Annotated in this window: 42 protein-coding genes, 2 rRNA genes and 1 pseudogene; 17 read left to right on the top strand and 28 right to left on the bottom strand. The window is 73.9% G+C overall.

Annotation, left to right across the window (positions count from 1 at the left end; genetic code table 11):
* Positions 1-403: pseudogene (locus NH342_RS05750) on the bottom strand (hypothetical protein); the annotation flags it as partial.
* Between the two features lie 41 nt (positions 404-444).
* On the opposite strand from NH342_RS05750, the gene NH342_RS24100 reads away from it, so the two are divergent.
* Positions 445-2,235, top strand: coding sequence for a DUF349 domain-containing protein (locus tag NH342_RS24100; RefSeq protein ID WP_253012524.1), 1,791 nt, complete (start codon positions 445-447; stop codon positions 2,233-2,235).
* A gap of 47 nt (positions 2,236-2,282) precedes the next feature.
* Here NH342_RS24100 and NH342_RS05740 read toward each other — a convergent pair whose 3' ends face one another.
* Both NH342_RS05740 and miaB read right to left on the bottom strand, forming a co-directional pair.
* Positions 2,283-3,446, bottom strand: coding sequence for a DUF4192 domain-containing protein (locus tag NH342_RS05740; protein ID WP_253012522.1), 1,164 nt, complete (start codon positions 3,444-3,446; stop codon positions 2,283-2,285).
* A gap of 82 nt (positions 3,447-3,528) precedes the next feature.
* Entirely contained in the window at positions 3,529-5,010 is a 1,482-nt protein-coding gene (miaB, locus tag NH342_RS05735) for a tRNA (N6-isopentenyl adenosine(37)-C2)-methylthiotransferase MiaB (protein WP_253012519.1), read from the bottom strand.
* Between the two features lie 141 nt (positions 5,011-5,151).
* On the opposite strand from miaB, the gene NH342_RS05730 reads away from it, so the two are divergent.
* The 5 genes from NH342_RS05730 to NH342_RS05710 all read left to right on the top strand — a co-directional run bounded on the left by NH342_RS05730 (position 5,152) and on the right by NH342_RS05710 (position 8,951).
* The gene (locus tag NH342_RS05730) at positions 5,152-5,907 is read left to right on the top strand and encodes an amino acid ABC transporter ATP-binding protein (RefSeq protein WP_253012516.1); all 756 of its coding nucleotides are present in this window, start codon (positions 5,152-5,154) and stop codon (positions 5,905-5,907) included.
* Positions 5,908-5,936: 29 nt separating this feature from the next.
* A complete protein-coding gene (locus NH342_RS05725; protein WP_253012513.1) occupies positions 5,937-6,827 on the top strand; it encodes a glutamate ABC transporter substrate-binding protein in 891 nt (296 codons plus the stop codon).
* Positions 6,828-6,910: 83 nt separating this feature from the next.
* Positions 6,911-7,558 (top strand): amino acid ABC transporter permease, encoded by a 648-nt coding sequence (locus tag NH342_RS05720; protein WP_253012510.1) that lies wholly within the window; start codon positions 6,911-6,913, stop codon positions 7,556-7,558.
* Positions 7,555-8,448 carry an amino acid ABC transporter permease gene (locus tag NH342_RS05715; RefSeq protein ID WP_253012507.1) on the top strand — a complete coding sequence of 298 codons (894 nt, stop codon included), beginning with the start codon at positions 7,555-7,557 and terminating at the stop codon, positions 8,446-8,448. The genes NH342_RS05720 and NH342_RS05715 overlap by 4 nt, the downstream gene beginning before the upstream one ends.
* A 68-nt stretch (positions 8,449-8,516) precedes the next feature.
* The gene (locus NH342_RS05710) at positions 8,517-8,951 is read left to right on the top strand and encodes a hypothetical protein (protein ID WP_253012504.1); all 435 of its coding nucleotides are present in this window, start codon (positions 8,517-8,519) and stop codon (positions 8,949-8,951) included.
* A 74-nt stretch (positions 8,952-9,025) separates the two neighbouring features.
* Here the strand turns inward: NH342_RS05710 and NH342_RS05705 are convergent, their stop codons facing one another.
* From NH342_RS05705 to NH342_RS05695, 3 genes are all read right to left on the bottom strand, one after another.
* Positions 9,026-10,480 carry a regulatory protein RecX gene (locus tag NH342_RS05705; protein ID WP_253012501.1) on the bottom strand — a complete coding sequence of 485 codons (1,455 nt, stop codon included), beginning with the start codon at positions 10,478-10,480 and terminating at the stop codon, positions 9,026-9,028.
* Positions 10,481-10,488: 8 nt separating this feature from the next.
* The gene (gene recA, locus NH342_RS05700; protein WP_091069006.1) at positions 10,489-11,523 is read right to left on the bottom strand and encodes a recombinase RecA; all 1,035 of its coding nucleotides are present in this window, start codon (positions 11,521-11,523) and stop codon (positions 10,489-10,491) included.
* Positions 11,524-11,709: 186 nt separating this feature from the next.
* Positions 11,710-12,117, bottom strand: a complete 408-nt coding sequence (locus NH342_RS05695) for a helix-turn-helix domain-containing protein (protein ID WP_253012498.1) — start codon at positions 12,115-12,117, stop codon at positions 11,710-11,712.
* 63 nt (positions 12,118-12,180) lie between these two features.
* Here NH342_RS05695 and NH342_RS05690 point away from each other — a divergent pair, with 63 nt between their 5' ends.
* A complete protein-coding gene (locus NH342_RS05690; protein ID WP_253012496.1) occupies positions 12,181-13,041 on the top strand; it encodes an NmrA family NAD(P)-binding protein in 861 nt (286 codons plus the stop codon).
* A 19-nt stretch (positions 13,042-13,060) separates the two neighbouring features.
* On the opposite strand, the gene NH342_RS05685 is transcribed toward NH342_RS05690, so the two are convergent.
* Positions 13,061-13,255 carry a DUF3046 domain-containing protein gene (locus NH342_RS05685; protein ID WP_091564300.1) on the bottom strand — a complete coding sequence of 65 codons (195 nt, stop codon included), beginning with the start codon at positions 13,253-13,255 and terminating at the stop codon, positions 13,061-13,063.
* A 33-nt stretch (positions 13,256-13,288) separates the two neighbouring features.
* On the opposite strand from NH342_RS05685, the gene NH342_RS05680 reads away from it, so the two are divergent.
* Positions 13,289-13,390: an LPXTG cell wall anchor domain-containing protein gene (locus NH342_RS05680; RefSeq protein WP_253012493.1), complete on the top strand. Its 102-nt coding sequence runs from the start codon at positions 13,289-13,291 to the stop codon at positions 13,388-13,390.
* Here NH342_RS05680 and NH342_RS05675 read toward each other — a convergent pair.
* Together NH342_RS05675 and NH342_RS05670 are read right to left on the bottom strand one after the other, a co-directional pair.
* On the bottom strand, positions 13,371-14,054 hold the full coding sequence (locus NH342_RS05675; protein ID WP_253012489.1) for a maleylpyruvate isomerase family mycothiol-dependent enzyme: 684 nt from the start codon (positions 14,052-14,054) through the stop codon (positions 13,371-13,373). The genes NH342_RS05680 and NH342_RS05675 overlap by 20 nt on opposite strands.
* 28 nt (positions 14,055-14,082) lie before the next feature.
* Complete coding sequence (locus NH342_RS05670; RefSeq protein ID WP_253012486.1) at positions 14,083-15,228, bottom strand: acyl-CoA dehydrogenase family protein; 1,146 nt, start codon at positions 15,226-15,228, stop codon at positions 14,083-14,085.
* 77 nt (positions 15,229-15,305) lie between these two features.
* Here NH342_RS05670 and NH342_RS05665 point away from each other — a divergent pair, with 77 nt between their 5' ends.
* Complete coding sequence (locus NH342_RS05665; protein ID WP_253012483.1) at positions 15,306-19,922, top strand: ATP-dependent helicase; 4,617 nt, start codon at positions 15,306-15,308, stop codon at positions 19,920-19,922.
* Positions 19,923-19,994: 72 nt separating this feature from the next.
* On the opposite strand, the gene NH342_RS05660 is transcribed toward NH342_RS05665, so the two are convergent.
* On the bottom strand, positions 19,995-20,564 hold the full coding sequence (locus NH342_RS05660; RefSeq protein WP_253012480.1) for an antibiotic biosynthesis monooxygenase: 570 nt from the start codon (positions 20,562-20,564) through the stop codon (positions 19,995-19,997).
* 96 nt (positions 20,565-20,660) lie between these two features.
* On the opposite strand from NH342_RS05660, the gene NH342_RS05655 reads away from it, so the two are divergent.
* Complete coding sequence (locus NH342_RS05655; RefSeq protein WP_253012476.1) at positions 20,661-21,512, top strand: DNA-formamidopyrimidine glycosylase family protein; 852 nt, start codon at positions 20,661-20,663, stop codon at positions 21,510-21,512.
* A 17-nt stretch (positions 21,513-21,529) separates the two neighbouring features.
* Here the strand turns inward: NH342_RS05655 and NH342_RS05650 are convergent, their stop codons facing one another.
* Entirely contained in the window at positions 21,530-22,378 is an 849-nt protein-coding gene (locus tag NH342_RS05650; protein ID WP_253012474.1) for a PspA/IM30 family protein, read from the bottom strand.
* A 129-nt stretch (positions 22,379-22,507) separates the two neighbouring features.
* Between NH342_RS05650 and NH342_RS05645 the strand changes: the two genes are divergently transcribed.
* The gene (locus tag NH342_RS05645; protein ID WP_253012471.1) at positions 22,508-23,503 is read left to right on the top strand and encodes a carbohydrate kinase family protein; all 996 of its coding nucleotides are present in this window, start codon (positions 22,508-22,510) and stop codon (positions 23,501-23,503) included.
* Here the strand turns inward: NH342_RS05645 and NH342_RS05640 are convergent, their stop codons facing one another.
* From NH342_RS05640 to NH342_RS05590, 11 genes are all read right to left on the bottom strand, one after another.
* Complete coding sequence (locus NH342_RS05640; RefSeq protein ID WP_253012467.1) at positions 23,504-25,057, bottom strand: glycoside hydrolase family 13 protein; 1,554 nt, start codon at positions 25,055-25,057, stop codon at positions 23,504-23,506.
* A 44-nt stretch (positions 25,058-25,101) separates the two neighbouring features.
* Complete coding sequence (locus NH342_RS05635) at positions 25,102-26,361, bottom strand: ABC transporter ATP-binding protein (RefSeq protein ID WP_253012464.1); 1,260 nt, start codon at positions 26,359-26,361, stop codon at positions 25,102-25,104.
* 42 nt (positions 26,362-26,403) lie between these two features.
* Positions 26,404-27,237, bottom strand: a complete 834-nt coding sequence (locus NH342_RS05630) for a carbohydrate ABC transporter permease (RefSeq protein WP_253012460.1) — start codon at positions 27,235-27,237, stop codon at positions 26,404-26,406.
* The gene (locus tag NH342_RS05625; protein ID WP_253012457.1) at positions 27,238-28,203 is read right to left on the bottom strand and encodes a carbohydrate ABC transporter permease; all 966 of its coding nucleotides are present in this window, start codon (positions 28,201-28,203) and stop codon (positions 27,238-27,240) included.
* A 73-nt stretch (positions 28,204-28,276) separates the two neighbouring features.
* Positions 28,277-29,545, bottom strand: a complete 1,269-nt coding sequence (locus NH342_RS05620; RefSeq protein WP_253012454.1) for an extracellular solute-binding protein — start codon at positions 29,543-29,545, stop codon at positions 28,277-28,279.
* A gap of 175 nt (positions 29,546-29,720) precedes the next feature.
* The gene (locus NH342_RS05615; protein ID WP_253012451.1) at positions 29,721-30,968 is read right to left on the bottom strand and encodes a DUF4032 domain-containing protein; all 1,248 of its coding nucleotides are present in this window, start codon (positions 30,966-30,968) and stop codon (positions 29,721-29,723) included.
* A 10-nt stretch (positions 30,969-30,978) separates the two neighbouring features.
* Entirely contained in the window at positions 30,979-31,650 is a 672-nt protein-coding gene (locus NH342_RS05610; protein ID WP_253012449.1) for a TetR/AcrR family transcriptional regulator, read from the bottom strand.
* 96 nt (positions 31,651-31,746) lie between these two features.
* Positions 31,747-32,106: a helix-turn-helix domain-containing protein gene (locus NH342_RS05605; RefSeq protein ID WP_253012446.1), complete on the bottom strand. Its 360-nt coding sequence runs from the start codon at positions 32,104-32,106 to the stop codon at positions 31,747-31,749.
* A gap of 127 nt (positions 32,107-32,233) precedes the next feature.
* Entirely contained in the window at positions 32,234-32,908 is a 675-nt protein-coding gene (gene pgsA, locus NH342_RS05600; protein WP_253012443.1) for a CDP-diacylglycerol--glycerol-3-phosphate 3-phosphatidyltransferase, read from the bottom strand.
* A complete protein-coding gene (gene rimO / locus NH342_RS05595; RefSeq protein WP_253012439.1) occupies positions 32,905-34,371 on the bottom strand; it encodes a 30S ribosomal protein S12 methylthiotransferase RimO in 1,467 nt (488 codons plus the stop codon). Before rimO ends, pgsA begins: the two co-directional genes overlap by 4 nt.
* A gap of 23 nt (positions 34,372-34,394) precedes the next feature.
* Positions 34,395-36,962: a DNA translocase FtsK gene (locus tag NH342_RS05590; protein ID WP_253012436.1), complete on the bottom strand. Its 2,568-nt coding sequence runs from the start codon at positions 36,960-36,962 to the stop codon at positions 34,395-34,397.
* An 81-nt stretch (positions 36,963-37,043) separates the two neighbouring features.
* Here NH342_RS05590 and NH342_RS05585 point away from each other — a divergent pair, with 81 nt between their 5' ends.
* Positions 37,044-38,987 carry a S9 family peptidase gene (locus NH342_RS05585; RefSeq protein WP_253012434.1) on the top strand — a complete coding sequence of 648 codons (1,944 nt, stop codon included), beginning with the start codon at positions 37,044-37,046 and terminating at the stop codon, positions 38,985-38,987.
* A gap of 97 nt (positions 38,988-39,084) precedes the next feature.
* On the opposite strand, the gene NH342_RS05580 is transcribed toward NH342_RS05585, so the two are convergent.
* From NH342_RS05580 to thyX, 3 genes are read right to left on the bottom strand one after another with little or no spacing between them, the layout of a single operon-like run.
* Positions 39,085-40,776, bottom strand: a complete 1,692-nt coding sequence (locus NH342_RS05580; RefSeq protein ID WP_308200615.1) for a ribonuclease J — start codon at positions 40,774-40,776, stop codon at positions 39,085-39,087.
* Positions 40,773-41,681, bottom strand: coding sequence for a 4-hydroxy-tetrahydrodipicolinate synthase (gene dapA / locus NH342_RS05575; RefSeq protein ID WP_253012431.1), 909 nt, complete (start codon positions 41,679-41,681; stop codon positions 40,773-40,775). The genes NH342_RS05580 and dapA overlap by 4 nt, the downstream gene beginning before the upstream one ends.
* A 39-nt stretch (positions 41,682-41,720) precedes the next feature.
* A complete protein-coding gene (thyX, locus tag NH342_RS05570) occupies positions 41,721-42,473 on the bottom strand; it encodes an FAD-dependent thymidylate synthase (RefSeq protein ID WP_253012427.1) in 753 nt (250 codons plus the stop codon).
* A gap of 77 nt (positions 42,474-42,550) precedes the next feature.
* On the opposite strand from thyX, the gene NH342_RS23255 reads away from it, so the two are divergent.
* From NH342_RS23255 to NH342_RS05560, 3 genes are read left to right on the top strand one after another with little or no spacing between them, the layout of a single operon-like run.
* Positions 42,551-42,685, top strand: coding sequence for a hypothetical protein (locus NH342_RS23255; protein WP_256479520.1), 135 nt, complete (start codon positions 42,551-42,553; stop codon positions 42,683-42,685).
* A gap of 16 nt (positions 42,686-42,701) precedes the next feature.
* Entirely contained in the window at positions 42,702-43,184 is a 483-nt protein-coding gene (locus tag NH342_RS05565; protein WP_253012423.1) for a toxin-antitoxin system HicB family antitoxin, read from the top strand.
* A 15-nt stretch (positions 43,185-43,199) separates the two neighbouring features.
* Complete coding sequence (locus NH342_RS05560; RefSeq protein ID WP_253012420.1) at positions 43,200-44,009, top strand: DUF4097 family beta strand repeat-containing protein; 810 nt, start codon at positions 43,200-43,202, stop codon at positions 44,007-44,009.
* Here NH342_RS05560 and NH342_RS05555 read toward each other — a convergent pair whose 3' ends face one another.
* A complete protein-coding gene (locus tag NH342_RS05555; RefSeq protein WP_253012417.1) occupies positions 44,010-45,224 on the bottom strand; it encodes a winged helix-turn-helix domain-containing protein in 1,215 nt (404 codons plus the stop codon).
* A 60-nt stretch (positions 45,225-45,284) separates the two neighbouring features.
* Here NH342_RS05555 and NH342_RS05550 point away from each other — a divergent pair, with 60 nt between their 5' ends.
* Positions 45,285-45,857, top strand: a complete 573-nt coding sequence (locus NH342_RS05550) for a GNAT family N-acetyltransferase (RefSeq protein ID WP_253012413.1) — start codon at positions 45,285-45,287, stop codon at positions 45,855-45,857.
* The gene (locus NH342_RS05545; RefSeq protein WP_253012410.1) at positions 45,854-46,519 is read left to right on the top strand and encodes a DUF2461 domain-containing protein; all 666 of its coding nucleotides are present in this window, start codon (positions 45,854-45,856) and stop codon (positions 46,517-46,519) included. The genes NH342_RS05550 and NH342_RS05545 overlap by 4 nt, the downstream gene beginning before the upstream one ends.
* A gap of 75 nt (positions 46,520-46,594) precedes the next feature.
* On the opposite strand, the gene rrf is transcribed toward NH342_RS05545, so the two are convergent.
* Positions 46,595-46,711: ribosomal RNA gene (gene rrf / locus NH342_RS05540) — 5S ribosomal RNA — on the bottom strand.
* A gap of 135 nt (positions 46,712-46,846) precedes the next feature.
* Positions 46,847-46,949 (bottom strand): 23S ribosomal RNA (locus NH342_RS05535); the annotation flags it as partial.

Below are 46,949 nucleotides of genomic sequence, written 5' to 3'. Positions count from 1 at the left end.
GTCCGGGCAGGCCGGTGAGCGCACCGGCCAGGTCGCCCGGGGCCACGCCGAGGCGGAGTCCGTCGTACCCGGCCTGGTCCAGCAGCCAGGCGCCGACGGCGTGCGGCAGCGGCAGCGGGTGGCCACCGGGCCGCACCCGACCGGCGAAGGGCAGCCGCCCGTCGGCCCCGTGGACGGCCAGGTCGGCCGCGTCGCCGGGTCCGTACCGCACCCCGGCCGGGCCGTCGCCGACCACCAGCAGGGCGTCCGGTCGCAGCCCGAGCACCGTCTGCAGCGCCTCCCCGCACGCCACCCGCAGCCGGTCGGTCGCGGTACCCGCCGGGACCGGCACCCGCGGCAGCAGCACGGCCGGGTGCGGGCAGAACGCGACGGCGATCAGCGTCGAGGAGGGGTCCGGGCTCACGGGGGGAGTGTCGCCGATCGCACCGTGGAAGACTCTGCTGCGTGTCGAGCACGGAGAACACCGCAGACGTGACCCCGCAGCCGGAGCCGACCCCCGAGGTCGCCGGTTCGGACGCCGTCACCCCCGGGGCCGGGACCCCCGCCTCCCCCCAGCCCGAGGACGCCGCCCTCGCCGACCCCGCGGCCGGGGACCCGTCCGACGAGGTGACCACGCCTCCCCCGGCGCCCGCGGAGGGGGAGGGCGGTACGGAGGAGGTGCCCGGCGCCGCCGAGGTGGTCGCCGCCGCCGACGTGCCGGCGGCCGGGGACGCGCTCGACGTGTCCGAGACCGCGGAGACCAGCGACGCGGTCGGCGCCTCCGAGGACGACGGTGCAGCTGACGCGGCGGACGGGTCGAGCGCGGCAACCGTCCCCGACGAGACCGCCGTCGCCGAGGCCGCCGACACCCCGGTCCGGGCCGACGACACCGTCGCCGGCACCGACCCCGCCCAGACCGGCACCGAGACCACCGCCGATGCTCCGGCCGAGACCCCCGCCGAGGACGGCACGGCCGCCGTGTCCGCGCCCGCGGCGCCGGCCGCCACCCCGGCGGCACCCGCCGCCCCGGCTGCCCCTGCTTCGGACCCCACGCAGTGGGGCCGGGTCGACGACGACGGCACCGTCTACGTCCGCACCGCGGACGGCGGCGAGCGCGCGGTCGGGTCCTGGCAGGCCGGCGAGCCGGCCGAGGGGCTGGCCCACTACGGCCGCCGCTACGACGACCTCGCCACCGAGGTCGGGCTGCTGGAGGCCCGCCTGCGGGCCCACACCGGCAACCCCGCCGAGATCCGCGCCAAGGCGCAGGCCCTGGCCGAGCAGGTGCCCACCGCCGACGTCGTCGGCGACCTGCCGGCGCTGGCCTCGCGGCTGGGCACCATCATCGACGCCTCCGAGGCCGCCGCGGCGGTCTCGCGCGCGGAGAAGGCCAAGGCACGCGCCGAGCAGGTCGCCCGCAAGGAGGCGCTCATCGCCGAGGCCGAGACGATCGGCGCCGAGTCGACGCAGTGGAAGGCCGCCGGCGACCGGCTCAAGGCGATCGTCGAGGAGTGGAAGACGATCAAGGGCATCGACCGCAAGACCGACGAGGCGCTGTGGACGCGCTTCGCGGCGGCCCGCGACGCCTTCGGTCGCCGCCGGGGGTCGCACTTCGCGGCCCTGGACGTGCAGCGCGCCGAGTCCCGCGCGGCCAAGCAGGCGCTCATCGCCGAGGCCGAGAAGCTGTCCACCTCGACCGAGTGGGGTCCCACGTCGGCGGCCATGCGCAGCCTGATGGACCGCTGGAAGGCCGTGCCGCGCACCGGCCGGGACACCGACGACGACCTGTGGAAGAAGTTCCGCGCCGCGCAGGACGTCTTCTTCAACGCCCGCTCGGAGTCGGACAAGGCACGCAACTCCGAGCAGCGGGCGAACCAGGAGAAGAAGGAGGCCCTGCTCGTCGAGGCGGAGAAGCTCGACCCGAGCCGGGACCTGCGGGGCGCGCAGAACGCGCTGCGCAAGATCCAGGAGCGCTACGACGCGATCGGGCACGTCCCGCGCGAGGCCATGCGCTCCCTGGAGGACCGGATGCAGGCCGTCGAGGAGAAGGTCCGCGGCGCGGCCGACTCCTCGCGTCCGCGCGTGGTGGCCGAGAACCCGATGCTGACCTCGCTGCGCGCGGCTGCCGAGAAGGCGGCCGACCAGCTGGCCAAGGCCAAGGCGGCCGGTGACGCCAAGCGGATCAGCGAGGCCGAGGCCAACCTGGCCAGCCGGCAGGAGTTCCTGGCCGCGGCCGAGAAGGCGGGGTCGCGCCGCTGACGGTGCGCTGACCCGGCGACCCCTCGCCGCCGCGTGACCCACCCGGGTCACGCGGCGCCGGCGTGCTCGGGGTCGGCCATGGCTGCCCGCAGCACCGCGGGCTCGGCGTTCGCCCGCATCGCCTGCAGCAGGAGCTCGCCCATCGACGTGGGCTCGCACCACAGCGACCGCTCCACCGCGGCCACCGCCAGCACCCCGGCGCCGCGCTGCCAGGCGGTGACGCCCAGCAGCAGGGCGGGCACCGCGGCCAGCTCACCGGGAAGCCGGGCGTTGAGGTCGGCGCCCATCGCCTCCACCGCGGCCCGCAGGTCGTCGTCCTCGCCGGCGGCCAGCGCCAGTGCGCGGTCCCGGACGGGCACGAGGGCCAGGGCCACGCCCACGAGGGCGAGGTCCTCGACGGCGGGCGTCGTCCGGCTGCCGGGGGCGTAGGCGTCGACCGCCGCGCGCACGGCGGCCCACCCCTCCTCGACCAGCTCGCTGACGTCGCCACCCCGGCGCAGCCGCACGTCCCACTGCGCGTCGACCCGGACGCAGGCCAGCTCGAGCTCCGCCGACACCGGCGCGGTGGGCCAGGCGCGGGCGACCACGGCATCCCGGTCGGCGTCCACGACGTCCCCGTGCAGCGCCGCGACGCCGGTCAGCCGGGAGCCGGCGACGTCCAGCGGTGTGCCCGGCCCGGCGCCGGTGGCCGGTTCGACGTCGGGGTAGCTCCACCACCGGCCGCCCCGGACCAGCAGCGCGTCGACGGTCGCGGTGCCCAGGGCCGCCAGCTCCTCGACCAGCTGCTGCACCAGGCCGCGCCGGGGCAGGTCGGGCACGGTGGGGCGCGCGGTCGCGTCGGCCCGCGGACGGGCAGGCTGCCGGTGGTCGGGCCGGATCGAGCTCACCTGGTCGTCGGGGTTCTCGGTGACCACGAACAGCAGGGCCCCGGCCGGGCGCAGCCGGCGGAGGTGCGCGACGACCCGGCGGGCCACCTCGCGGTCGTGCTCGGCGGCCAGCAGGTCCAGGCGCACGTGCAGGCTCACCCGCCGGTCAGGACGGCCGACCCCGCCCAGGCAGACCACGACCAGCGACTCGACCGGAGGGAAGCCCAGCAGCTCGGGGAGGGCGGCGGCGAACTCGGCCGGTCCGGCGCGCAGGACGGACGCGGGCGCACGCCGGCGGGCAGGACGCGGGGCTGCGGGACGGCGGGGACGGCGCGGGCGCGACATGCCCGGCAGCCTGCGCGGCAGGAGGCGGCGTCGACAGGGCCTGGGCGGATCTGTGGACGACCGCCCCGGGTGTGGACGGCCGTCAGCCGCAGGCGGGCGCGAGTGGTAGGGGTGCCGGGACCCCGATCGTCGGCATGCCGAGCCCGACGCCCCGGGTGGTCGGGCGCACCCCGGCCTCGCTCGCGTCGCCCGCGCGGGTGCGCCGGTGGGACAGCAGCGGGCCGTCGGCGACCAGGAAGTGCGGCTTGGCCTCGGTGACCACCGTCTCCACGACGTCGCCGGGGCGCACGCCCGGGACGGCGGCGACGTGCACCAGCCGGCCGTCGCGGGCCCGGCCGGACATCCGGCCGCGGTCGGCGTCCTTGCTGCCCTCCCCCGCCGCCATGAGCAGCTCGACGGTGCGCCCGACCAGCGCGCGGTTCTCCGCCCAGCTGATCTCCTCCTGCAGCGCCGTCAGCCGCAGGTAGCGCTCCTGCACGACCTCCTTGGGCAGCTGGCCCTCCATCTCGGCGGCCGGCGTCCCGGGGCGCTTCGAGTACTGGAAGGTGAAGGCGCTGGCGAACCGGACCTCGCGGACGACGTCCAGGGTGTCGAGGAAATCCTGCTCGGTCTCGCCCGGGAACCCGACGATGACGTCCGTGGTGATCGCGGCGTCGGGCATGGCGGCCCGGACGCGATCGATGATGCCGAGGTAGCGGTCCCGCCGGTAGGACCGGCGCATCCGGCGCAGGACGTCGTCCGACCCGCTCTGCAGCGGCATGTGCAGCTGGTGGCAGACGGCGGGGGTCTCGGCCATCGCGGCGATGACGTCGTCGGTGAAGTCGCGTGGGTGCGGGCTGGTGAAGCGCACCCGCTCCAGGCCGTCGACGGCGCCGGTGGCGCGCAGCAGGTCGGCGAAGGCGCCGCGGTCGCCGAGGTCGGCGCCGTAGGCGTTGACGTTCTGGCCCAGCAGGGTCACCTCGAGCACGCCCTGGTCGACGAGTGCCTGCACCTCGGCCAGCACGTCGCCGGGACGGCGGTCGGCCTCCTTGCCGCGCAGCGAGGGCACGATGCAGAACGTGCAGGTGTTGTTGCAGCCCACGCTGATCGACACCCAGCCGGAGTGGGCGCTGTCGCGGCGGGCGGGCAGGGAGCTCGGGAAGACCTCGAGGGCCTCCTTGATCTCGACCTGGGCCTCGGCGTTGTGCCGGGCGCGCTCGAGCAGGGCCGGCAGGGAGCCCACGTTGTGGGTGCCGAAGACGACGTCGACCCACGGCGCGCGGGCGACGATCGAGGCGCGGTCCTTCTGCGCCAGGCAGCCGCCGACCGCGATCTGCATGCCCGGGCGGGCATCCTTCACCGGGCGCAGGTGGCCGAGGTTGCCGTAGAGCTTGTTGTCGGCGTTCTCCCGGACGGCGCAGGTGTTCAGCACGACGACGTCGGCGTCCTCGCCCTCGCCGGCGGCCGTGTAGCCGGCGTCCTCGAGCAGCCCGGCCAGCCGCTCGGAGTCGTGGACGTTCATCTGGCAGCCGTAGGTGCGCACCCGGTAGGTGCGGGCCTCGGTGGCGGTCGGTGCGCTCGTCATGACGACAGCGAGGGTACGGCGCGCACCGGTGCGGTCGATCGTGACCGACTCGTGGCCCGGGACGGGAACTCAGGGGGATCGCACAGGATCGTTGCAGGTTCGTGATCGCCGGTGCTCAGCCGGGCCATAGGGTCGACGACCGTGACCAGCGCTGCGACCGGAGAACCACTCGTCGAGCTGTCGGGTGTCAACAAGTGGTTCGGTGATCTGCACGTCCTGCAGGACGTCGACCTGACCATCGCCCGCGGCGAGGTCGTCGTGGTGATCGGCCCGTCGGGGTCGGGGAAGTCGACCCTGTGCCGGACGATCAACCGGCTGGAGTCCATCGACCAGGGCCGCATCTCCATCGACGGGACGCCGCTGCCCGAGGAGGGGAAGGCCCTCGCGGCGCTGCGCAGCGACGTCGGGATGGTCTTCCAGAGCTTCAACCTCTTCGCGCACAAGACGATCCTGGAGAACGTCACGCTGGGGCCGGTCAAGGTCCGCGGCAAGAGCAAGGCCGAGGCCGAGAAGCGCGCCCGCGAGCTGCTGGACCGGGTCGGCGTCGGCCACCAGGCCGACAAGGTGCCCGCCCAGCTCTCCGGGGGCCAGCAGCAGCGCGTGGCCATCGCCCGCGCCCTGGCCATGGACCCCAAGGTGATGCTCTTCGACGAGCCCACCTCGGCGCTCGACCCCGAGATGATCAACGAGGTCCTCGAGGTCATGACCTCGCTGGCCCGCGACGGCATGACGATGGTCGTGGTCACCCACGAGATGGGCTTCGCCCGCCGGGCCGCCAACCGCGTCGTGTTCATGGACGCCGGCCGCGTCGTCGAGTCCAGCGACCCCGAGACGTTCTTCACCGCGCCCACCAGCGATCGGGCCAAGGACTTCCTCTCCAAGATCCTCAACCACTGACCGACCGCACCCCCACGAGAAGAGGACACATGCGTCTCACCAGGTACGCGGCCGCCGCCGCGGCGTTCGGCGTCGTGCTCGCCGGCTGCTCCAGCGAGGCCGGCCAGCAGGCCGCGCAGGAGTCGGAGAACGCCCCCGAGGTCGTCGAGGACGTCGACTTCGAGGCCGGCACGACGATGGCCGACCTCGCCGAGGCCGGCACCATCACCATCGGCACCAAGTACGACCAGCCCGGGTTCGGCCTGCTGAACCCCAGTGGCGTGCCCGAGGGCTTCGACGTCGAGATCGGCAAGATCATCGCCGCGCAGCTGGGGATCGAGGAGGACCAGATCGAGTTCGTCGAGACCGTCTCGGCCAACCGGGAGTCCTTCATCCAGAACGGCCAGGTCGACCTGGTCGTCGCCACCTACACGATCAACGACGCGCGCAAGCAGCTCGTGGACTTCGCCGGCCCGTACTACGTGGCCGGGCAGGACATCATGGTCGCCGCGGGCAACCCCGAGGGCATCGAGGGTCCCGATGACCTCGCCGGCAAGAACGTCTGCTCGGTCGAGGGGTCGACGCCGGCGCAGAACATCCGGGACAACTACCCGGAGGCCACGCTGACGCTGTTCGACGTGTACTCCAAGTGCGCCGACGCCCTCACCAACGGCCAGGTCGACGCGGTGACCACCGACAACGTCATCCTGACCGGTCTGGTGGCCGGCAACCCGGACGGCTTCGAGCTGGTGGGCAACCCCTTCACCGAGGAGCCCTACGGCATCGGGCTGACCCTGGGTGACACCGAGTTCCGCGACTTCGTCAACGACGTCCTGGAGCAGTCCTTCGAGGACGGCTCGTGGGCGGCGGCCTGGGACTCCACCGCCGGTCAGATCACCGGCGAGCCCGCTCCCGAGCCCCCGACGATCGACCGCTACTGACCCAGCTCCACCCCGTGCCCGCCGGCCCGGCACACCGCCCGGGCCGGCGGGTACGGCCCTGACCGCTCCCGGAGGGAGGCGCCGTGCAGTTCTTCGTCGACAACTTCGACATCCTCCGGGACGCGTTCCTGCAGACCCTGCTGCTGACCGTGCTGGCGGGTGTGCTGGCTCTCGTCCTCGGGGTGGTCCTGGCCACCATGCGGGTCAGCCCGATCCCGCCGTTGCGCGGACTGGCCACCTTCTACGTCGAGACCTTCCGCAACACCCCGCTCACGGTGGTGTTCTTCTTCGTCATCTTCGGGCTGCCGCAGATCGACACCGTCGTGTCCTTCTTCACCGGCGCGGTCATCGCGGTCGGTATGTACACCGCGGCCTTCGTCGCCGAAGCGGTCCGCTCGGGCATCAACTCGGTCAGCCCCGGGCAGGCCGAGGCCGCCCGGGCGCTGGGCCTGGGGTTCGGCCAGTCGCTGCGCGAGGTGGTGCTGCCGCAGGCCTTCCGCACGGTGGTGCCGCCGCTGGGCAGCGTGTTCATCGCGATGGCGAAGAACACCTCGATCGCGGCTGGGTTCTCCGTCAGCGAGCTGTCCTCCACGCTGCCCCGGCTGGTCAACGCGAACGCCGGTGACCTGCTGGTGGTGCTGCTCGCCGTCGTCGTCGGGTACATGATCATCACGGTGCCGATGGCCTACGCGGTCAACCGGCTCGAACGACGGGTGGCGATCCTGCGATGAGCGCTCCGGTCCTGTTCGACCTGCCCGGCCCGAAGGCCCGAGCACGCATCCGCATCGGCACCGCCGTGGGCGTCGTGCTGGTGCTGGCCCTGGCGGCCTTCGTCCTGCTGCGCCTCAACGGCAACGACCAGCTCGACCCCGCCCGCTGGGCCATCCTGTTCGACCCCGACTCCGGGGTGCCGCAGGCCCTGGGCGAGGCGCTGGTGCGCACGCTGCAGGTCGCCGCCGTGGCCATGGTGGCCGCGACCGTGCTGGGCGTCCTGCTGGCCGTCGGCCGGCTCTCCGACCACCGCTGGGTGCGCATCCCGGTCACGACCGTCATCGAGTTCTTCCGGGCGATCCCGCTGCTGGTCGTCATCTTCGCGCTGTACTTCGTGCTGCCGGCCTTCGGTCCCGACCTCAGCGCCTTCGCCGCGCTCGGGCTGGGCCTGACGCTGTACAACATGGCCGTCCTGGCCGAGATCTTCCGCGCCGGCATCCTGTCGGTGGACAAGGGCCAGCGGGAGGCCGCGTTCGCGCTGGGCATGCGCAAGGCCCAGGTCATGACGCTGGTCCTGCTCCCGCAGGCCACCCGCCGGATGCTGCCGGTCCTCATCGCCCAGATCGTCGTCCTGCTCAAGGACACGTCGCTGGGGTTCATCATCGGCTACTTCGAGCTGCTGCGGCAGGCGCGGAGCCTGGTCGAGTTCCTGAACTTCAACTTCGGCAACATCTACACGCTGCAGATCTACGTGGGCGCCGGACTGGTCTACATCTTGATCAACGTGCTCATCTCGCAGCTGGCCAGGCTGGTGGAGAAGCGGACCCGTTCCTCGGCCAAGGCAGCGGCCGCGGATGCTCCCGCCGCGCCCACCACGACGGTGGACACGGGCCGCGCCACAGGCTGGTGATCACGCCTGCGCAACACGGCGTGCCGTTGCACGCACGGTGGGTTGTGACAGGTGAGACTGACGGGACCATGGACACCGCCGCCGCTCTCACCGCCCTGCCCGACGACGCCCCGGGCACCCCTGCGCTGCACCTCGTGGGCACCGATCCCGAGCAGCTGTTCGTGACCCGCCTGCGGTCCTCGGCGAACCACTTCGCCGCGGCCGCGGGCGCCACGTCCGCGGTGGTCCGGGAGGCCGTGCCGCCGGCCCGCCACCGGCGCTCCCGCTGCCGGGTGGTGCTGCGTTGGGAGGACGGCGCGGAGTCCGACGTGACCTTCCTGGGCCCGGCCCGGCACGCCACGGTGGCCGGGCCTGCTGCCCTGGCGGCCACCACGTCGGGGTTCGACGTGGCCATCCAGCAGTGGCTGACCGAGGGCCGCCCGGAGTCCCCGCTCTGGCTGGTGCCCGACGAGGACTCCCCCGCCGGCACCGCCGTCGACGTCGCCGCCTGGCTGTCCACCTGACCCCTCGTCGATCATGCAGTTCCGCAACGGCGGCGCGTCCACCCCGGGCGCGCCGCCGTTGCCGTTCTGCATGATCAACTCCTGGATCGACGCATCCCGCGGCCGGGTGGCCGGGTGCGGGCCCAGCCCTCGGCGGTGAGGCCCTCGCCCACCTCGCCGGTGGGCGCCTGGTCCCTCTCGTCGAGCGGGCGGCCGGACCACAGGCCCCGCCGCACCGCGGGTTCCGGGTCCGGCAGCTCGGGCGGGGCGTCGTCGGCCTCGGCGGCGGCGTCCTCGGCCTCGCCGTCGGCCTCCAGCGCCTCGCGCACCACCCAGGCAGCCAGGCCGGCGCCGTACCCCTTGCGACCCAGCATCGCGGTCAGCCGGCGGGTCGCGGTCGCGGTGTCGAGTCGTCGCATGCCGGGCACCTTGCGGGCCACCAGGGCGCGGGCGGTGTCCCACTCGTCCTGCGGGTCGACGGCCTCCAGCGCCACCGACGCCACCTCCGCGTCGATGCCCTTGGCGCGCAGCTCGTGGGCCAGGGCCCGGCGACTGAGCCCACGGCCGGACTGCCGGCTGCGCACCCAGACCGCGGCGAACGCCGCGTCGTCGACCAGCCCGACCTCCTCGAACCTGTCGAGCACGGCCACCGCGACGTCGTCGGGGATGTCCCGGGCGGCGAGCAGGTCGGCCAGCTGTCTGCGACTGCGGGCGGTGCCGGTGAGCGCGGTCAGGCAGATGTCCTTCGCGGCCCGTTCCGGGTCCTCGTACTGCCGCGCCGGCGAACCGTCCGCGCCGCGTGGCCGACGCCCCGCCCCGAGACCACCCTGCCGCCCGGAGCGCCGACCACCGGCGCCTGCCCCGACCCCGTCGACGCCCGAGGGCGCAGCGGCCGGCGTCGTCGGTTCGTCGACCTCTGCGTCGAGCTGGATGCCCCACTCGCGAGGGGGCTTCTTCTTGTTCTTCCCGGCTCCGCCGTGCCGGCGCCCGCCGAAGGACCGTGAGCCGTCGTCACCGAAGGACGACCGGCGGCGTGACCGGTCGTCGACGGCATCGCCGACGGCATCACCGACCGCGCCGTCGGCGGCTCGCCGCCGGCCGGCAGAACGCAAGCGGGACGAGCCCGCCGATCCCCGGTCGGCGAAGGACCGCGGGTCCGCCACCTCGGTGACCGTGGCGTCGGGGGCGTCCCGGTCGCCCAGCGCGGCGACGGCGACCTCGGACGGCGGGAGCGCCCCGGCGTCGAGGCCGTGCGTCGACCCGGTACGACGGCTCTCGACGTCCCGGTCGGACAGGGAGCCGACGACGTCCGCGTGGGCCGGACCGCTCGTCGTGGTCGGGGCGGGCTCGGCACCCGGGTCGAGGGCGGAGAAGTCGACGACGTCGGAACCGCCCGGGACGGTCAGGTCGCCAAGGCCGTCGAAGTCGAGGACCTCCGGGGCCGCCATCGCCGGGACGGCAGCACCGGACAGCGGACCGGCGCCCGGGTCACCGGTGGGACCGGGACCCGGGACGCCGTCCGGGGTGTCCGAGTGACCGTCGTCGGTCATCCGGCGACTCAGAAGTCGGCGGGCACGGCGTCGACCGGGGCGTCCAGCCGCGGGCCGATGCCGAGCTTCTCCTTGATCTTCTTCTCGATCTCGTCGGCGAGGTCGGGGTTGTCGCGCAGGAAGCCGCGGGCGTTCTCCTTGCCCTGGCCGAGCTGGTCGCCGTCGTAGGTGTACCAGGCGCCGGACTTGCGGACGAAGCCCTGCTCGACGCCGATGTCGATGAGCCCGCCCTCGCGGCTGAACCCGGTGCCCCAGATGAGGTCGAGTTCGGCCTGCTTGAACGGCGCGGCCACCTTGTTCTTCACGATCTTCACGCGGACCCGGCTGCCGACGGCGTCGGTGCCCTGCTTCAGGGTCTCGATCCGGCGGACGTCGAGGCGGACCGAGGAGTAGAACTTCAGCGCGCGGCCACCGGTGGTGACCTCGGGCGAGCCGTAGACGACGCCGACCTTCTCGCGCAGCTGGTTGATGAAGATGGCGGTGGTGTTGGAGTTGCTCAGCGCGCCGGTGATCTTGCGCAGCGCCTGGCTCATCAGGCGGGCCTGCAGACCCACGTGGCTGTCGCCCATCTCGCCCTCGATCTCGGCGCGGGGCACCAGCGCGGCCACCGAGTCGATGACGATGAGGTCCAGCGCGCCGGAGCGGATCAGCATGTCGGCGATCTCCAGCGCCTGCTCACCGGTGTCGGGCTGGCTGATCAGCAGCGCGTCGGTGTCGACGCCGATGGCCCGGGCGTACTCCGGGTCGAGGGCGTGCTCGGCGTCGATGAAGGCCACGATGCCGCCGGCGGCCTGGGCGTTGGCCACCGCGTGCAGGGCGACCGTCGTCTTGCCCGAGGCCTCCGGGCCGTAGACCTCGACGATGCGGCCGCGGGGCAGCCCGCCCACGCCGAGGGCGATGTCGAGGGCGATCGACCCGGTGGGGATGACCTTCATGGCCACCTCGGGCGAGTCGCCCAGCCGCATGACCGAGCCCTTGCCGAACTGCTTGTCGATCTGGGCCAGGGCCATGTCGAGGGCCTTGTCGCGGTCCAGGGTTGCCATGGTGTCCACCTTCTGTGGTCGTCGCTGTGCGTCGCTGTCTGCGTCGGGGCCGACGGTAGGACGGGGGTCCGACAGAAACGGGTGGCCGGCCGGATCTGTGGAGGACGACCGGGCCTGTGGACAGCAACACTAGGACGAACACGTGTTCGAAGCCAGCAACACGCCGGAGAAGTTCGGCGTGGGCGTTCAGCGGGAGGCGTCGTGCCGGTCGCGGGCGGCGTGCACCTCGGGCAGCCGGTCCTCCACGAACCCGATGAGCGCGAGCAGCTTCGGGGCCAGCTCGGCGCCGGCCGGGGTGAGCCGGTACTCCACGTGCGGCGGGATGCTCGACCGCACCTCCCGGTGCACCCAGCCGTCGCGCTCGAGGGTCTGCAGGCTCTGGGAGAGCATCTTCTCGCTGACGCCGTCCACCCGGCGTCGCAGCTCGCCGAACCGGTGCGGCGCCTCCTGCAGCGCCGACAGCGCCAGCAGCGACCACTTGCCGGTCACGTGCTCAAGGGCCTCGCGCGAGGTGCAGGCCCGGCTGAAGACGTCGGCGGCGAAGGACTCGACGTCGTCCCGCCCCCCGGCGGGGGCCCCGCTGTGCTCGACCACGCCCCGAGTGTACGTTCTCGTCGAAAGCACTTACCAGTAGTAAGTGCCATCCGAGGAGGAAGCATGATCACCGTCACCGGAGCCACCGGCCAGCTCGGCCGGCTCGTCGTCACCGGCCTGCTCGACGCCGGCGTGCCCGCGGCCGAGGTCACCGCCCTGGTCCGCGACGCCGGCCGCGCCGCCGACCTGGCCGACCGCGGCGTGCGCGTCGCCGTCGCCGACTACACCGACCGCGCCTCCCTGGAGGAGGCCCTGGCCGGCACCGACCGGCTGCTGCTGGTCTCGGGCAGCGAGGTCGGCCAGCGGGTCGCACAGCACACCAACGTCGTCAAGGCCGCGAAGGTCGCCGGCGTCGGCCTGCTCGTCTACACCTCGGCCCCGAAGGCCGACGCGACCACGCTCGTGCTCGCCCCCGAGCACGCCGCCACCGAGGAGGTCATCCGCGCGAGCGGGCTGCCCGCCGTCGTGCTGCGCAACAACTGGTACTTGGAGAACTACGACGCCCAGATCGGCCAGGCCGCCGCCACCGGGGAGGTCGTCGGCAGCGCCGGGCAGGGGCGCGCCTGGCCGGCCTCCCGCGCCGACTTCGCCGCCGCGGCGGTCGCCGTCCTCACTGCCGACGACCCGCAGCCGGCCGTGCACGAGCTGGGCGGCGACGACCCCTTCACGCTGGCCGACCTGGCCGCCGAGGTCGGCCGGCAGGCCGGCCGCGAGGTCACCCACCGCGACCTGTCCACCGACGAGCACGTCGCCGCACTGCGCGGGGCCGGGCTGGACGAGGGCACGGCGGGCTTCGTGGCCGCGCTCGACGGCAACATCGCGGCGGGCGAGCTCGATGCGGGCCAGGGCGGCATCTCCGCCCTCACCGGCCGGCCGACCCGCACCCTGGCCGAGCACGTCGCACTGGTCCTCGGCAGCAGCTGATCGACCGTCCCGGCGCGGGTCAGCGGACCTGCGCCGGGACGTCGAACTCCTCGCAGATCGCCAGCCACACCGTCCGCACCGGGACGCCGGCGTCCAGCGCCCCCACCGCGGTACGGCCCTCGAAGGCGGAGAAGACGTGGTCGCGCGCGATGGCCTCGCCGCGGACGTCGCCGAACTCCTCGCGCACCCGGCCCCAGAACTCCTGCAGTCGCACCCCGGCGACGGTACCCGCGGCTACCGTGGCGGCATGATCCCCAGCACCGGCTCGGCGACCTGGGACACCATCGGCCAGATCGCGATCGCCTGCCTGCTCGCGGTGTCGCTGCTGCTCATGTGGCGCCGTCGGTGAGGTCCCGTTCGGGCAGCGGCCCGAGGGTGGCGAAGCAGTCCAGGTAGGGCTCGACGTCCCCCCGCGCGGTCCAGGACCGCAGCTGGTCGGCCGACCTGCGGGCCTGCACGGCCCGGGCCAGGTCGAAGTCGCCCGCCCGGACGACGACGGCGGCGTCGGCCGGCCCGTGCTGCCAGCTGCTTCCCTCCAGCCGCAGCGGCGGCAGGCCCGCCTCGGCGGCCGCCTCGGCCACCCGGTCGGCGAAGCGGTCGCGCAGCGCCACCATCGCCGGGGTGTCGTGGGCGCCGGGGACCCCGAGCGCCCCGCGCAGGTCCTGCTCGTGGATGGTCACGTCGGCCAGGGGACGCACGCCGTGCTCGGCCATCCAGGCGCGCAGCGGTGCGGTGTTGGCCCGCCACTCGGCCACCAGCAGCGGGACGTCCCGGCCGGCCCGGGTGTCGACGTGCCGCTGGGTCCAGGCCGGGTTGTGGTCGTCGTCCTCGCGGTCGGCCAGCACGTCGGTGGACACGCCGACCACGTGCGCCAGCAGGTCGCGCACCGACCAGGCCGGGCAGGCCGGCACGGGCCGGGCCGCGTCCGCGGTCGGGATGCCCTCGACCAGCTCCACGACCCGGGCCTGCGCCCGGGTCCACTCCTCGATCGCCTCGGCGTCGGTCAGCTGCATGCCCGGGTGCATCCCCCGGACCGGTCGCTCACAACCCCATCGACCGCCCGATGATCTCCTTCATGATCTCGTTCGTGCCGCCGTAGATGCTCTGCACCCGGGCGTCGCGCCAGGCCTTGGAGACCGGGTACTCGTCCATGTAGCCGTAGCCGCCGTGCAGCTGCAGGCACTTGTCGGCGACCCGGTTCTGCAGGTCCGAGCACCACCACTTGGCCTGCGCAGCGTCCACCGCGGTCAGCGTGCCCGCGTCCAGCTGGCGGATGCACTCGTCGACGAAGACCCGAGCGATCGTGGCCTCGGTCTGCAGCTCGGCGAGGACGAAGCGGCTGTTCTGGAAGCTGCCGACCGGCCGGCCGAACGCCGTCCGGTTGGTCACGTACTCCACCGTCTGGGCGAGCACCGTCTCCACGGCGGCGACGGCGCCGATCGCGATGGACAGCCGCTCCTGCGGCAGGTTCTCCATCAGGTGCAGGAAGCCGCGGTCGACGGTGCCGAGCACGTTCTCGGCCGGCACCCGGACGTCGGTGAAGAACAGCTCGGCGGTGTCCTGCGCCTTCAGGCCCACCTTCTCCAGGTTGCGGCCGCGCTCGAAGCCCGGCATGCCGCGCTCGACGACCAGCAGGCTGGTGCCCTTGGACGCCGGCGCGTCGGGGTTCGTCCGCGCGACCACGACGACCAGGTCGGCGTTGATGCCGTTGGTGATGAAGGTCTTGGAGCCGTTGAGCACCCAGCCGTCGCCGTCGCGGCGCGCCGTGGTGGTGATGCCCTGCAGGTCGCTGCCGGTGCCCGGCTCGGTCATCGCGATGGCGGTGATGGTCTCCCCGCTGCAGAACCCCGGCACCCAGCGCTGCTTCTGCTCCTCGGTCGCCAGGTCGCGGAGGTAGGGGCTGACGACGTCGTTGTGCAGGCCGAACCCGACGCCGGAGGCGCCGACCCGGGCCATCTCCTCCGACAGCACGGCCTGGTAGCGGAAGTCGCGCACTCCCCCGCCGCCGTACTGCTCGTCCTGGTCGATGCCGAGGAACCCCTGCTTGCCGCCCTCGGTCCACAGCTCCCGCGGCACGATCGAGTCCTTCTCCCACTGGGCGTGGAAGGGCGCGATCTCCTTCTCCACGAACGTGCGGACGCTGGCGCGGAAGTCCTCGTGGTCGGCCTCGTACAGGTGGGAGCGCATGGCCCCGACTGTGGCAGACAGCACTGACTGTTCCTAGCCCCTGCGTAAATGTCGTACCCCCTGGGGACACTGCTCCCGTGCCCGCAGCCCCGTCCGCGATCGACCGGTTCACCGAGCCCACCCGGGCCTGGTTCACCGGTGCCTTCGACGCGCCGACGGCGGCCCAGGAGGGCGCCTGGACGGCGATCAGCAGCGGCGAGCACGCCCTGGTCGTCGCCCCCACCGGGTCGGGCAAGACGCTGGCCGCGTTCCTGTGGTCGCTCGACCGGCTGGCCAGCACCCAGCCCGAGGAGGAGCAGAAGCGCTGCCGGGTCCTCTACGTGTCCCCGCTCAAGGCGCTGGCCGTCGACGTCGAGCGCAACCTGCGGGCCCCGCTGGCCGGCATCGGCCAGGCCGCCGCCCGGCTGGGGTTGCCCCGCCCGGAGATCAGCGTCTCCACCCGCTCCGGCGACACCCCCGCCGACGAGCGGCGGGCCTTCACCCGCCGGCCCACCGACATCCTCATCACCACGCCCGAGTCGCTGTTCCTGCTGCTCACCAGCCAGGCCCGCGAGGCACTGCGCGGCGTCGAGACGGTGATCATCGACGAGGTGCACGCCGTCTGCGGCAGCAAGCGCGGCGCGCACCTGGCGGTCTCCCTCGACCGGCTCGACACCCTGCTCGACCGGCCGGCGCAGCGGGTCGGGCTGTCGGCCACCGTCCGGCCGATCGACGAGGTGTCCACCTTCCTGGCCGGGGGCCGGCCGGTGCAGGTGGTCGCCCCGCCGTCGCAGAAGAAGTGGGACCTGTCGGTGGTGGTCCCGGTCGAGGACATGTCCACCCTGGGCCAGCCCACCGGCGAGCTGGAGGGGTCGGCCTCGGGCGGGCAGCCGCGGACGTCGATCTGGCCGGCGGTCGAGGAGCGCGTGCTCGACCTCATCGAGGCGCACCGCTCCACCATCGTGTTCGCCAACTCCCGCCGGCTGGCCGAGCGGCTGACCAGCCGGCTCAACGAGCTCGCCTACGAGCGGGCCACCGGGGAGACCGTGCCGGCCGGCGCCGACGCGGCGCAGTTGATGGCCCAGGCCGGTGGTGGCGGGGGGCTGCCGGCCGACGCCAAGCCGGTGGCCAGTGCGCACCACGGGTCGGTGTCCCGCGAGCAGCGCGCGGTGGTCGAGGAGGCGCTGAAGTCCGGGCAGCTGCCCGCGGTGGTCGCCACCTCGTCCCTGGAGCTGGGCATCGACATGGGCGCGGTCGACCTCGTGGTGCAGGTGGAGTCCCCGCCCAACGTGGCGGCCGGCCTGCAGCGGGTCGGCCGGGCCGGGCACCAGGTGGGCGCGGTCAGCCGCGGCGTGCTGTTCCCGAAGTTCCGGGGCGACCTGGTGCAGTCCGCGGTGGTGGCCGAGCGGATGAAGGCCGGCCAGATCGAGTCCATCCGCTACCTGCGCAACCCCCTCGACGTGCTGGCCCAGCAGATCGTCGCGATCGTCGCCGAGGAGCCGAAGACCGTCGACGAGGTCGCCGGGGTGCTGCGCCGGTCGGCCGCGTTCGCGTCCCTGCCCGACTCCGCGCTGCACGCGGTGCTGGACATGCTCGCCGGCCGCTACCCCTCCGACGCGTTCGCCGAGCTGCGGCCCCGGTTGACCTGGGACCGGGTCACCGACACCCTCACCGCCCGGCAGGGCGCGCAGCGGCTGGCGGTCACCAGCGGCGGCACCATCCCCGACCGCGGCCTGTTCGGGGTCTTCATCGTCTCCGGCGGCGGCGAGACCGGCGGCCGGCGGGTCGGCGAGCTCGACGAGGAGATGGTCTACGAGTCCCGTGTCGGCGACGTGTTCCTGCTCGGCTCGTCGTCCTGGCGGATCGAGGAGATCACCCACGACCGGGTGCTGGTCACCCCCGCCCCCGGCCAGCCCGGGAAGATGCCGTTCTGGCACGGCGACACCCTCGGCCGCCCCCTGGAGCTGGGCCGGGCGCTGGGCGCCTTCCTCCGCGAGGTCGGCGGTGCCACCCCGGAGGCAGGGCTGGAGCGCGCCCGCGCGGCCGGTCTCGACGAGTGGGGTGCGGCGAACCTGCAGGCCTACCTGGCCGAGCAGAAGGCGGCGACCGGCCACCTGCCCGACGACCGCACGCTGCTGGTGGAGCGGTTCCGCGACGAGCTGGGTGACTGGCGGCTGGTCGTGCACTCCCCCTTCGGCGCCCAGGTCAACGCGCCCTGGGCGCTGGTGCTGGCCGCCCGGCTGCGCGAGCGGTACGGGGTCGACGTCGCGTCGATGCACGCCGACGACGGCATCGTGCTGCGGCTGCCCGACACCACCGGCGAGCCGCCCGAGGCCGACCTGGCGATCCTCGACCCCGACGACGTCGAGCGCGAGGTCACCGCCGAGGTCGGCAACTCCGCGCTGTTCGCCAGCCGCTTCCGCGAGTGCGCCGCCCGGGCCCTGCTGCTCCCCCGCCGCGACCCGCGCCGGCGCACCCCGTTGTGGCAGCAGCGCCAGCGCGCCGCGCAGCTGCTCAGCGTGGCCAGCGAGTTCTCCGGCTTCCCGATCACGCTCGAGGCGGTCCGGGAGGTGCTGCAGGACGTCTACGACGTGCCCGGTCTGGTCGAGCTGATGAGCGACGTCCGCTCCCGGCGGGTCCGGGTGGCCGACGTGCAGACCCCGACCGCCTCGCCGTTCGCCCAGTCGCTGCTGTTCGGCTACGTCGGCCAGTTCATCTACGAGGGCGACGCCCCGCTGGCCGAGCGGCGCGCGCAGGCACTGGCCCTGGACACCGGCCTGCTCGCCGAGCTGCTGGGCCGCTCCGAGCTGCGCGAGCTGCTCGACGGCGACGCCCTCGGCGAGATCGAGGCCGAGCTGCAGCGGCTGCCCACCGACCGGCACCCTCGCGACCTCGACGGTGCCGCCGACCTGCTGCGGGTGGTCGGCGACCTGGCCCCCGCCGAGGCCGCCGCCCGCGGGGTGCCGCAGGAGTGGCTCGACGAGCTCGTCGCCTCCCGCCGGGCGCTGCCGGTGCGCATCGCCGGCCAGGACCGCTACGTCGCCATCGAGGACGCCGGCCGGCTGCGCGACGCGCTCGGCACCGCGCTGCCCGTCGGTGTGCCGGAGGTCTTCACCGAGCCCGTCGCCGACCCGCTCGGTGACCTGGTGGGCCGGTACGCGCGCACGCACGGCCCGTTCGTGCCCAGCGAGGCCGCCGACCGGCTCGGCCTGGGCGTCGCGGTGGTCACCACCACCGTTGCACGGCTGGTGGCCGCCGGCCGTGTGGTGACGGGCGAGTTCCGGCCCGGCGGGGTGGGCCAGGAGTGGTGCGACGCCGACGTGCTGCGCTCCATCCGACGCCGGTCGCTGGCCAAGCTGCGCCAGGAGGTGGAGCCCGTCCCCACCACGACGCTGGCCCGCTACACCCCGTCCTGGCAGTCGGTGGGCAGCCGCATGCGCGGGGTGGACGGCGTGCTGGCCGTCGTCGAGCAGCTGGCCGGGGCCCTGGTCCCCGCCTCGGCACTGGAGACGCTGGTGCTGCCCTCGCGGGTGCAGGGCTACCAGCCGGGGATGCTCGACGAGCTGACCAGCGCCGGCGAGGTGCTGTGGGCCGGGGCCGGCGGCCTGGCCGGGGGCGACGGCTGGATCACCCTGGTACCGGCCGACCTGGCCCCCTTGCTGCTGCCCGACCCGCCGCTGGGCGCACAGGACGAGGGCGGGGTGGCCCAGCAGGTGCTCGAGGAGCTGGCCGGCGGACGGGCACTGTTCTTCCGCGGGCTGTCGGACCTGGTGGGGTCCACCGACGACCAGGCCTTCGCCGAGACCGTCTGGGACCTGGTCTGGTCGGGCCGGCTCACCAACGACACCCTGGCCCCGCTGCGCGCCCGCCTGTCCGGCGGCGGCGCGCACAAGAAGGCCGCGGCCGCCCCCCGCGCCCGTCTCGACCGCACCCGGTACGGCCGCACCCGCGTGGGCCGGCCGGCCATGCCCTCGCGCACCGGGCCGCCGATGGTGGCCGGACGCTGGTCGGCGCTCCCGGAGCTGGAGACCAACGCGACCAAGCGGAACAACGCCCGCACCGAGTCCCTGCTGGAACGGCACGGCGTGCTCACCCGCGGCGCGGTGATGGCCGAGCAGGTGCTCGGCGGGTTCTCCGCGGTCTACCCGATCCTTCGGGCCTACGAGGAGAACGGCCGGGCCCGCCGGGGCTACTTCGTGGAGACCCTCGGAGCCGCGCAGTTCGGCACGCCCGGCTCCATCGACCGGCTGCGCAGCTTCGCCAGCCCCGACCGCACTCCCACCCCCGCCGTGATCCTGGCCGCCACCGACCCGGCCAATGTCTACGGCGCCGCACTGCCCTGGCCCGAACGCCCCGGAGCCGAGCCCGCCGAGGACGCCGTGGACCTGGGTGAGGACGACGGCCCGTCGAAGAAGCGCGGGGCGACCGGGCACCGGGCCGGGCGCAAGGCCGGCGCGCTGGTGGTGCTGGTCGACGGGGAGCTGGTGCTCTACGTCGAGCGGGGCGGCAAGACCCTGCTGTCCTGGACCGAGGACGAGGTGGCGCTCAAGGAGGCCGCCACCGCGCTGTCCAACGCCGCGGCGGCGGGCGCCCTGGGCCGGATGACGGTGCAGAAGGCCGACGGGGCCTCGGTGCACGAGTCCACCCCGCTGTCCGCGGCGCTGCAGGCGGCCGGGTTCAGCGCGACGCCGCGGGGGCTGCGCCTGCGCGGGTGACGACATGTCGAGGAGTCGACAGGTCGACACCGGCGCGCACGCAGGCGGCCCCCGGTCCTCACCCGGCTCCGGTCAGCCCCGGTGGGCCGGACGCAACCAGCGGCCGAACACCCGGGTCAGCGCGGGCATGACGGCGAACCGCAGCCCGCTGACCACCAGCACCGCCGACAGGAGCAGCTGCCCCGGCCACGGCCACGCAGCGACCAGTGGCTGCACCGCGACGTGGAAGGTGCTGGTGAGGGTGAAGACCCCCACCACGGTCAGCAGCACCACCCGCCAGGTCGGCACCGGTGGGGCGGACGCCGGCCGGCCGAAGAAGCCCTCCAGGCCCTCGACCTTGGCGAAGCGCTCGTCCTCCACCAGGTCGGCCAGCCGGGCGACCAGCTCGGCGCGCTCGGGCGAGCGCTCCCACGCCGCGAGCGAGTCCTCGTCGGCGAACCGGTAGACCAGGTGGTACTCGTCGCTGCCGGCACCGGGCCGCAGCGTCGAGGAGCCCAGGTGGCCGGGGAAGGTGGCCGCCAGGGCCTGCACGTCGCGCGCCCACTGCTCGAACGCCTCGCGGCGGTCGGGCCGCACCACCCGGGCAGCGGTCACCGTGACCGGTTGCGGGGTGACGGTGTTGTCGCGGAACCTCGTGCTCACAGAGATACCTCAGCACTGAGATACCTGGTTGTCTTCCCGGTGTCGGCGGACTCACACCACCCGGCACGGACGCCGACGAGCGGGGACGATGGACCCGTGCCCGAGGGCGACACCGTCTGGCTGGCGGCCCAGCGGATGGACATCGCGCTGCACGGCGCGACCCTGCGCCGCGGTGAGCTGCGGGTGCCCCAGCTGGCCGCGGTCGACCTGGCCGGGGCCGTCGTCACCGAGGTGGTCCCCCGCGGCAAGCACATGCTCATCCGGCTCGCCGACGGCCGCACGCTGCGCACCCACTACCGGATGGACGGCAGCTGGCACATCTACCGCCCCGGCAGCCGCTGGCGGGGCGGTCCCGGCCACAGCATCCGCGCCGTGCTGACCACCGACGAGTGGGAGTGCGTGGGCTACCGGCTGCACGACGTGGCCATGGTCCCCACCACCCGGGAGGACCAGCTGGTGGGCCACCTGGGTCCCGACGTCCTCGGCCCGGACTGGGACCTCGACGAGGCGCTGCGCCGGCTGCGCGCCCACCCCGAGGAGCAGATCGGCGTCGCGATCCTGGACCAGCGCAACCTGGCCGGTCCCGGGAACCTCTACAAGGTCGAGTCGCTGTTCCTGTGCGGGGTGAACCCGTGGGCGCGGGTCGGCGACGTCCCGGACCTGCCGGCGCTGGTCGAGCGGGCCCGCACCCTCATGCTGGCCAACCGCGGCCGGCCCGAGCAGAGCACCACCGGCGACCTCCGCCGCGGCCAGGACCACTGGGTGGCCGGCCGCACGGGCAAGCCCTGCCGGCGCTGCCGCACCCCCATCCAGCTCGGCGACCAGGGGCCCGACCTGCAGGAGCGGGTCACCTGGTGGTGCCCGTCCTGCCAGGCCACGCCGACCCCGGCCGACCCGCACGCCCGCACCGGTCTCCCCGGCACCCCCGCACGCCGGGCCCGGAGGTGACCGACGGGGTCCTTCTCCTACTGCTGCTGCGGGCGCTCGGCCGGCTGCTCGGTGTGCTGCTGCACCGGCTGCACCTGCGGTGCGCCCTGCTCGATCGCCCCGGCCGGCTGCGTCCCGCCGGTCACCGCCTGCTGCCCACCGGCGGCACCACCGGACATGCCGGCCCGGATCTGGGCCAGCCGGGAGGCGCCGGCCACGTCCAGGGTGGCCTTCTGCACCTCCATCATCCGGCCCTCGACCGAGTTCTGGGCCAGCTCGGCCTGACCCAGGGCGTTGGCGTAGCGGCGCTCGATCTTGTCGCGAACCTCGCCCAGGCTGGGCGTGTTGCCCGGCGCGGACAGCTCGTTGACCTGCTTCAGCGACGCCGAGACCTGCTCCTGCATCTTGGCCTGCTCCAGCTGCGAGAGCAGCTTGGTGCGCTCGGCCAGGATGGTCTGCAACCGCATCCGGCTCTGCTCGACCGCGCCCTTGGCCTGCTCGGCGGCCTGCAGCGCCTCGTCGTGGCTGCGCTTGAGGTCCTCCATGGACTGCTCGGCGCTGACCAGCTGGGTGGCGAAGGCCTGCGCGGCCTGCTCGTACTCGGCGGCCTTGGCCGGGTCCGACGCCCGGGTCTGGTCGGCCAGCGCGAGCGCCTGCTGCGCGGAGGACTGCAGCTGCTCGACCTCGCCGAGCTGACGGTTGAGCCGCATCTCCAGCTGCCGCTGGTTGCCCAGCACGGCCGCGGCCTGGTTGGCCAGCGACTGGTGCCGCTGCTGCTCGCCCTCGATCGCCTGCTGGATCTGGATCTTGGGGTCGGCGCGCTCGTCGATCTGTGCGTTCGCCGACGCCGTCAGGTACTTCCAGAGCTTCACGAACGGGTTGGGCATGCTTCCTCCTGGTCGGGTGCACGTCCACGGGGGCGGTGCGCACGTCGTCGCCGTCCATCGTCCCAGGCGCCGTGATCAGCGGGCCACCTCGGCACCTGGGTGAGACCTGCACCACCTAGTCTCCCACGCATGCTGACCGTCCTCGGCGAGCTCGTCGTCGACCTCATCCCGGTCCCCGGGGCCGACGCCGGCGCCGAGGGCACCGCCCCGCACTACGTCGCCCGCCCGGGCGGCAACGCGCTCAACGTCGCCGTCGCCGCCGGCCGGCTGGGCCACCCGGTGCACCTGCTCGCCCGGTTCGGCACGGGCCCGCTGGCCGGCAACCTGCGCCGCCACGCCGAGCTCTCCGGCGTCGACGTCTCCCGCTCGGTGGACTCCGGCGACCCGGTGAGCCTGGCCGTGGTGGGCCTGGGCGACGACGGGTCGGCCGACTACGGCTTCCACGTGCTCGGCGCCGCCGACTGGCAGTGGACCGACGAGGAGGTCGCCGCCGCCTGGCCGCCCGGGGGGACCGCGCTGCACGTGGGCTCCATCTCCGCCTGGACCGCACCGGGCAGCGAGGCGATCGCGGGCCTGGCCGAGCGGTTGCACGCCGACGGGTCCGCGCTGGTCAGCGTCGACCCCAACATCCGGGCGTCGCTGGCCGAGGGGTTCGGCAACACCGGCCCCGACGTCCGGCGGCGGCTGGACCGGCTGCTCGCCGTCGCCGACGTGGTCAAGGTCAGCGCCGAGGACCTCGGCTGGCTGGAGCCGGGCACCACCGACCTCGACGAGGCCGGGTTGGACGAGGTGGCGCAGCGGTGGGCCGACCGCGGCCCCGGCGTGCTGCTGCTGACCGACGGCGGCGAACCGCTGCGCGTGGCGCGGCCGGGGCGGCCGCTGCTGCGGCACACCCCTCCCCCGGTCACCGTCGCCGACACCGTCGGGGCCGGGGACTCCCTGGCCGCCGGGTTCCTCACCGGCCTGCTGGACGCCGGGGTCACCACCCGCGCGGCCCTGGACGCCGTGGACGACGACCTGCTGGGCCGGGTGGTCGCCGACGCCGCCCTGGTGGCCGCGCTGTGCTGCACCCGGGTCGGCGCCGACCCGCCCACCCGGGCGGAGCTGGACGCTGCCCGGGGCTGATCAGGGCACGGTCAGCCAGGCCGCGGTGTCCGGGGGCAGTTCGCCGCCGGGCACCGGTCCGCTGGCCAGCAGCACCTCACCGACCAGCGGCAGCGGTTCGGTGCCCAGGTTGACCACGCAGCGCAGGCCCGGGCCGCGGGTGAAGGACAGCACCTGCGCCGGGGCGTCGTCCCAGCCGAACTCCTCGCCGGCCAGCAGCTCGCGGCGCAACCGGAGCGCGGCGCGGTAGAGGGTCAGCGTCGAGTCGGGGTCGCCGTCCTGGGCCTCGACGGTGAGCCCGGCCCAGGACGGCGGCTGCGGGAGCCACGGGTGCTCGGCGCCGAAGCCGAACGGTGGCGCGGTGCCCGACCAGGGCAGCGGCACCCGGCAGCCGTCCCGGCCGCGGGACGTGCGCCCCGAGCGCTCCCAGGTCGGGTCCTGCAGCAGCTCCTCCGGCAGGTCGGTGACCTCGGGCAGACCCAGCTCCTCGCCCTGGTAGACGTAGGCGCTGCCGGGCAGGGCGAGCATGACCAGCGCGGCGGCCCGGGCCCGCCGCAGGCCGAGCTCGAGGTCGCTGGGCTCGCCGGCGTCGAAGCCCATCACGCCCACGCCGGTGGAGCGGCGGCCGAAGCGGGTGACGTGCCGGGTCTCGTCGTGGTTGGACAGCACCCAGGTCGCGGGCGCTCCGGTGGGCGCGAGCGCGGTCACGGTCGCGTCGACGACCGACCGCAGCGCGATGGGGTCCCAGGGGGCGTGCAGGTGGTCGAAGTTGAACGTCGTGTGCATCCGCCCCGGTGCCACGTAGCGGGCCGCCCGCTCCGGGCCGGCCACCACCGACTCGCTGACCAGCACCCGGTCGCCCGGGTACTCCTCGACCACCGAGCGCCAGCGGGAGACCACGTCGGTCACCCAGTCGCCGTCCCACTGCGGGCTGCCCACCCAGGACGACGAGGCGAAGAGGGCACCGGGCTCGTGGCCGGCGTCGGGCAGCGAGAGGTCCTTGCCGATCGCCGGCACCGCGTCCACCCGCAGGCCGTCGACGCCGAGGTCCAGCCAGAAGCGCAGCACGTCGTCGACGCGGTGGCGCACCTCCGGGTTCGACCAGTCCAGGTCGGGCTGCTCGGGGGCGAAGGTGTGCAGGTACCACAGGTCCGAACCGGGCAGCCGGGTCCAGGCCGGTCCGCCGAAGGCCGAGATCCAGTCATTGGGCGGGCCGTCCCCGCGGCCGGGGCGCAGCACGTACAGCGACGGGTCCTCGGCGAACCAGGGGTGCTCCACCGAGGTGTGGTTCGGCACCAGGTCGACCAGCACCCGCAGGCCCCGGTCGTGCGCCTCGTCGAGCAGCCGTCGGACGTCCCCGAGCGTGCCGAACCGGGGGTCGACGCCGCAGTGGTCGGCCACGTCGTAGCCGCCGTCGGCCATCGGCGAGGGGTAGAAGGGTGTGATCCAGAGCGCGTCGACGCCGAGGTCGGCCAGGTAGGGCAACCGCGAGCGGATGCCCTCGACGTCCCCGAGGCCGTGCGCACGCCCCGCCCCCGCGGAGGCGAAGCTGCGCACGTACACCTCGTAGACCACCGCCCGCCGCCACCACGGCCCCGTTCCGTTGGACGACGGGCAGCTCACGCGGCGCCGGCGTCCCCGGTCAGTCCCCCGGAGGCCCCGGCGACCTGCTCCTGCCGGTCCTCGTCGGCCATGCGCGTCAGCTCGGCGCCGGCCTCGGCGTCCCGGGTGAGGTTCTGCCCGGACTCCGGGTCGAAGACGTGCACCTTGCGGGTGTCGAGCCAGAACTCCGCGTCCCGGCCCTCCCGGATCCGGCTGGTCGAGTCGATGGACACGATCGCCTGGGTGCGCAGCTCCTCGCTGTCGAGCTCCTTGGACAGGTCACGCAGCCGGGTGCGGATCTGGTCGGGGGCGTCGTAGGGGATGTAGGCGTACTGCTGGTCCCCCAGCCACTCGGTGACGTCGACCTTCGCGGTGAACGTCGTGCCCACGTGCCGCTTGGCGTCGTCGACCAGCGAGGCGTCCTCGAAGTACTCCGGCCGGATGCCGACCAGCAGCAGGTCGTGCCCGGACACGGCGGCGGCCCGCTTCTCGTCGAGCTCGATCGTGCCGAACGGGGTCTCCAGGCTGGAGCCCTTCACCGTGGCGGGCAGGAAGTTCATCGGCGGGGAGCCGATGAACCCCGCGACGAACAGGTTGACCGGCTGCTCGTACAGCTCACGCGGGGAGGCCACCTGCTGGATGGAGCCCTTGCGCAGCACGCAGACCCGGTCGCCCAGCGTCATCGCCTCGGTCTGGTCGTGGGTGACGTAGACCGTGGTGATGCCCAGTCGCCGCTGCAACCGGGCGATCTCGGTGCGCATCTGGCCGCGCAGCTTGGCGTCGAGGTTGGACAGCGGCTCGTCGAACAGGAAGGCCTCCGCCTGGCGGACGATCGCGCGCCCCATCGCCACGCGCTGGCGCTGGCCACCGGAGAGGTTGGCCGGCTTGCGCTCGAGGTGCTCGTGCAGCTCGAGGACGTCGGCGGCCTCCTTGACCAGCTTGTCCACCTGGTCGTCGGGGGTCTTGGACAGCCGCAGCGGGAAGGCGATGTTCTCGTAGACGCTCATGTGCGGGTAGAGCGCGTAGTTCTGGAAGACCATCGACAGGTTCCGGTCGCGCGGGGCCTTGTCGTTCACCCGGGTGCCGCCGATGACCATGTCGCCGGAGGTGATGTCCTCCAGGCCCACGATCATCCGCAGCAGGGTGGACTTCCCGCACCCGGACGGGCCGACCAGGATCATGAACTCGCCGTCGGCGATGTCCAGGCTGACGTCGTTCACGGCGGGGAAGCCGTCGCCGTACTTCTTGACGATGTTCTTCATCTCGATGGAGGCCATCGGTGTCTCCTCTTCTCGTGGCGGGAGTGGGCTGGGGGCGGGTCAGCCCTTGACGGCCCCGTTGGTGAGACCGGCGACGATCCGGCGCTGGAAGACCAGCACCAGGGCGACGACCGGGATGGTGACGATGACCGCGGCCGCGGCGATCGCCCCGGTCGGGTCCTCGAACTGCGATGCACCGGAGAACAGGCCCAGGGCCGCCGGGACGGGCCGGGACGCCTCCGTGGAGGTCAGCGAGATGCCGTAGACGAAGTCGTTCCAGGCGATGAAGAACGCGATGATCGCGGTGGTGAACACACCGGGCGCGGCCAGCGGCACGATGACCTTGCGGAAGGCCTGCCAGGTGGTGGCCCCGTCGACCTGTGCGGCCTGCTCCATCTCCCAGGGGATCTCCCGGAAGAAGGCCGACATCGTCCAGATCGACAGCGGCAGGGTCAGCGACAGGTACGGGATGATCAGCCCGGGCCAGGTGTCGTAGAGGCCGATCTGGCGCCACAGGTTGAACAGCGGCGTCACGATGGAGATCACCGGGAAGATCGCCACCGCCAGTGCGGTGCCGAGGATGAACTTCTTGCCGGGGAAGTCCAGCCGGGCGATCGCGTAGGCGGCGAACATCGACAGGATGCAGCTGATGAACGTCGCGATCAGGCAGATGCCGAACGAGTTGACCAGCGCCGGCAGGAACAGGTCGCTGGCGTTGCCGGTCAGGATGGTGGAGTAGTTCTCCGTCGACGGGGTGGTCGGCAGGAACGACGCGTTGGACAGGTCGGCCGGCGCCTTGAACGACAGGGACACGATCCACGCGATCGGGGCCAGGCAGTAGACGACGATCAGCAGCCCGCCGATGATCCAGCCGGTCTTCTCCTTGGTGGACATCTACTTCTCCCCCCGCGCCTGGGCCAGGTCGACCTTGAAGCCCTTGATGAAGCCGAAGGCGATGAGGACGACGACCAGGAACAGCAGCACCGAGACCGCCGACCCCAACCCGATCTCCAACCGCGAGATGGTCTGCCGGTAGGCCAGGAAGGACACCGACTCGGTGCCGTTGGCCCCCGCCGTCATGACGAAGATGGAGTCGAAGACCCGGAAGGCGTCCAGCGTGCGGAACAGCAGGGCCACCATGATGGCCGCCTTCATGTTGGGCAGGGTCACCCGGCGCAACCGCTGACCCCAGGTCGCGCCGTCGACCTTGGCCGCCTCCTGGAGCACCTCGGGCACCTGTGCCAGCCCGGCCAGCAGGAGCAGGGAGATGAAAGGCGTGGTCTTCCAGATCTCCGCCAGGCAGATGACCAGCAGCGACGTGCCGAAGTCCCCGAACCAGTCGGTGGTCGGCGAGATCCCCGGCAGCCAGGCGAACCAGCTGTTGATGAACCCGGTGTTGATGTCGAAGGCGAACTGCCAGGCGAAGGCGGACACCACGGTGATGACGGCGTAGGGGATCAGGATCGCCGCCCGCAGGACGGGCCGGATGGACCGCAGCGCCTTGTTCATCACCAGCGCCAACGCGAAGCCGAGCACCAGCTCCACGGCGACCGTGATGACGGTGATGAGCGCGGTCACGCCCATGGCCCGCCACCACAGCTGGTCGGTGAGCACGACCAGGTAGTTGTTCAACCCGGTGAACGACCGGTTCTCCGGGTCGGTGAGCCGGTAGTCGAACAGGGAGTCGTAGAACGCCTGCGCGATGGGGTAGGCGGTGACCAGCAGCATCACCGCCAGCGCGGGGCCGGCCAGCAGCCAGCCGAGCTTCCGCTCCGCCTTCGCCCGGTCGCTGGCGTGCCGCTCCGGGGCCGAGACCGGTTCGGTCTTCCCGCTGGCCGGCGGCAGCGTCGTCGTGCTCACGAGACCTCCTCGCCGTCGCTCGTCGGCCGCGGTCGCGCAGCTGCTGTGCTCATGGGTTCCCTCGCACGCTCGGTCACAGCAGTTGCTCCTTCCGCAGGACGGCCTCGATGAGCTCCGTCGCGTCCTGCGGCGTCTGCTCGGGGTCGATGTCGGCAGTGGGGTGGTACTCGCGCTGGATCCCGCCCGAGACCTCGCTGTAGTACGGGGTCTGCGGTCGCGGCTTGGCCAGCTGGAGGGACTCCTGGATCACCGGTGCCATCGGGAACTGGTCGAGCACGTCGGGGTCGTCGTAGACCGTCGTGTCCGAGGCCGGGTTGCCGTTGGTGACGAAGTAGTAGGTCTGGTTCTCCGTCGAGGTGATGCACTCGGTTGCCTCGTAGGCCAGGTCCGGGTGCTCGCTGAAGGCCCCGACGCCGAGGTTGATGCCGCCGTACGGCGGAGCCGTCTCGGTGTCGGCGTCGACCCGCGGGTAGAGCGCCCAGCCGTAGTCGTCGACCGCCGCCTGGTCGAGGGTGCCGCCCTCGACCGCGCCGAGGGCGCGGGGCCACACGAAGGGGTAGTTGACCTGGAACCCGGCGGAGTCGCCCTCGAAGTCGGTCGCCGTCGTGTCCTCGTTGGCCGTCGACAGGGCGGGCCCGCCGGTGCCGCTGGCCGAGACGTCCAGCATGACCTGGGCGGCCCGGACCCCCGCCTCGGACGTCAGCCCGAGCTGGATCTGCTCGGGGTCGGTCGAGTTCTCGGCGATGATCGACCCGCCGGCGCTCTCGATGAGCGCGTTGAGCCACACCGTCAGCGACTCCGACCGGATGCCCTGCACGCCCAGCCGCACCTGCTGGTCCTGCGCGGCCTGGATGAGCTGGTCCCACGTCACCGGCTGGGTCATGTCCAACCCCGCCGCGTCGGCGACCGACTGGCGGTACCAGAGCAGCTGGGTGTTGGCCCAGAACGGCACGGTCACCAGCTCGCCGTCCCAGGTCGAGCCGTCGATGGCCGACTGGACGACGTCGGTGGTGACCCGCTGCGCGACGTCCTCGGGGACAGGTGCGAAGAACCCGGCCTGCGCGAACTCGGGGATGTAGGGCGGGTCCAGGCTCATGATGTCGATCGAGGAGTCGTTGGCGGCCAGGCGGCGCACCAGCTGCTCGCGCTGGGAGGGGCTGTCCCGGGGCAGCTGGCTGACGTCGATCCGGTAGCGGCCGCCGGCCGCGTCGGTGCAGCGCGACGCGATCTCGGCCTGCCCGCCGGAGTCGGGGTTGATGTACCAGTTCAGGACCGGAGGACCGCCGTCCCCGCTGCTGCAGGCGGCCAGGCCGGAGGCCGCGACGACGGCGCTGGCCGCCATCCCGACCAGCCGTGCCCTGGACCGCCCCGTGTGCTTGCTCGCGCTCGGCACGCCGCCTCCGAGGGGTCGGGCGACCCGGGGGTCGCAGACATCGGTGATGCATGATCACCAGCTGTGAGGCGACTGTGGTCCACACCACTCAGGAACGCAAACCGGACCGTGTCCGACTCGTGACCTACTGGTCCTGGGCCTGGTCGGAGCCCCCGGCGAGCACCGCGGGGGTGGTCAGGTCGGCAGGCAGCCGGGGCAGCTCGGAGCGCAGGTAGGACTCCAGCGCAGCGGTCGTGCCGACGTCCCGGCCGGCCTGCTCGGACAGGAACCAGCGGTGCTCGAGGACCTCGTGGAACAGCTGCGCGGGGGCCAGCCGGCCGGCCAGGTGCCGGGGCACGGCCTGCACCACCGGCAGGTACACCTCGGACATCCAGCGGTGCCCGGCGACGGTCTCGGGCACCGGGCGCCCACCCTCCTGCTCCAGCCACGCGCGGTAGCTGCGCAGGTCGTTGAGCAGCCGGCGGGCCTGGTTCTCCTGCACCTCCAGGCCGGTCAGCCGGAACAGCTCGCGGCGGTGCTGGCCGGGTTCGGCGACCCGGGTCTGCACCCGCAACCGGGCGCCCTCGGGGGTGTGCACGAGCTCGACCTCGCCGGCGTCGAAGCCCAGCTCGTTGATCCAGGCCAGCCGTTCGGCGACGCGGTAGCGCTGCTCGTCGCGGCGGAAGACCTCCTCCCGGGTGACGGCGTCCCACAGCGCCTCGTACCGGCCGGGCAGCGACTCCGCGACGGTGACCGGGTCGATGTCCGGGCTGAGCAGCTCGCCGAACTGCAGGTCCAGCAGCTCGGCGCCCACCCGCTCGCGGGCGAGGTCGACGTCGTAGCGGCGCATCCCGGCCGACAGCTCGGGCCGCCGCTCGACGGTCTCGGCGTCGACCAGGTAGGCGGTCAGGCCGTCGGCGTCGGGGCGGAAGAGGGTGTTGGACAGCGAGCAGTCGCCCCAGAACACGCCCGCCAGGTGCAGCCGGACCAGCAGCACCACCATCGTGTCCAGCAGCTGGGTGGTCGAGTGCTGGCTGCGCGGGCTGGAGAACAGGTGCCGGTAGGACATCGAGTACTCCAGGTACCGGGTGACCAGGACGGCCTCCTGGTCACCCGGCCGGTCGACGCAGATGCCCAGCACCGAGACCGCCGGCAGACCCTCCTCGGAGAAATCGCCGAGCAGGGCGTACTCCTTGCGGGCCAGCGGCTCGGCGATCTCCTTGAGCGCGAACACGCTGCCCTCGGCGGCGACGAAGCGCACCACGTGCCGGGAGATGCCGCGCTGCGGCACGTCGAGCAGCAGCTCCGGGTCCCAGTTCGCCAACGGCTGCTCCCAGGGCAGGCCGAGCAGCGCCGTCGCCTCGTCGGCCGGCGGGCGGAACAGGTAGCGCACAGGCGGGAAGCTACCGCGTGGGGCCGCCGGCCACCCGCACCATCGTGGCCGCCTGACGGGCCCGCTGCTGCGCCGTCCCGGGGGCCAGCACCAGACCGACCAGCCAGGACAGCACCACCGCGGCGGTGTCGTCGTCCAGGAACAGCGCCGACCCGAGCCGGCCGGTCAGCGCCCCGCCGTCGGCGGCCTGCAGCAGCCGGGCCAGGGCCTCGGGCTCGGTGACCGCCAGCCGGCGCAGCACGGGGTGCCCGCCGACCTCCTCGGCCAGCGCCAGCAGCGCCCGCTCGCGCGGGAGGCCGGCGGCCAGCGCGGTCAGCCGCTGCAGCTCCGCCTCCAGCAGGGCCGCGACGACGTCGTCCTTGGTCCGGAAGTGGTTGTACAGCGTGGCCTTGGCGACGCCTGCGGAGGCGGCGACGTGCTGCATGGTCGCCCGCTTGAGCCCGTGCTCGGCGAACGCGACGGCGGCCCCGGCCAGCAGACCGCGGCGGGTCTTGGCCAGCGTGGCGCCGGCCCGGGTGTGCGGGGCCGGACCGGAGCCCGCCCGCGGCCGCAGCAGCGGCAGCTCACCGAGGACGACGGTGGCGTGGGTGCCGGTCTCCTCGGTCGACGGCGCCGTGAGCACGGTGCCGGTGTCCTCGATCGTGCGGGGCGAGTACCGGTCGGGCAGCGGGAGCGGGTTCACCCACACTGTGTCCCATCGCAGTCACCCAGGGTCAAGGACATCGGGTCCCGGACGGGGGTCGTGTCGCCCCACCGGCCCCCTCAGGACCCGGGCGCCTCAGGCGGCGAGCGCGACCGGGCCGCGGCGGCGGGTGCCGCCCACCAGGGCCAGCGCGGGCTCGCCGGCGGGCTGCTCGGTGGCGGGCTCGACAGGGGCCGCGGGCACCAGCGGGGTGACGGCGGGGCGACCACCGCGCAGCTCCGTGCTCACCTCGGCCAGCAGGTCGGCCAGCTCGACGTCGAGGGCGTCGCAGATGGAGGCCAGCAGCTCGGAGGAGGCCTCCTTCTGACCGCGCTCCACCTCCGACAGGTAGCCCAGGCTGACCCGGGCAGCGCCCGAGACGTCGCGCAGCGTCCGTCGCTGCTGCAGCCGGTGGCCGCGCAGGGTGGTGCCGAGCTGGGTGCGCAGCAGCGTCATCGCCGTCTCCTGTCCCGATCGGTGGTCGTGGGGCCACGGTACGCGCGGCGCCCGGTCCGCACCGGGCGGACGAGCCGCGTCCGCTCTGGGCAGAACAACGACCGGGGCGCCCCGTTCACTCCCGGGCTCAGGCGGCGGTGTCGGTGCGCCGTTCCACGGTGCCGGCCTCGCGCCCGGCGGCCCGACGGGCCGCGGCGGCCCGCATCGACCGGGCACTGGTGCGCCGCAGCCGCAGCGCACGCACCACGTAGTCGACGCCGGTGACGACGGTGAGCACCAGTGCGGCGCCCATGACCCACCAGCGGACCGAGGCCAGCAGCCCGGTCAGCGGCGCCAGGTACAGCCCGATGGCGAGGGCCTGGACGACGGTCTTCGCCTTGCCGCCCCGGCTCGCCGCGATGACCCCGTGCCGGATCACCCAGAACCGCAGCAGGGTGACCCCGAGCTCGCGGGCCAGGATCGCCAGCGTCACCCACCAGGGCAGCAGGTCCAGCGCCGAGAGCCCGATGAGGGCCGACCCGGTGAGCGCCTTGTCCGCGATCGGGTCGGCCAGCTTGCCGAACTCGGTGACCTGGTTGGTGCGCCGCGCGATCATCCCGTCGTACCGGTCGGTGATGATCGCCAGCGCGAAGAACAGGGTCGCCCACCAGCGCCGCTGCTCGTCCATGCCGCCGTCGGCCAGCAGCAGCCAGGCGAACAGCGGGACCACGGCCAGCCGCAGCACCGTCAGGGCGTTGGGCAGGTTGACCACCCGCGCCGTCTGGGGCGGGGTGGCGGCCGGGTCGGGCAGGACGTCGCTCATGCGCGGTCGGCACCGGCTCCCACGGGTACCCGGCAGTCCGCGACCAGGTCGATCCCCTCGGTGCCGGTCACCCGCGCCGGGACGACCTGCCCCGGGACGCTGCCTGCGGGGACGCCGGAGACCGTGGTGGTGCCGTCGGCGTCGGGGTCCTGGTGCTCGGCGTGCCCGGTCCAGCTGCCGCCACCGAGGTCGTCGGTGAGCAGCACCTGCACGGTGGACCCGATGCGCTCCTCGGCGCGCTGCGCGGTCAGCTCCTCGACCAGGTCGGTGATCCGGGCGACCCGGGCGTCGACCTCGTGCTGGGGCAGGTGGCCGTCCAGCCGCGCGGCCTCGGTGCCCTCCTCGTCGGAGTAGCCGAACACCCCGACGGCGTCCAGGCGGGCGGCGGTGAGGAACCGCTCGAGCTCGGCGACGTCGGCCTCGGTCTCGCCGGGGAAACCGAGGATGACGTTGGTGCGGAACCCGGCCTCGGGCGCCAGCGCGCGGGCCCGCTCGACCAGGGCGAGGAAGTCCTCGGTGCCGCCGAACCGGCGCATCCGGCGCAGCAGGGTCGGCGAGCTGTGCTGGAAGGACAGGTCGAAGTAGGGCGCGACGCCGGGGGTGGCCGCGATCGTCTCCAGCAGGCCCGGGCGGAGCTCCGCCGGCTGCAGGTAGGCCACCCGGATGCGCGCCAGGCCCTCGATGCCGGCCAGCTGCGGCAGCAGCTTCTCCAGCGTCCGCAGGTCGCCGAGGTCCTTGCCGTAGGAGGTGGAGTTCTCGCTGACCAGCACGACCTCGGTGACGCCCTGGCCGGCCAGCCACTGCGCCTCGCCGAGCACCTCGGCGACCGGCCGCGAGACGAAGGCGCCGCGGAAGGCCGGGATGGCGCAGAACGCGCAGCGCCGGTCGCAGCCGGACGCGAGCTTGAGTGAGGCGACGGGGCCGGTGGTCAGCCGGGTGCGCTTGAGCCAGTCGTGCCCGGGGATCGCCGGGGACGTCGGCGCGACGGCGGCGCGGGTGCGGTCGGCGGGGCTGATCGGCAGCAGGGTGCGCCGGTCGCGCGGGGTGTGCGGCACCAGCGGGCGGCCTGCGAGGACGTCGTCCAGGCGGTCGCCGATGGCGGCGTAGTCGTCGAAGCCGAGCACGGTGGCCTCGGGCAGCGCCCCGGCCAGCTCGGTGCCGTACCGCTCGGCCATGCAGCCCACCGCGACGACCTTCGCCCCGCCGTCCCCGGCCTCGAGGATCGCGTCGACGGAGTCCTTCTTCGCGGTCTCGATGAACCCGCAGGTGTTCACCAGCACGGCGTCGGCATCGGCGGCGTCGGCCACCAGCCGGTAGCCGTCGGCGGCCAGCCGGCCGGCCAGCTCCTCGCTGTCGACCTCGTTGCGCGCGCAGCCCAACGTCACCATCGCCACGGTGGTGGCTCCGGCGGGGATCTCGGGGAGGGGCTGCGCGGGGTGGGTCACGGCGGGTACAGCTGGCACCCGGCCATGGTAGGCGCCGACGTTCAGCCCTCGCCCCCGCGCAGCAGGTACAGCGCGCCCTCGAGCTCGTCGGGCTTGAGCAGCACGTCGCGGGCCTTGGACCCCTCGGACGGGCCGACGATGCCGCGGCTCTCCATGAGGTCCATCAGCCGGCCGGCCTTGGCGAAGCCCACGCGCAGCTTGCGCTGCAGCATCGAGGTCGACCCGAACTGGCTGGTCACCACGAGCTCGACGGCCTGCACCAGCAGCTCGAGGTCGCCGCCGATGTCCTCGTCGATCTCCTTCTGCTCACCGGCCGCGGCGGTGAAGACCTCTTCCCGGTACTCGGGCTCGGCCTGCCGCTTGGTGAACTCGACGACCGCCTCGATCTCGGCGTCGGAGACGAACGCGCCCTGCACGCGCAGCGGCTTGCCCGCGCCGATCGGCAGGAACAGGGCGTCGCCCATGCCGATCAGCTTCTCCGCGCCGGGCTGGTCGAGGATGACCCGGCTGTCGGTGAGGCTGGAGGTGGAGAACGCCAGCCGCGAGGGCACGTTGGCCTTGATCAGGCCGGTGACGACGTCGACCGAGGGCCGCTGGGTGGCCAGCACCAGGTGGATGCCGGCCGCGCGGGCCTTCTGGGTGATCCGGACGATGGACTCCTCGACGTCGCGGGCGGCGACCATCATGAGGTCGGCCAGCTCGTCGACGATCGCCAGGATGTAGGGGTAGGGCCGGTAGACCCGCTCGCTGCCGGCGGGTGCGGTGACCTCGCCGCGCTCGACCTTGCGGTTGAAGTCGTCGACGTGCCGCACACCGGTGGCCCGCATGTCCTGGTAGCGCTGCTCCATCTCCTCGACCAGCCAGGCCAGCGCGGTGGCGGCCTTCTTGGGGTCGGTGATGATCGGCGTGATCAGGTGCGGGATGCCGTCGTAGGGCGTCAGCTCGACCATCTTGGGGTCGATGAGGATCATCCGGAGCTGGTCCGGGGTGGCCCGCAGCAGCAGCGAGGTCAGCAGCGAGTTCACGCACGAGGACTTGCCGGCGCCGGTGGCGCCGGCGACGAGCAGGTGCGGCATCTTCGCCAGGTTGGCGCAGACGAAGCCGCCCTCGATGTCCTTGCCGAGGCCCACCAGCATCGGGTGCGGGTCCTGCTTGGCCGCACCCGAGCGCAGCACGTCGCCGAGGCTGACCTTCTCGCGGTCGAGGTTGGGCACCTCGATGCCGACCGCGGACTTGCCGGGGATCGGCGCCAGGATGCGGATGTTGTCGTTGGCGACCGCGTAGGCCAGGTTGCGGGTCAGCGCGGTGATCTTCTCGACCTTCACCGCGGGGCCGAGCTCGACCTCGTAGCGGGTCACCGTCGGGCCGCGGGTGAACCCGGTGACGGCGGCGTCGATGTTGAACTGCTCGAGGACGCCGGTGATCGCCTCGATGGCGATGTCGTTGGACTTCGACCGCGCCTTGGGCGGGTCGCCGGGGCGCAGGGAGTTCAGCGAGGGCAGCACGTAGTCGCCCTCGACCGGCTCGATGACCATCTGCTCGGGCTCGGTGATCGGGGGCAGGTCGGGCTCGACCCGGCGGGTGCGGTCCTCCACCACGGGCGGACGGCGCAGGGCGGTGCCCGCGGTGGGCTCCAGCGCGACCGCGTCCCCGGCACCCTCGACCGGGCCCGGGTCGATGACGCCGGTGTCGGTGGAGTCGCCGGCGGCGGTCAGGGCCTCCATGGCGGCCTGCGCGCGGCCGCGGCGGGTGGCCCGCGGCTTCGGCGGGTCGGCGTCCTCGCCCAGGTCGGGGAGGAACTCGTCGTCCTCGTCCTGGTACTCGTCGTCGTCGTACTCGTCCTCGCCGCGGCCGGTGATCCGGTCCACGAAGCCGCGCAACCGCTCGGGCACCTGGTGCACGGGGGTCGCGGTGACGACCAGGACGCCGAAGAACACCACGAGCAGGAACAGCGCCACGCCCACGCCGGTGCCGACGCCGGCCCCCACCGGGTTGCCGACCGCCCAGCCGACCAGGCCACCGCCGGCGCCCCGGTCCTCGCCGGTGGGCGAGCCGGTGACCAGGTGGGCGATGCCCAGCACCGGCAGCACGATGCAGATCCAGCCGATGATCAGCCGGCCGCGGGCCTCGGGGCGGGGACCGTGCCGCAGCAGGCGGAGCGCGGCGAGCAGCAGGACGACCGGGAGCAGGTAGGTGAGGGCGCCGAAGGCCCAGCGGAAGGCGTCCACGATGCCCGAGCCGACCGGGCCGACGTCGCCGACGTAGGCGGTCACGCCCAGCACGATGGCCAGCCCCAGGACCGCCAGGCCGACGCCGTCCCGGCGGTGCTCGGGGGCCAGCGGCTCGGCCTCGTCGGGCCGGGCGACGGAGCGGGCCAGCCCGCCGGCGCCGCGCGCCAGCAGCGACCACGTGCCACTGGCCGCCGACCAGAGGCCGGCGCCGACGGAACGGCGCTTCGGGGCCGGGCGGCGGGAGGCGGTGGTGCTCCCTCGCTTGGCCGGTGCCCGCTTGGCGGGCGCCTTCTTCCGGGCAGCGGTGGTCGCCGGACGGCTGCGCGACGAGCCGCCGGAGGCCGACCGGCGGGTCGACGTGGTCGAGCGCGCAGGCATGTCGTCGACGGTAATCGCGCGCGTGGTGCCCGTGTGGCAGGCGGGAGAGCGTGTCTGCCGCCCGGACTAGCGTCACAGGGCATGCAGACCCTGCCGTTCGGATCCTGGCCTACCCCGATCACCTCCGCGCAGGTGGTGGCCACCGCCGCCCGGCTGGGCGAGGTCGCCGTGGACGGCGAGGACGTCTGGTGGGCCGAGTCGCGGGCTTCGGAGGGCGGCCGCACCGTGCTGGTCCGCCGGTCCCCCGACGGCACGACCACCGACCTGCTCCCCGCGCCCTGGAACGCCCGCACCCGGGCGCACGAGTACGGCGGCGGGGCGTGGACCGTCGTCGACGGCACCGTGTTCCTCACCGACTTCGCCGACCAGCGGCTGTACCGGGTCGTCCCGGGAGCTGACCCCGAACCGCTGACCGCCGAGCCCGCGATCCCCTCGGGCGTGCGGTTCGCCGACCTGTCGGTGACCCCGGCCGGCCAGGTGCTGTGCGTGCGGGAGACCCACGCGGCGTCGGGGGCGGCCGCCGACGTGGTGCACGAGGTGGTCGTGGTCGGCCCCGACGGCACCACCGAGGTGCTGGTAGGCGGACCGGACTTCGTCTCCGACCCCAGCCTGGGCCCGGACGGCGCGCTCAGCTGGTTGCAGTGGCAGCACCCGGACATGCCGTGGGACGCCGCCCAGCTGGTGGTCCGGGCCGCCGACGGCGCGGAGACGGTGGTCGCCGGCGGTGACGGCGAGTCCGTCGTGCAGCCGACCTGGGCAGCCGACGGGTCCCTGCTCTTCTTCGCCGACCGCACCGGGTTCTGGTCGCTGTACCGCTGGCGGCCCGGCGGGGAGCCCGAGCTGCTGTGCGACCCGGGGACCGACATGGCCGGCCCGCAGTGGGTGTTCGGGCAGAGCCGGCTCGCCCAGCTCGCCGACGGCCGGGTGGTCGTGGCCTACGGGCGGGACGGCGGTGACCGGCTCGCCGTCCTCGAGCCCGGCGGCCCGCGGGAGCTGGACACCAGCTACGCCTCCTTCGCGCAGCTGCGTGCCCAGGGCACCGCCGTGGTGTGCGTCGCCGGCGGCCCGACGTCCAAGGCCGAGGTGGTCCGGGTCGACGTCGACGGCGGCGGGGTCGAGGTGCTGCGGCCGGCGCCCCGGGACGTCGACGAGGCGTTCTTCTCCCGGCCCGAGCACGTCGTGTTCCCCAGCACCGACCTGGACGGCGTCACGGAGGCGCACGCGCTGGTGTACTCGCCCACCAACCCCGGGTTCCGCGGGCCGGAGGGCGAGCGGCCGCCGCTGGTGGTCGTCGTGCACGGCGGGCCCACGGCGGCGGCGTCCCCGGTGCTCACCCTGGGCGTGCAGTACTGGACCTCGCGCGGGTTCGCCGTCGCCGACGTCGACTACCGGGGCTCCACCGGCTACGGCCGCGCCTACCGGGACGCCCTGCAGGGCCGGTGGGGCATCGCCGACCTCGACGACGTCGTCGCGTGCGTGCGGTACCTGTCCTCCGACGCCGCGCCGGAGCACCTGCGGGTCGACCCGGCGAGGGCGGTGATCCGCGGCGGCTCGGCCGGCGGCTACACCACCCTCGCCGCGCTGACCTTCCGGCCCGGGGCGTTCGCCGCCGGGGCCAGCCACTACGGCGTCGCGGACCTGGCGGCGCTGGCCCGGGACACCCACTCCTTCGAGTCCCGCTACCTCGACGGGCTGATCGCGCCGTGGCCGTCGGGCGAGGCGGTGTACGCCCAGCGCTCCCCCATCCACCACGTCGACGCCCTCGACACCCCGCTGGCGGTGTTCCAGGGCGCCGAGGACCGGGTGGTGCCGCCCGAGCAGGCCGAGATGATGGTCGCCGCACTGCGGGACAAGGGCGTGCCGCACGCCTACCTGCTCTTCCCCGGCGAGCAGCACGGGTTCCGCCGGTCGGAGAACATCCGGGCGTCGCTGGACGGCGAGCTGTCCTTCTACGCCCAGGTCCTGGGTTTCGACCTCCCCGCCGAGGAGGGCATCACGCCCATCGAGGTGGTCCGGTCCGCCTGACGGTGATCAGGGGACCTGGTCGTCGTACGTCCGACCACACCGACGTCGGTGCGGCTGGCCGAACGGTGACCAGGTTCCCTGATCAGTGTCCGGCGGGTCAGACCTCCAGGACGGTGGGGATGATCATCGGGCGACGGCGGTAGGTGTCCGAGACCCACTTCCCCACCGTCCGACGGACCACCTGCGCGAGCCGGTGCGCGTCGACGGGCCCCTGCTCCAGGGTGGTGCGCAGCGCCTCCTCGACCAGCGCGACCGCGGGCGCGAAGGCCTCGGCGTCGTCGGAGAACCCGCGCGAGGACAGGTGCACGGGCGCCACGACGGTGCCGGTGGCCGGCTCGACGACGACGGTGAGGGCGACGAAGCCCTCGTCGCCGAGGATGCGCCGGGCCTGCAGCGACTCCTCGCCCACGTCGCCGACGGCCAGGCCGTCGACGTAGACGTTGCCGATCGGCACCGCGCCCACCACCGTGGCGCGGCCGTCGACCAGGTCGACGACGACGCCGTCCTCGGCCAGCAGCACCTGCTCGGTCGCCAGCCCTGCCTCGGCGGCGATGGCGGCGTGGGCCCGCAGGTGCCGCCACTCACCGTGCACCGGCATCAGGTGCCGGGGCCGGGTGACCTGCAGCAGCAGCCGCAGCTCCCCGGCGGGGGCGTGCCCGGAGACGTGCACCCGGGCGGTCTCCTTGTGCACCACGGTGGCGCCGAGCCGGGCCAGGCCGTTGATGACCCGGTAGACGGCCGTCTCGTTGCCCGGCACCAGGGAGCTGGCCAGCACGACGGTGTCGCCGGGGGTGATGGTCACGTGGGCGTGGGTGCCGGCGGCCATCCGGCCCAGCGCGCTCAGCGGCTCGCCCTGCGACCCGGTGCTGACCAGCACGACCTGCTCCGGCGGCATGGCCGTCGCCTCGTCGAGGGGCACCAGCAGCCCGGGCGGGACGTGCAGCAGGCCCAGCTCCTGGGCGACGCCCATGTTGCGGACCATCGACCGGCCCACCAGGGCCACCCGCCGCCCGTGCGTGGCCGCGCAGTCCAGCACCTGCTGGATGCGGTGCACGTGGCTGGCGAAGCTGGACACGATGAGCCGCTGCTGCGCGCCGGCGAAGACGGCGTCCAGCACCGGTCCGATGGACCGCTCGCTGGTGACGAAGCCGGGCACCTCGGCGTTGGTGGAGTCGGCCAGCAGCAGGTCGATGCCGGCCGTGCCGAGCCGGGCGAACGCGCCGAGGTCGGTGAGCTTCCCGTCGAGGGGCAGCTGGTCCATCTTGAAGTCGCCGGTGTGCACCAGGGTGCCGGCCGGGGTGTGCACGGCGACGGCGAGGGCGTCGGGGATGGAGTGGTTGACGCAGACGAACTCGAGGTCGTACGGGCCTGCCCGGTGGGTGTCGCCGGCGGCCACCTCGGCGAGCTCGGGTGTGATCCGGTGCTCGCGCAGCTTGGCGGCGACCAGCGCCAGGGTGAAGCGGGACCCGACCAGCGGGATGTCGGGACGCAACCGCAGCAGGTAGGGCACGGCGCCGATGTGGTCCTCGTGCCCGTGGGTGAGGACGACGGCCTCGACGTCGTCGAGCCGGTCCTCGATGACCGAGAAGTCGGGCAGGATCAGGTCGACGCCGGGCTGCTCGGCTTCGGGGAACAGCACCCCGCAGTCGATGACCAGCAGCCGGCCGTCGAACTCCAGCACGGCCATGTTGCGGCCGATCTCGCCCAGCCCTCCCAGCGCCACCACCCGCAGCGCGCCCGCCGGGAGCGGCGGGGGCGCGGGCAGCTGGGTGGCCAGGGCGCCGGTCACCAGCTGATGCCGGCCGCGGCCAGGTCGCGGCGCAGCGCGGCGACCTCCTCCTCGGTGGCGTCCACCAGCGGCGGGCGGGTCGGCCCGGCCGGCAGACCCAGGCCGCGCAGCGCGGCCTTGACCATCATCGCGCCCTGCCCGCCGCCCATGACGCCGGCGTAGACCGGGAGCAGCGCGTCGTTGACGGCCCGGGCCCGCACCAGGTCACCGGCCTCGACGGCGGCGACGAGGTCGGCCAGCTGCGGGCCGACCAGGTGGCCGACGACGCTGACCACCCCGACGGCGCCGATCGCCAGCAGCGCCAGGTTCAGCACGTCGTCCCCGCTGTAGTAGGCGAGGTCGGTGCGGGCCAGGGTCCAGGAGACGTCGTTGAGATTCCCCTTGGCGTCCTTGACGGCGACGATCCGCGGGTTGTCCGCCAGCCGGACCAGGGTGTCGACGGCGATGGGCACCTGGGACCGCGGCGGGATGTCGTAGAGCATCACCGGCAGCTCGGTGGCGTCGGCGACGGCGCCGAAGTGGGCGAGCAGGCCGCGCTGGGTGGGCCGGTTGTAGTACGGGGTCACGACCAGCAGGCCGTGGGCGCCGGCCCGCTCGGCCGCCTGCGCCTTCTCGATGGAGTGGGCGGTGTCGTTGGTGCCGGCGCCTGCCACCACCACGGCGCGGTCGCCGACCGCGTCGAGCACGGCGCGCAGCAGCTCGACCTGCTCGGTGTCCGACACCGTCGGGGACTCCCCCGTCGTCCCGTTGACCACCAGGCCGTCGTGCCGGCCGCGGTCGACCAGGTGCGCGGCGAGCTCCTGGGCGCCCGCGAGGTCGACCGACCCGTCTGCGGTGAACGGGGTGACCATCGCGGTGAGCACCCGGCCGAAGGGGCGGGCGGGGTCGGCGGTGCGCGCGGTCATGCCCGCCAACCTACCCAGCGCCGGGACGCGCCACCGGGATCAGCCCTCACCCACCAGCGGGCTGGCGGCGACCCTCGACCCGTCGGCGAGGGTGCTGATGCGGAAGTCGCCGAACACGTTGCCGGCAACCCGCTGCAGCTCCTCCAGGCAGCGGACGGCGAGGTCGCGGATCTCGACGTCCGCGTGCTCGCTGGCCCGCATCGCCACGAAGTGCCGCCAGGCACGGTAGTTGCCGGTGACCACGATGCGGGTCTCGGTGGCGTTGGGCAGCACCGCGCGGGCGGCCTGCCGGGCCTGCTTGCGGCGCAGCGTGGCGTGGGGGACGTCGGCCAAGCGCGCCTCCAGCCCGGCGAGCAGCGCGCCGTATGCCAGCCGGGAGGTCTCCACCGCGTCGGTGAACAGCCGGTGCAGCTCGGGGTCGTCGGCGACGACGTCGGGCTCGACGAAGGCGGCGTCGCCCTCGGGGACGTAGCGCTGGGACAGCTGGCTGAACGAGAAGTGCCGGTGCCGCACCAGCTCGTGGGTGAGCGAGCGGGAGACCCCGGTGAGGTACATCGACACCGAGCCGTGCTCGAGGACCGACAGGTGGCCCACCTCGAGGATGTGCCGCAGGTAACCGGCGTTGGTGGCGGTGGCCGGGTTGGGCTTGTCCCAGGACTGGTAGCAGGCGCGGCCGGCGAACTCGGCCAGGGCCTGGCCGCCGTCGGCGTCGGTGCTCCACGGGACGTCGGACGGCGGCGTGAACTGCGACTGGGCGACGACCTGGACCGTCAGCGGCGCGATGTCGGGCACGGTCACCGAGCGTACGGCTGTCGCCGGAGCACCACCGTGGTGTTGCCATGACGCCACGGTGATGCCACAGTGGTGTCATGACATCGGACCCCTACGTCGAGGAGCTGCGCAGCCAGCTCCACCGGCGCCCCACCCGCACCCACGACCGCGACGTCGCCCGCCTGCTCTCCCCCTGGCGGCGCCGGCCCGCCGACCGCCACCGGCTGGGCTGACCCGCAGGACCACCGCATGGACCTCAGCCAGTACGTCGACGCCCTCCGCGCCCACCTGCAGGCGACGGCGGCCGCCGGCACCGAGCAGACGCAGGCCACCGCCGGGCTGCTCGCCGACACCCTCGAGCCCGCCGTGCGGCTCGCCGTCACCGACGCCCTGGCCGCCATGGCTGCCGAGGTCACCGCGGAGCTGGACGACACCGCCGTCGACGTCGTCGTCCGCGGCCGCGACCCCGAGGTCGTGGTCACCCGGTCCGCGGCCCACGCCGCGGCACCCGCCGAGCCCACGGCGCCCCCGGACGACGACGAGGCCGTGGCCCGGATCAGCCTGCGGCTGCCGGAGTCGCTGAAGGCCCGCGCGGACGCCGCGGCAGCTGCTGCCGGCGTCTCGCTCAACACCTGGCTGGTGCGCGCCGTCGCCACCGGCCTGCAGGCACCACCCCCCACCGCCCCGCGCTCGGGGCCGGGCCGCCGGATGACCGGCTGGGCCCGCAGCTGACCCGAGGAGCACGCCATGCCCGTCCGCCGCGAGACCTTCGCCGTCACCGGCCCCGCCCCCGCCGTCGAGGTGCGCAACACCGCCGGCTCGGTGCTGGTGACCGCCGTCGACGGCGCCAGCACGCTGTCGGTCGACCTGGAGGCGCTCAACAGTGCCGCCGAGGAGCTGCTCGACGAGGTCACCGTGCAGTACCTCGACGGGGCACCGGGCCGCCTGGTGGTCGCCGTCCCGCCCTCCCGACTGCTGTCCAGCCCGCGGTTCGCCGTCACCGCCACCGCGCCGGCCGGGTGCCCGCTCACCGTCGCGACGGCGTCGGCCGCGACGACCGTCCGCGGTCCCTGGGGCGACCTGGACGCCACCACCGCCAGCGGCGATCTGCGCGTGGAGGAGTGCACCGGGCTCGCCGTCCGCACCGCCAGCGGTGACCTGCAGGCGGGCACGGTGTCCGGCGACGCCGCGGTCCGGTCGGCGTCCGGGGACGTCCGGGTCGACACCGTCGCGGGGTCGACCACCGCGACCACCGCATCCGGCGACGTCGTCCTCGGCACGGTGGACGGGGACGTCGAGGTCTCCACCGCCTCCGGCGACGTCTCCGTGGGCCGGGTCGGCGACGGCGAGGTGGCGCTGCGCACCGTCTCCGGCGACGCGACCGTCGCGGTGGCCCCGGGCCTGCGGCTGTGGCTGGACCTGCAGACGGTCAGCGGTCGGCTGGACTCCCAGCTCTCCTCCGAGGACGCCGACGGGGAGGCCGGGGACGGCACCGCCGCGCTGACCGTGCGGATGCGCTCCGTGTCGGGCGACCTGCGGCTGCGCCGGGCGGGCTGATCAGCCGACCGCCGCGCTCAGCAGCGGCGCAAGGTCACCGCGGTCGGCGACCTGCACCTCGGACAGGCCGAGCCACCCGGCGAGCAGCTCGAGCTCGGCAACGAGCTCCTCGGCCACCTCGGGGTCGGGCTGCGGCGCCTCGCCGTGCGCGGCCTGCACCCGCAGGACACCGGCCTGCCGGTCGGCCTTGAGGTCGACGCGGGCGACGAGCCGGTCGCCGAGCAGGAACGGCAGCACGTAGTAGCCGTGCACGCGCTGCGCCGCGGGCGTGTAGATCTCCAGCCGGTACCGGAAGCCCCACAGCCGCTCCACCCGCGGCCGCTCCCAGACCAGCGAGTCGAACGGCGACAGCAGCGCCCGGGCGCGGGCCCACCGGGGCCGGCGGGCGGCGGGGTCGAGCCAGGCGGGGCGGTCCCAGCCCTCGACCTCCACGGGCAGCAGCTCACCGGCCTCGGCCAGTTCGGCGACGGCGGTGCGGGCGTCGGCGACGGGCAGCCGGAAGTAGTCGCGCAGGTCGGTCTCGGTGGCCACGCCCAGGGCCCGGGAGGCGGTGCGCACCAGCTCCCGCACCGCGTCGGGCCGGGGCGGGGTCGGGGTGGCGAGCACCGCGGCGGGCAGCACGCGCTCGGTGAGGTCGTAGACCCGCTCGAACCCGGCGGTGCGGGACCGGGCGGTGAGCGCACCGACGTAGAACAGGTACTCCAGGGCGGCCTTGCCCGGGTGCCAGTTCCACATCTGCCCGGGCGTGCTGGGCCGCTGCTCGCCGAGTTCGGAGGCCTTGAGCGGCCCGCCGTCGCGGACCCGGTCGAGGAGGTCGGCGACGTACTCGGGGCGTTCCCGCTGCACGCGCAGCATGGAACCCCAGGCGTGCTGCTCGGCCGCCGCCATCCGCCACCGGAGGAACGGGTGCAGCCGGACCGGCAGGTAGGACGCCTCGTGCGCCCAGTACTCGAACACGTCGTGCCGCGGGTGGTGCAGCCGGTCGAGGTCGGCGTGTCGGTAGCCGCCCAGCCGGCTGAACGCGGGCAGGTAGTGCGACCGGGACAGCACGTTCACAGAGTCGATCTGGACGACCGCCAACCGGTCGACGAGGCCGCGCAGCTGGCGCGTCCCCGCGGCAGCGGCCGGCCGCCCGTCGGCCAGGCCCTGGGCGGCCAGGGCGATGCGACGGGCGAGCGGGGCCGCGAGGCGGTCGACCGGGGGCAGGCGGTGCACGTCCGCGATCCTGCACCGCAGCACCGACAACCCGCCTAGGGTGCTGCGGGTGGAGCCACGGTGCAGCTGACCGGTCGGGCGGAGTCCTCGGTACGGCCGGCCGTCCCGGCCGACGCCGCCGACATCGCACGGGTCCAGGGCATCGCCTGGCGCACGGCCTACCGGTCGGTGCTGCCGGCCGCGGTGCTCGACGACTGGGACGACGCAGCGGTCACCGCCGGGTGGGAGGCGTCGCTGACCAGCCCGCCGACCCCGGCGCACGGCGTGCTCGTGGCGCTGGACGGCGGGACGGCGGTGGGGTTCATGGCGCACGGGCCGGCGGAGGTGACCCCCGAGGAACCCGCCTCGCCCGACGGCCCGTCGACCGAGGTGACCGCCCTGCTGGTGGAGCCGCGGTGGGGCCGGCGCGGGCACGGCAGCAGGCTGGTGGCCGCGGCGGTCGACCTGCTGGCGCCGACCGGGGTGCGCCGGCTGCAGATGTGGGTGCCCCGGGAGGACCCGGTCACCTCGCGTTTCCTGGAGTCCGCGGGCTGGGCACCCGACGGCTGGTCCCGGATGCTGGACGCGGGGACCACCACCATCCACGAGCACCGGTGGCACGTGCTGCTGGGCGACGACGAAGGGCTGGGATGAGCTTCACCGGCTTCCCCGACGAGGGCCTGGTCTTCTACGAGGGCCTCGAGGCGGACAACAGCAAGTCGTACTGGACCGAGCACAAGGCCGCCTACGACACGCACGTCCGCGCGCCGATGCAGGCGCTGGTCGACGAGCTCGTGCCGGAGTTCGGGCCGGCCAAGCTGTTCCGGCCCTACCGTGACGTGCGGTTCGCCAAGGACAAGACGCCGTACAAGACGCACCAGGGGGCCGTGCTGCACCCGGAGGGGGCGGGCGTGGGGGCCTGGTACGTCGAGATCTCCGCCGACGGGTTGCGGGTGGCCGGTGGTAGCTGGCGCCTGCAGCCCGACCAGGTCGAGCGCTACCGACGAGCCGTGGACGACGACGTCCAGGGGCCGCGGCTGCAGGCCGTCGCCGACGACCTGACCGCCGCGGGGATCGACCTGGACGGCCACCGGCTCACCCGAACACCGCGGGGCTACGACGCAGACCACCCGCGCGCCGACCTGCTGCGGCATCGCAGCATCCACGGCGGTCGGCAGTGGACGCCGGAGGACTGGATGGACAGCCGCGAGGTCGTCGACCGGGTGCGCTCGACGTGGCGGGCGCTCGTGCCGTTGAACCAGTGGCTGGCCGACAACGTCGGCGCGACGACCGCGCCGCCGGACCGCCGCCGATGACCATTCCGGCGGAATGCTCATCGAACGCACAGAACGGGGTCACAGCGGTTGCTGTGACCCCGTTCTGGGAATGGTGTCCGGCGGTGTCCTACTCTCCCACCCGGTCCCCCGGGCAGTACCATCGGCGCTGAGAGGCTTAGCTTCCGGGTTCGGAATGAGACCGGGCGTTTCCCTCTCGCCATGACCGCCGTAACGCTGTGAAAGTTGACCGGACCCCAACACGGTCACCCCGGATTGTCCCGGATTGGTGTTGGGGGGTGTTCGGTTCTTTCAGAACCGCACAGTGGACGCGAGACACGACTTGATGGTGCTTGGGCGTGTGTTGGGTAAGTCAAGTCCTCGGCCTATTAGTACCGGTCAGCTCCACACATTGCTGTGCTTCCACTTCCGGCCTATCAACCCGCTGGTCTGGGCGGGGGCCTTACCCCAC

This window comes from Klenkia sp. PcliD-1-E (assembly GCF_024124375.1).
In the GTDB taxonomy this organism is placed as follows: Bacteria; Actinomycetota; Actinomycetes; order Mycobacteriales; family Geodermatophilaceae; genus Klenkia.
The sequence above is the reverse complement of the archived record's forward strand: the minus strand, read 5'-3'. Positions and strand labels throughout refer to the sequence as shown.

Bases quoted from the DNA above. Each gene is read 5' to 3' on its own strand.
- NH342_RS05605 (WP_253012446.1), bottom strand. From the start codon at position 32,106: ATGACGCTGCTGCGCACCCAGCTCGGCACCACCCTGCGCGGCCACCGG.
- NH342_RS05715 (WP_253012507.1), top strand. From the start codon at position 7,555: ATGAGCGCTCCGGTCCTGTTCGACCTGCCCGGCCCGAAGGCCCGAGCA.
- NH342_RS05545 (WP_253012410.1), top strand. From the start codon at position 45,854: ATGAGCTTCACCGGCTTCCCCGACGAGGGCCTGGTCTTCTACGAGGGC.
- miaB (WP_253012519.1), bottom strand. From the start codon at position 5,010: ATGACGAGCGCACCGACCGCCACCGAGGCCCGCACCTACCGGGTGCGC.
- NH342_RS05565 (WP_253012423.1), top strand. From the start codon at position 42,702: ATGGACCTCAGCCAGTACGTCGACGCCCTCCGCGCCCACCTGCAGGCG.
- recA (WP_091069006.1), bottom strand. From the start codon at position 11,523: ATGGCAACCCTGGACCGCGACAAGGCCCTCGACATGGCCCTGGCCCAG.
- NH342_RS05675 (WP_253012489.1), bottom strand. From the start codon at position 14,054: ATGCAGCTGACCGACGCCGAGGCGATCGAGGAGTGGACCCGGGCGCAG.
- NH342_RS05740 (WP_253012522.1), bottom strand. From the start codon at position 3,446: ATGTCGCGCCCGCGCCGTCCCCGCCGTCCCGCAGCCCCGCGTCCTGCC.
- dapA (WP_253012431.1), bottom strand. From the start codon at position 41,681: ATGACCGCGCGCACCGCCGACCCCGCCCGCCCCTTCGGCCGGGTGCTC.
- NH342_RS05620 (WP_253012454.1), bottom strand. From the start codon at position 29,545: ATGGCGGCCAGCGCCGTCGTCGCGGCCTCCGGCCTGGCCGCCTGCAGC.
- NH342_RS05585 (WP_253012434.1), top strand. From the start codon at position 37,044: ATGCAGACCCTGCCGTTCGGATCCTGGCCTACCCCGATCACCTCCGCG.
- NH342_RS23255 (WP_256479520.1), top strand. From the start codon at position 42,551: ATGACATCGGACCCCTACGTCGAGGAGCTGCGCAGCCAGCTCCACCGG.
- NH342_RS05635 (WP_253012464.1), bottom strand. From the start codon at position 26,361: ATGGCCTCCATCGAGATGAAGAACATCGTCAAGAAGTACGGCGACGGC.
- NH342_RS05725 (WP_253012513.1), top strand. From the start codon at position 5,937: ATGCGTCTCACCAGGTACGCGGCCGCCGCCGCGGCGTTCGGCGTCGTG.
- NH342_RS05690 (WP_253012496.1), top strand. From the start codon at position 12,181: ATGATCACCGTCACCGGAGCCACCGGCCAGCTCGGCCGGCTCGTCGTC.
- NH342_RS05680 (WP_253012493.1), top strand. From the start codon at position 13,289: ATGATCCCCAGCACCGGCTCGGCGACCTGGGACACCATCGGCCAGATC.
- pgsA (WP_253012443.1), bottom strand. From the start codon at position 32,908: ATGAGCGACGTCCTGCCCGACCCGGCCGCCACCCCGCCCCAGACGGCG.
- NH342_RS05650 (WP_253012474.1), bottom strand. From the start codon at position 22,378: ATGCCCAACCCGTTCGTGAAGCTCTGGAAGTACCTGACGGCGTCGGCG.
- NH342_RS05705 (WP_253012501.1), bottom strand. From the start codon at position 10,480: ATGACCGACGACGGTCACTCGGACACCCCGGACGGCGTCCCGGGTCCC.
- NH342_RS05590 (WP_253012436.1), bottom strand. From the start codon at position 36,962: ATGCCTGCGCGCTCGACCACGTCGACCCGCCGGTCGGCCTCCGGCGGC.
- NH342_RS05560 (WP_253012420.1), top strand. From the start codon at position 43,200: ATGCCCGTCCGCCGCGAGACCTTCGCCGTCACCGGCCCCGCCCCCGCC.
- NH342_RS05710 (WP_253012504.1), top strand. From the start codon at position 8,517: ATGGACACCGCCGCCGCTCTCACCGCCCTGCCCGACGACGCCCCGGGC.
- NH342_RS05670 (WP_253012486.1), bottom strand. From the start codon at position 15,228: ATGCGCTCCCACCTGTACGAGGCCGACCACGAGGACTTCCGCGCCAGC.
- NH342_RS05630 (WP_253012460.1), bottom strand. From the start codon at position 27,237: ATGTCCACCAAGGAGAAGACCGGCTGGATCATCGGCGGGCTGCTGATC.
- NH342_RS05645 (WP_253012471.1), top strand. From the start codon at position 22,508: ATGCTGACCGTCCTCGGCGAGCTCGTCGTCGACCTCATCCCGGTCCCC.